Genomic DNA, 45,308 nt, shown 5'->3' on the forward strand with positions numbered 1-45,308 from the left:
CGGCATGGCCCGCTTCCGCCGCCCGATCCGTGAATATTTCGCCATCTGCGACAGCTATTACCAGGCGATCCGCAAGGCCACCCCGGCCGAGATCGAAACGATCGACATGGCCCGGCGCGGCATCCACAACAATGCCGCCGAACTGCTGCTCGAACGGCTCGAGGGCAAGGTCGAGACCGATTTTGCCACCGCGCGCCGGCTCTTCACGCTCATCTGCGTGCTGCACATCAAGGGTTGAGCGGCATGGCACGGCGGCGCCGATCGCAGGGGCGCAAGGCCCCCCGCCGCTGGCTGGTGCGGCTTATCGCGCTGATCGTGTTGGTGGGAATCGCCTTTGTCGCCTGGCTGTGGTGGGACATGCGCAGCTGGCGACCGGACGAGGCGCGCTATCCCGAACAGGGGGCGCTGATCGCAGCGGCAAGCGGGCCGGTGCGCTTCGAGACCCTGAAGGCGATCGGCGCGCGCTTTGTCTATCTGCCGGTGGCGCAGGCGGGCGGCGGCCCCGCTGCGCAAAGCTTTGCCCGGCGCGCCGCCGCGGCGCGGGCGGCAGGGCTCAAGGTCGGGGCGCTCATCGATTTTGATCCCTGCCTTGGCGCCGATGTGCAGAGCGCCGCCTTTGCCCGGATGGTGCCGCGCGATCCCGAATTGCTGCCCCCCGCGCTTGGCCTGGTGCGGCTGGCCGATGCCTGCGCCCCCAAGGTGAGCGATGCCGCGGTCGAGAGCGAAGTGATCACGCTCATCAACCAGATCGAGACCCATGCCGGAAAGCCGGTGATCCTCAGGCTCTCGCGCGGCTTTGCCGAGCGCCATGGCACCGCTGCGAGCGTGGCGCGCGATCTGTGGCTGATGCGCGATCGGGTGCGGCCCGATTACGCCGGGCGCCCGTGGCTGCTATGGAGCGCCAACAGCGCGCTGGTGAGCGAGGCGAGCGAGGAGCCGGTCGAATGGGTGGTGGTGCAGCAATGAGCCTGGCGCCGGCGCAGGAAGCCGATCTGCTGGCGGCGGCCGAGGCGGCGGCGCGGCGCGCCTATGCGCCCTATTCGGATTATCCGGTCGGCGCAGCCCTGCTGTTCGATGACGGCGCTGTGGTGACCGGCTGCAATGTCGAGAACGCCAGCTATGGCCTCGCGCTCTGCGCCGAGACCGTCGCCATCGCCAAGGCCTTCGAGGCCGGGCGGCGCGGCGGCCTTGTGGCGGTTGCGGTGGTGGGCCTCAAGGCCGACCGGGAACCGATCACCCCGTGCGGGCGCTGCCGCCAGGTGCTGAACGAGATCGCCGCGCTCGGATCAACCGATCCGCTGGTGCTGTGCGCGGGGAGCGAGGGGGTGCGGCGCGTGGCGCTCTCGGCCCTGCTCCCCCACGCCTTTGGCCCGGCGCATCTTGATAGGGCGTCCGAGCCCTAGCCTCTCTTATTCATGACGGCTTGGTTCTGGGGCGTTCGTCGTCCGTGGTGAGGCGGGCGGCTTGGCGCGGGCGCGCGGCATTGCTGGCGTCTGTTTCACCGCGACGGGATCGATAGGCTTTTCGGGTTGAAGGACTGGGCTCGGGGTTTCAGCGGCACTGCCGCGCTCGCTACGTCGGCGCAGGCTTGAGCGTTCGAACGATGGCGCGCAGCAGATCGGCGTCCGGGCAGGCCGAAGCGAAGGCGACGCGGATGCGGGTGGCGCTTTCCATGACGCGGGCTGCAACCTTGAGCAGCCGCAGACGCAGAGTGGTAAACTCAGCTTTTGCCAGAGCGGCGGTCCGGGGCATCGCCTGCTGGACGCGCCAGAGCAGCCAGTAGGCAGCCGTGTGGAGGATCAGGCGCATCTGATTGGCATTGGCCGAGCGGCACGAGGTGCGATCGCTGGCCAGCTGGGTCTTGTGCAGCTTGATCAGGTTCTCGGCCTGCCCGCGCGCGCCCTAGAGCGTGTCGTAGATGTGCTCGGCCGAGCCCTCGCTCAGCGAAGTGACGACATAGCGGATATTCATGCCCAGCGTGCTGGCCTCGATCCGCGCTGCGACACGGCGCTGGCAGTTCCAGCTTTTGGCGCCGTAGCGGGTCTCGGCATAGCTGCGCAGCACCGGGTGCTGGCCCTCTGCGCGGCGGACCGCACAGGCATCGGCGGCAGTGACGATGACAGGATCGGCGCGCAGCGCGGCATTGGTCGGCAGACCAAACACATAATCGATGCCGTGCGCCTCGCAGAACACCATGACCTCAGCCCGCCCATAATGCCCGTCGCCGCGGATCGTGATGTGGGTATCGGGCCAGTGGCGGCGAAGATGGCGCACCAGACGCCGGATGTGCCCTGCCGCCTCCTTGCCCGAAGGCGTCTTGCCCGTGCGCAGCAGCATCGCCACCGGACGGCCGGTCGCGGTGTCATAGACATGGATCGGCAGGAAGCAGCGCTCCCCGTGATGTCCGTTCCAGAACGAGAATTGCTGATAGCCGTGCACCACGTCGCAGGTATCGTCGATATCCCGCGTCACTGCCGCCGGCGGCGCGGGATAGCTCGCACAGTACATATCGATCATGGCCGCCAGCATCTTCGCCAGCTCGCGCGTGGTCGGCGCATTCTCCCAGCGGCTCATGGTCGGTTGGCTGGCAAGTCCCGCGCCCGCGCCTGGCAGCTTGCCCAGCGCCAGACGGAACCCCGGATCATCGCGCAAGCCATCGAGAACATCGGCATCCTCATGGCCGCACGCGATCGCCAGCACCCGGGCAAGGAAGATATCCTCAAGGCGGTGAACCACCCGCGAGGGATAGCGCGGATCGGCAATGCACTCCGCAAGACGCCGACAAATCCCCATTGTGCGCTCGGCCTGCGCCAACACCAGCACCCCGCCATCCGAGGTCAGGCGGCCACCATCAAACGCAGCTGTGACCTTCTTGCCGCCAAACGCTGCAAACGAAAATGCAGCCGCGCTACCACAGCGTCCGGCGGATGTGGTCTGTGGCATTTTTTGCCCCGTTGCAGGTCTGGCTCGAACAACCACATTCCTGCAACGATGCAAATGCTTACACCACTCCCGCCAACCCTTCAGGCCACCACCGGTGAATAAGACGGGTTAGGCGTCCCCGCCGTCCAGCCATTCGAGCAGGGCGGCAAGGCAATCGCGCGCGAGGAGCTTGCAGCGCTCGGGGCTCCAGCCCTGCACCGGCTCGGGCGCATCGGCGAGATCCTTGTAGGGCATCTCCAGCGTCATCGCCACGGCGCCAAAGCGCTCGGCGAGCTGGTTGGTGCTCATCGCCAGGTTGGCCTGGCCCGGCGCGGCCTTGGGATAGCCAAGCTTGGTCTGGAAATCGGGGGTGCGCCGCGCGAGAATGCGCTGATAGCGGTAGAAGTCCTCACCCTGCGCCTCGCGCCAGGAAGGGATGCCCTCGAACCCGGCGAGGAACACCGCCGGGATCGCCTCGTCGGCATGGACATCCATGGCAAAATCGACCCCGGTTTGATCCATGCGGCTGCGGATTGCCAGCACCTCGGGCGCGCGTTCGGGGGTGGGGTCGGCCCATTCGCGGTTGAGATTGGCGCCAACCGCATTGGTTCTCAAATGCCCACGGCGCGAACCATCGGGGTTGCAATTGGGCGCGATATGGAAGCGGCAGCGCGCGCGCAGCGCCCGCGCCACCGGATCGGCCGGATCGGTCAGGCAGGAAAGCGCGCCTTCCATCCACCATTCCGCCTGGGTCTCGCCGGGGTGCTGGCGGGCATAGAGCCATACCTGCACGCTCCCCTCGCCCATTTCGAGGCAATCGATCGGCTGGCCATCAAGGCTGGTGCCGAGTTTCAGATAATCCACCCCCTCGCTCGCCGCTGCGGCCGCGACGAGATCATGGTGGCGCTCCATCGAATAGGGGGCGAAATAGGCAACCCAGAACAGATCCGAGGTCGGGCGATAGCGGATCGTCAGCGTGCCGCCCTCTGCGTCCTTGTCGAAGCTGGTGGCCGCGCGCAGCCAATATTCGCGGTCTTCCGAAACACAGGCGCTGTAACCCGGCCAGCCGCCCGGATAGGCGCTGGCGTTAAGCCCGGTGAGCTTGAGTTCGACCTCCTCGCCCGAGCGCGCAGCGACGCGGAAATGGAACCACTGGAAGAACTCAGACATGTGGTCGCGGCGGATGGCAAGGCGCGCGCTGCGCCCTTCGATGCCGAGCACTTCGATATTGCCGCTGTCGAAGCCGGCATCGATGAAAAGTGAGGTCATTGGCGTCCTTGCAGCTTTTTCGGATCGATCGAAACGGTCTCGCCATTGCCACCGGGAAAATCGCGGAACAAGGCCGCTGCAAGTGTGCGGGCGCTCGCCTCGGGTGCGGAATAGGGGGATTTCACCCCGGTTGCCATCTGCGCCCGGCCCTCCCACAGGCTCTTGCCATCGGGGCGGTTGATGCGCACCGAAAGCTCGGTGATCACCGAGGGGCCCTCGCTGCCCCCGCCCAGGTCGATACCGACGCCAAGCCCAAGCCCGCTGCCATAGCTGCCGACATTTCCGCCCACGCCGACGCTCACCGGCCCGCGCCGCTCCTCGAGCGTGGCGGCAATCGGATTGCGGCTGGTGCGGATCACCGCGATCTGGGTGTCGGGGCCGGGAGCGGCGGCGATGGTATAGCCGAGCCGCGCCAGCTCGGCGCTGACGCTCGCAGCAAAGGCGCGCTCGGCAGCCTCGTTGCGCAGATCCTCGGGAAAGCTGATCGCGATGAGGCCGCGCCCCAGCCCGGCGCGCTCGGGCGCGGGCGCGACAAAGCGGGTCACTTCGACCGGGCCGACGTAGGGGGTGGTGGCGCAGGCCGAAAGCGCCAGTGCAGCGGCAAGCGGTGGCAGGAAGCGGAGCGGGGCCATGGCGGGTTCCTTTCTTGGGCAGGGGTCTTATAGGGGCACGGGGCTGCGGTGCACAGGCCTGCCGCAAGGGCATGGGCCGGTTGACGAATTCGCAGCGGGTTAAAGACGAGGGGCACCGGCATGACAAAGCACACCAAACCTTGCGTGCTGGTGACTGGCGGGGCGGGCTATATCGGCAGCCACGCGGTGCTGGCCCTGCGCGATGCGGGCTGGCCGGTGGCGGTGATTGACGATCTTTCCACCGGCTTTCGCTTTGCCGTGCCCGAAGGCGTGCCGCTCTATGAAGGCGACATCGCCGATGAGGCGCTGCTGGCGCGCATCTTTGCCGATGAGCGCCCGGCGGCAATCATGCATTTTGCCGGATCGGTGGTGGTGCCCGAAAGCGTTGCCGACCCGCTCAAATATTACCACAACAACACCGCCAAGAGCCGCACCCTGCTGGCCGCGGCGGTGCGCGCGGGCGTGCCCCATTTCCTCTTTTCCTCGACCGCGGCGACCTATGGCATTCCTGCGCTTGCGCCCGGTTCGCCGGGCGTGAGCGAGGATACGCCGCAGCGCCCGATCAACCCCTATGGCTGGTCGAAGCTGATGACCGAGCAGATGCTCGCCGATGTCGCTGCGGCCCACCCGCTCAATTACGGTGTGCTGCGCTATTTCAACGTGGCCGGGGCCGATCCCGAGGCGCGCAGCGGACAATCGACCGCAGGGGCGACGCATCTCATCAAGGTGGCGATCGAGGCGGCGCTGGGCCTGCGCGAAGCGGTGAGCGTGTTCGGCACAGATTATGCCACGCCCGACGGCACCGGGGTGCGCGACTACATCCATGTCAGCGATCTGGCCGATGCCCATGTGCTTGCACTCGAGGCGCTGATCGCCGCGCCCCGGCGCTCCTTCACGCTCAATTGCGGCTATGGGCGGGGCTTTTCGGTGAACGAGGTGCTCGATGCGGTCGATCGGGTGGCGAAGGTCAAGCTGGTGCGCCGGATCGAGGGACGCCGGGTGGGCGATCCCGATTCGCTAATCGCCGATTCCACCCGGCTGCGGCAGCAGCTGGGCTGGCAGCCGCGCCATGCCGATCTCGACACCATCATCGCCCATGCGCTCGCCTGGGAGCGCAAGCTTGCCGGGTTGCGGGCCAGCGGTTCGGCCTGAGCATTGACGCGCGAGCCGCTTGCCGCTATCGGCGCGGCCAAGATGAGGCGCGTCGGCCCGGCCCGGCGCGCTTGTCGTTTGGATTGCCGCTTTCAGGAACCCGCCATGAAGATCGTCAACAGCCTCAAGTCGCTGAAGGGCCGTCACCGCGACAACCGCGTGATCCGTCGGCGCGGGCGCACCTATGTGATCAACAAGACCGAGCGCCGCTTCAAGGCCCGCCAGGGCTGAAGCGTGCAGCTGCCCGCCATGGGCAGCATGATGAATCGTGCGGCCCGCCTCCTTGCCCGAGCGCGGGCCGCTGGCGTTTGAGGGCAGGATGAGCGTTCGGGCAGCCGGGCCGGCGGTGGTCTTCGATGTCGGGCGGGTGCTGTTCCAGTGGCAGCTGCGCGCGCTGTTCGAAAAGCTGATCGATGATCGCGCCGAGCTTGACTGGTTCCTTGCCCATGTCGTGACCGAGGAATGGCATTTCCAGCATGATCGTGGTCGCCCGCTGGCCGAAATGGTGCCCGAGCGGATCGCGCAGTTCCCCGAATATGCGCGCCACATCCATGCCTATGCCACGCGCTTCAACGAGACCGTGCCGGGGCCGGTTGCCGGCACCCACGCGCTGGTCGAGCGCCTCGCCGGGCGCGGCGTGCCGCTCTATTGCCTGACCAATTTCGGCGCCGAGCTGTGGCAGGCCTTCCGTCCGACCCAGCCGATCTTCGACCTGTTTGCGGATATCATCGTCTCGGGCGTCGAGAAGGTCGCCAAGCCTGATCCACAGATCTACGCGATCACCGAGGCGCGCAGCGGGCGCAAGGGGGCCGCGCTGTTCTTCACCGATGACAACCCGGCCAACATCGCCGCGGCCCGTGCGCGCGGTTGGCAGGCGCATCTGTTCACCGATGCGACCGGTCTCGAGGCGGCGCTCTGCGCGGCGGGGTTGCTCTGACCGCGCTGGGCCTTCGCCAAGCCAAACCCCCGGTCGCGCCCTGGGGGAGACGCGCCGGGGGCCGGGACATCCGCGCCGGCCGGAGAGGGGGCAGGGCGCGGGGGAGGGACCTCATGTCGCCTGAGCAATCAGGCGTTGCACTTGGCCAGTTCTTCGGCGGTCAGATCTTCGCCGTTGACCTTGAAGGCGGCGACCTGGCCGAACTTGCGGTTGAGACCACGACACACCCGCAGCGGACGGGCGCTGGTCTTGGCGGCGACGCAGGTGGCATCCTTGCAGGCCCAGGCAACCCCGTCGCTCACTGCGCGGCTGTCGTTCGCCGGAGCGGCGAGCGTGGCGGTGTAATAGGCCGGGGCGGCGGCGCTGAGGGGCGCGGCATCGGTGGCAACGGCAAAGGTCACGCTGGTGTAGAGCAGCGCGCTGGCGAGCACGGCCAGCTTGCCGGTGGTGGGGAGAGAGGGGGTCGAGATCATCGCACTTTCCTTTTTCTTGTCGGCCCTTGGGCCGATGTTCCTGTGGCCTCGTCCGGGTCGGTTTGCAACGCAGCATTTCGATTCGAAACCAGTTGCTATTCGCTACCTATACGATTAGGTTGCGAGTTGCAACTGAAAACGGAAAATTTTTGTGAGCCGCGCAAAATCGGCTAAACATGCACCCCAGTAGGGGAAGGGAAAAGGCGTTATGGGTGATCTGAGAGAACCGCTGCGCGAGTTGATCGAATGCGGCCTGCCGCAGGCGCTCGAGGTGATGGGCGAGCGCTGGTCCTTCATGATCCTGCGCGCGAGCTTCAACGGGCTCAAGCACTTCGAGGAATTCCTCTCCGAACTCGGCATCGCCCGCAACATCCTGTCCAACCGCCTCGCCAAGCTGGTCGAGCACGGCATTCTCAAGCGCGAGCCCTGCGCCGATGACCGTCGCAAGATCGAATATCGCCTCACCCCCAAGGGGCTTGATCTGCTCCCGGCGATGCTGGCGCTGCGCCAATGGGGCCAGAAGTACGGCAGCGAAACCGTGGTCGAGGATCCGGTGCTGGTCGATGAGCGCGACCGGCTGCCGATCGGGCCGGTCTCGATCCTCGCGCATGACGGGCGCATCCTTGGCCCGCAGGACCTGTGGCTGACGCGGCCCGAGAACCTCGGTCGCAGGGCCGATGGCAGCATCGCCCAGCCGGCACCCCCGCTCGGCCGCGGCGACGTGGTTGATATCGCCGCGGCCAAGGCTGCCGCAGCGCGCTGAACCGTCGATAGCCGCCCTGCGCGCGCTGGCGCCGCGCGCCCGAGCGGCTATGGCAGCCGGCGTGAACGCGCCGCCCGCCCCCGATCTTCTCGCGATCCTGCGCCGCACCTTTGGCCATCCCGGCTTTCGCGGGCAGCAGCAGGCGGTGATCGAAAGGGTCATGGCCGGCCTCCACACCCTGGCGCTGATGCCGACGGGGGCGGGCAAGAGCCTGTGTTACCAGCTTCCCGCGCTCGCCCGGCCCGGCACCGCCATCATCATCTCGCCGCTCATCGCCCTGATGCATGACCAGGTCCGCGCTGCCGAGGCGGTGGGGATCCGCGCTGCCTCGATGACCTCGGCCGATGCCGACAATGCCGCCACCGCAAGGGCGCTGCGTGCGGGCGCGCTCGATTGTGTCTATGTCGCGCCGGAACGCGCGGCGCACCCGGCCTTCCTGCGCCTGCTCGAAAGCGTAAGGATCGCGCTGTTTGCCATCGACGAGGCGCATTGTGTCTCCGAATGGGGGCACGATTTCCGCCCCGAATACCGGATGCTGCGCGCGCTCCTCGATCGCTTCCCTTCAGCGCCCCGCCTCGCGCTCACCGCAACCGCCGATCCCGCCACCCGTGCTGACATTCTCGCCCAGCTCGGCATTCCGGCAGAGGGGATGATCATTGCCGGCTTCGACCGGCCCAATATCCGCTATGCCATCACCCCGCGCGAGGCGGGTGGGCGCCAGCTTGCGGGCCTGCTCGACCGCCTGCCCGGGGCCGGGATCGTCTATGCCCCGAGCCGCCGCGCCGCCGAGGAGCTTGCGGCGCGCATCGCCAGCGCAGGCAGGCCTTCGGGCTTCTACCATGCCGGGATGGAGCCTGACGCCCGCGCCCATGCGCAGGCGCAGTTCGTCGCCTCGGAAAACATGGTGATCGCCGCCACCATTGCCTTCGGCATGGGGATCGACAAGCCCGACGTGCGCTTTGTCATCCATGCCGGCCTGCCCCGCTCGATCGAGGCCTATTACCAGGAAACCGGGCGCGCGGGGCGCGATGGCGATCCGGCCGAAGCCCACCTGCTGTGGGGGGCGAGCGATTTTGCCCGCGCCCGGCAGTTCCTCACCGCGCTCGAGCCTGCGCGCCAGGCAGGAGAGCGCGCCCGGCTCGCGGCGCTCGCCGGGCTGGTCGAGACCGCGCATTGCCGCCGCGCCATCCTGCTGCGCCATTTCGGCGAAAACCCGCCCGAGGCTTGCGGCAATTGCGACAATTGCCTCGCCCCGCCGCGGGTGTGCGATGCCAGCGAACTGGCGCGCAAGCTGCTCTCTGCGGTCTATCGCACCGGACAGAGCTTCGGCCTTGGCCACCTGGAAAGGGTGCTGACCGGGCGCGCCGACGCGCGCATCGCCGCGCGCGGGCACGATCGGCTTTCGGTGTTCGGGATCGTCGAAGCCGAGGAGGCGCGGCTCCTGCGGCCGCTGGCGCGCAGCCTGATCGCGCGCGGCGTGCTGGTGACGAGCGAACACGGCGCGCTGATGCTCGGCCCCGAGGCCCGCGCGGTGCTGCGGGGCGAGCAGGCTTGCGCGATCGTGCAGCCCCCGCCGCGCCCGTCCCGGGGAGTGGCGCGCCGCGGCGGCCTTGCCAGCGATGCCAACCCGGCGAGCGTTCCGCTGTTCGAGGCGCTGCGCGCCCGGCGCAAGGCGCGCGCGGTCGAGCACGGCATTCCGGCCTATCTGATCTTTCCCGATTCGGTGCTGCGCGCGATCGCGCAGAAGCGGCCGCAGAGCCTTGCCGATCTTGCCCGCATCCCGGGCATCGGGGCGAAGAAGCTCGAGACCTGGGGCGCGGATTTCCTCGACGTGGTGCGCCTGCACGCGGCTGGCTAGCGCTGCTGCTGGCGCAGACCATGGTCGATGCGGATGGGCACCCGCCTGCCGAACTGCCCGCGCCCGCCGATTCGCGCTGGAGGCACGCGGCATGTGTGGATGAGCTTGCCTGGGTTGGCGCTCACCCCGTGATCAGCCGATAGGACAATGCCTCGGCCAGATGCGCGCGGCCCACGGTCTCGGCTCCGGCAAGATCGGCGATGCTGCGGGCCACGCGCAGGATGCGGGTATAGCCGCGTGCCGAAAGACGCAGCTTGTCGGCGGCCTCGAGCAGCAGCCGGCGCCCGGCCTCGTCGGGCGCGGCGAAGCGCTCGAGCGCGGCGCCATCGAGCTCGGCATTGGCGCGCACCCCGCGGGCCTTGGCTCTGTCGCGTGCGGCGGCCACCCGTGCGGCGACCGCGGCGCTGCCTTCGGCCGGCGGGGGCAGGGCGAGATCGCGCGCGCTCACCGCGCCGACATGGACGTGCAGATCGATGCGATCGAGCAGAGGGCCGGACAGGCGCGCCTGATATTCGCCCACGCAGCGCGGATACTTGTGGCAGTTGCGCGCCGGATCGCCGGCATGGCCGCAGCGGCACGGGTTCATTGCCGCCACCAGCTGGAAGCGCGCCGGAAAGCTGACATGGGCATTGGCGCGGGCGACATCGACCGTGCCGGTCTCGAGCGGCTGGCGCAGCGAATCGAGCACCGCGCGCTGGAACTCGGGCAATTCATCGAGGAACAGTACACCCAGATGCGCCAGGCTCACCTCGCCCGGGCGCACCTTGAGCCCGCCGCCGGTGAGCGCGGCCATGCTCGCCGAATGGTGCGGCGCGCGGAAGGGGCGGGCGCGGCTGATCCGCCCGGCCTCGAGCGCGCCGGCCACCGATTGCACCATCGACACCTCGAGCGCCTCATCCGGGCTGAGCGGCGGGAGAATGCCCGGCAGGCACGAGGCAAGCAGGCTCTTGCCCGATCCTGGCGGGCCGACCATCAGGAGATTGTGCCCGCCCGCCGCGGCGATCTCGAGCGCGCGCTTGGCGTTTTCCTGACCCTTCACGTGCCTAAGGTCCGTACCGGCGGTGGCCTCGGCCACTCCCCCACGCGCAGGCTCGGGGAGCACCAGCGTGCCCTTGAGATGGGCGAGCAGGCTGACAAGATCGCCGGGGGCGAGCACCGGCAACCCGCCCGCCCAGCGCGCCTCGGGGCCTTGCGCTGCCGGGCAGATCAGCCCGGTGCCGAGCGCGCTGGCGTGGAGCGCGGCGAGCAGCACCCCGGGGCAGGCGACGATCCGCCCGTCGAGCGCCAATTCGCCTACGGCGACCCAGTCCATCAGCTGCTCGGCATCGGTCACCCCCATCGCCGCCAGCAGCGCCAGCGCGATCGGCAGATCGTAATGCGATCCATCCTTGGGCAGGTCGGCCGGGGAAAGGTTGATGGTGATGCGCTTGGGCGGCAGCGCCAGGCCCATCGAGGCAAGCGCCGCCTGCACCCGCTCGCGGCTTTCGCTCACCGCCTTGTCGGGCAGGCCGACAATCGCAAAGCGCGGCAGGCCGGGGCCAACCTGGCACTGCACCTCGACCGCGCGGGCCTCGAGCCCGAGATAGGCCACCGTTCGTGTCAGCGCCACCATGCGCCCGCCCCTCTGCCACCCAGAGGCCTGAATGTGCAGGCTTTTGCGCGTCCTGTCGAGCGCCTGTGACAAGGTCCGCAAGGCATCGGCTTAAGGTGATCCTGCCGCACCCCTGCGCAGCGACGCGAAGGGTTTGCGTAAGCATAAATCTTGGCAAATTGGCAGGCCCGGTCGGGCGAGAACCGGGGCCATGCCGCGCATGCTTGCCCTTGCTCTTGCCCTGCTTGCCCTGTGGCTTCCCGCTGCAGCGGCACAGGCGCAGGCCGATGCGTCCCCGCTGGCGCTGGTGCAGCCGGGGGCGCGAGTGCTGGCGAGCGCGCGCTGGGTCGAGGAATGGGACCCGGCGAGCCAGTCCTGGGTGCGCGTCGCCGAGAGCGCGAGCGATGGCCTGCCTTTCCGCGTTGGCACAGCCCCGGCAGCGCAGGATCAGGAGGTTGCCCGCAGCGTCCGGCGCGAAGGCGGCGTTGCCATCACCGAGACAGTGATAAGTGAGCTTGCCCCGGCGCGCTTCATCCCGCGTGCGCCTGCCGACCTTGCCTCGGGGCCGCAATTCGGCCCCTTCCGCGTGCTCGATGCGCGGCGCGCGGCGCTGGTGGGCAGCACCGATGGCGCCAGCCCGGCCGCCTTCCGCGCGATGCTGGCCGCCTATCCGGGGCTTCAAGTGCTCGAGTTCATCGATGCGCCCGGCACCACCAACGATCTTGCCAATCTCGCGCTGGGCCGGGCGATCCGCGCCGCGGGGCTGGCCACCCACGTGCCCGCCGGGGGATCGGCGCGCTCCGGCGCGGTCGAGCTGTTCCTCGCCGGCACCCGCCGCACGATCGCGCCCGGGGCGCTGTTTGCGGTGCATTCCTGGCGCGACGAGCGCGGGCGCGAGCCGGCGGACTTCGCCCCCGATGCTCCGGAGAACCGCCTCTATCTCGATTACTACACCGAGATGGGCATGAGCGAGGCCGAGGCCCGCGCCTTCTATGCCATGACCAATTCGGTGCCCCACGCCGCGGCGCGCTGGCTCGATGCGGCGGAAATGGCGCGCTGGATTGCGCCGCGCGCCCCGGCTCACTCCGCTCCGGCGGCGCGCGATCTCGCCCCGGTGCTCGCCGCGCCGCTGCGCACGGTGCTGGCCCGATCGGGCGCGGCTCTGACCGCGGGCCTGCAGCGCCCGTGGCAGGCGCTCGCCGCCGCCGCACCGGCGCCGCGGCTTGCCTATGCCTCGCGCGCCCTGCTTGACTCGGAGGCGGCTTTCCCATAAAGGCGCGCCTTCAGTTTCGGGTCGCCCCTGGCGGCTACAAAGGGTGTGCGGGATTTGCCCTGATCGCCCGGTGCCAGTTTCGAGGATCACATGAAGCGGACGTTCCAACCCAGCAATCTCGTGCGCGCCCGGCGCCACGGCTTCTTTGCGCGCAAGGCCACCCCGGGCGGTCGCAAGGTCCTGCGTGCCCGCCGCGCCCGCGGTCGCAAGCGCCTCTGCGCGTGAACCATCGCGCACCCGCCCCGGCGGGTGCGGTTCCTTCACGCGGGATCGCGCAGGCTGTCTTGCTGCGAATAGCTCCCGTGCCCCCGCTGCTCAAGCCGATCCGGTGATCGCGGTTCTCACCAAGCGTGCCGACTTCCTCAGCGCCAACAGCGGCGCGCGCCAGGCCAAGCCCGGTTTCGTGCTGCTCACCCGGCCCAATGGCGGCAAGGGCATCCGCTATGGCATCACTGTCACCCGCAAGATCGGCAAGGCCGTGGTGCGCAACCGGATGAAACGGCGCTTTCGCGAATTGCTGCGCGCCGCGCTGCCGAGCCTGGGTCTGCCCGATCACGATCACGTGCTGATCGGCCGCGCGGGCGGGATCGAGCGCGATTTCCACCTGATGGCGCGCGAACTGGCCGATGCGCTGACGCGCGCGCGCGCCGGAGGCAGCGATCGGCGTGGGCAGCGCCGCCACGAGCCGCGGCGATGAAGCAGCTCCTGATCCTTATTGCCCGGGCCTGGCAGCTTGGCCCCTCCCGGCTCCTGCCGCCCTCGTGCCGCTATACGCCCTCGTGCAGCCAATATGCGATCGAGGCGATCACCCGCCACGGCGCCTTGAGGGGTGGATGGATGGCGCTGAAGCGGCTAATGCGCTGCCACCCCTGGGGCGGGCACGGGCACGATCCGGTGCCCTAGGGCTGGAACACAAGCCGCCTTATCGCCATACAACACCGCCACCCATCCTGCCACGCATCTTCATCAGGGTCTTCGCTTGGACAACCGCAATCTCCTGCTCGCTGTCGTGCTCTCGGGCCTGCTCATCCTCGGCTGGGATGCGGCGATGCGCTATTTCTACCCCGAAGCGGCGGTGACCGCCCCGGCCGAGGCGCCCGCCAGCCCCGCCGCCAAGCCCGCAGGCGCGGCCGCAGCCACGGCACCAAGCGGCGATCTGGGCAACGAGGCACAGGGCCAGCGCAAGGTCGATCTCAAGGCGGCGCTCGCCAGCCCCAACCGCATTGCCATCGACACCCCGCGGATTGCCGGTTCGATCAACCTCGTCGGCGCGCGGATCGATGACATCGTGCTCAAGGACTATCGCGAGACGGTGAAGAAGGATTCGGGCCCGGTGCGCCTGCTCGCGCCCGAGGGCACGCCGGGGCAATATTTTGCCGAGTTCGGTTTCATCACCGGCGGGGTGCGGCAACCCGCCAACGCCTTGTGGCAGGCCGATGGCACGCGGCTTACGCCGGAAACCCCGGTGACGCTGACCCGCACCGATGCGGCCGGGATCACCTATCGGGTGCGCCTTGCGGTGGACAAGGATTACATGATCACCGCCACCCAGTCCGCCGGCAACGGCGGCGCGGCAGCGGCGATCATCCAGCCCTTTGCGCTCATCAAGCGCACCAGCGCCAATGCCTCGATCGACCAGTTCGTCACCCATTCCGGCCCCGTCGGGGTGTTCGGGGGCACGCTGTGGGATCCCCATTCCTATGCCGAACTTGCCGAGATCGGGGCCGAGCGGCCGGCGGGCGATCCGGCCTGGCTGGGCTTTGTCGATCAATATTGGCTAGTGGCCCTCGTGCCCGGCGGCGGGCGCACCGCACCCAAGGTGGCCGAGGCGGGCTTCCGCGCGCTTGGCGGCGATCTGTTCCGCGCCGATCTGCTCTATAATGCCGTCACCTTGCCCCCCGGGGGCACCAGCGAAACCCAGACCCGCCTCTATGCCGGGGCCAAGGAGAGCGCCACGCTCGACCGCTACGAGGATTCAGGCATCACCTATTTCGGCAAGGCGATCAGCTGGGGCTGGTTCGAGATCCTGGAAAAGCCGATCCTGTGGCTGCTGCTCTCGCTCAACAGCCTGGTTGGCAATTTCGGCGTGGCGATCATCCTGCTCACCGTGATTATCCGCGCGGCCGTGTTCCCGATCGCGCAGAAGGGCTTTGCCTCGATGGCGGCGATGAAGGCGATCCAGCCGCGGATGCAGGAGCTGCAGGAGCGCTTCAAGGATGACAAGCCGCGGCTCCAGCAGGAGATGATGAAGCTCTACAAGGACGAAGGGGTCAATCCGCTTTCGGGCTGCCTGCCGATGCTGATCCAGATCCCGGTGTTCTTCGCGCTCTACAAGGTGCTGGTGCTGGCGATCGAGATGCGCCACCAGCCCTTCTTCGGCTGGATTCGCGATCTTTCCGCCCCCGATCCGGCGCATATCCTCAACCTCTTTGGCCTCTTGCCCTATGATGTGCCGGGCTTCCTTGCCATCGGTCCGCTGGCACTGCTGTTGGGCATCACCATGTGGCTGACCTTCAAGCTCAATCCGGCGGCGGTCGATCCGGTGCAGCAGCAGATGTTCGCGATCATGCCCTGGGTGCTGATGTTCGTGATGGCGCCCTTTGCCGCGGGCCTGTTGCTTTACTGGGTGACTTCGAACATTCTCACCCTGGCGCAGCAGAGCTACCTCTATTCGCGCCACCCGCAGCTCAAGGCCGCCAATGCCGCAGCGGCGGCCAAGGGCGGGGGCAAGGCCGGACGCTGACGGTGACAGGGCAAGCCGAGGCGGACGAGGCCGCCCGCAAGGCCCGCGAGGAGGCGGCTTCCCGGCTGTTTTCCGGTCCGGTCGCCTTCCTGCGCTCGGCGCCGAAGCTGGCGTTCCTGCCCGATCCCAATGTCCCCGAGATCGCCTTTTGCGGGCGCTCGAACGTGGGCAAGTCCTCGCTGCTCAACGCGCTCACCGGGCGGAAGGCGATCGCGCGCGCCTCGGTCACACCGGGGCGCACGCAGGAACTCAACTTCTTCGATGTCGGCCGCGCCGAGGCCGAAGGCGCGCAGCCGCTGTTCCGGCTGGTGGACATGCCGGGCTATGGCTTTGCCAAGGCCCCGGTCAAGCTGGTCGAACAGTGGAAGACGCTGGTGCGCGACTACCTGCGCGGACGCCCGGTGCTGGCGCGCACGCTGCTTCTGGTCGACAGCCGCCATGGCCTCAAGGATTCCGACCGGGCGATGATGAAGATGCTCGACGAGGCGGCGGTCGGCTATCGCGTGGTGCTGACCAAGACCGACAAGATTTCTGCGAGCGCCCTTGCCGCTGTGGCCGAGCGCACCGCCGCCGAACTGCGCCGCCATGTCGCTGCCCATCCCGAGCTTCACCTGACCAGCAGCGAGAAGGGCATGGGCATTGCCCGCTTGCGCGCGGCAGTGGTGGCCGACGCGCTGGGCGAGGATTGGGCGCCTCAGGTCAAAGCGCCGTAGCCATGGCCGCTGCGTTCAAATGGAAAGCGCAGCTACAGACTTTCAGCTTTAACGGGAGCCTACCGTTAGACTGGCGCGCAAGAGGCCATCGCACGGCATCGCGCCGGGCGCCCTGCAATCAACGGGCAAAGAGCTGTGCTGGATCGGCAAAGGCCTTGAATTCCAGCGCATTGCCCGAAGGATCGCGCAGGAACATGGTGGCCTGTTCGCCCACCTCCCCCTTGAAGCGGATGGTCGGCTCGATCACGAAGGCCACCCCTGCCGCCTTGAGCCGCGCGGCCAGCGCTTCCCACGCCTCCATCGACAGCACCAGGCCGAAATGAGGCACCGGCACGCCGTGGCCATCGACATGGTTGCTCGCCCTGTCACCGGCCTTTCCCGGCGCGAGATGGGCCACGATCTGGTGGCCGTGGAAATCGAAATCGACCCACTCGGCCGACGAGCGCCCCTCGGCGCAGCCCATCACCCCGCCGTAAAAGGCGCGCGCAGCTTCGAGATCATCGACGGGAAAGGCGAGGTGAAAGGGCGGCAGCGACATGGCCGGCCCATAACCCGCGCGGCCCCGCGCGACAAAGCCCTTTTGCGCCCCTCCCCGCGGCTGGCTCGCCGCGTTTCCGGCCTGTGCGCCTCGGCAAGAGAGGGTCAGCGCGAACCGCCCGGCGCTGCCCTTGCCGTTCAGCATCGACACTGCCGGGATGAACAGCTAGGGGAGCGCAAAACCGGCCCGGCAAGGTGGAGCAGGCGGCCCCATGAAACTGATCATCGGCAACAAGAACTATTCGAGCTGGTCGCTGCGCGGCTGGCTTGCGGCCAAGCAATCGGGCCTCTCGTTCGAGGAACTCACCGTGCCGATCATGGGCGAGGAGTGGGACCGCATCAAGCAGGACATGGGCGAGGTCCAGCCGTCGAGCGGCAAGGTGCCGATCCTGTGGGATGGCGAGACCGTGGTGTGGGACAGCCTGGCGATCCTCGAATATCTTGCCGACAAGGTCGGGCGCGAACGCTTCTGGCCGCGCGCGGAGGCCGCCCGCGGCATGGCCCGCGCGATGGTGGCCGAGATGCATTCGGGCTATCAGGCGCTGCGCCGCGAATTGCCAATGAATATCCGTCGCCGCATCGCCCTGCCCGGCCTTTCCGATCAGACCCGGCAGGATATCGTGCGCATCCTCACGCTGTGGGCCGAGGCGCGCGCGCGCCATGGCAGCGGCGGGCCTTACCTGTTCGGAACCTTTGGGGCGGCGGATATCTTCTATGCCCCGGTGGTGACGCGGTTTGTCACCTATGGCATCGCCGTGCCCGGCTTTGCCCAGGCCTATATGGAGGCGATCTGGGAACACGAATGGATGCAGCACTGGAACCGCGCTGCCGAGGAAGAGGAATGGGTGATCGAACAATACGAACTGGCGGGCTGAGCAGGCCCATGCGCACGCTGCTTGGGGGCCTTGCCACGCTGCTGGCGCTGCTTCCTGCCCCGGCCAGCGCCTGGGGATTTTATGCCCATCGCCAGACGGCGGCGATCGCCGAGGCCAATGTCTCGCCCCGGGTGCGGGCCGAGGTGCGCGCGCTGCTGCGCCATGCCCGCAGCCTCGGCACGCCCGATTGCCCGCTCGCCACGCTCGCCGATGCGGCGGTGTGGCCCGATTGCGTGCGGGGCGAGGGCTGGCGCTGGGGCTTTACCGCGGCCTGGCACTATCGCACCGCGCCGATCTGTGCGGCCTTCGATCCGCGCGCCAATTGCGCCGGGGGCAATTGCGTCACCGCGCAGATCGCCCGCGCGCATCGCCTGCTGGCCGATGAGCGGCTTTCCCCGGTGATCCGGCTCGAGGCGCTCGCCTTCCTCGTGCACTTCATCGGCGATGTGCACATGCCGCTCCATTCGGGCGATCACGAGGACCGCGGCGGCAATGACCGCAAGGCCGATTACGGCATCCGCCCCGGATACAACCTTCATGCGATCTGGGACGGGCCGCTCGCCGAGCGGGCGATCAGCGATCCCACCGATCCGGTGGTGCGGCGCTACACCCCTGCCGAGCGCGCCGAGCTTGCCGGTGGCACCCCCGATGAGTGGGGGCGGGAAAGCTGGCAGATCGCCCGCAGCTTCGTCTATCCCACCGCCTTCGACAGCGAGGATGTTTGCGCCGCCCCGCTTCCGCTGGAGACCGCGCTCAGCCAGGAGGATATCGTGCGTGCGGTGCCGATTGCGCGGCGCCGGGTGGTGCAGGCGGGCCTCAGGATCGCCGAGATGCTCACCAGCGCCTTTGCCCCCGGCCCGCTGGTGCCCGATGCCCCGCGCCGCCCCGGAGGCTAGGGGGCGCGCTGCGCGTCGTAGCGGGTCCCGTCCTTCCTCGCATAGCCCTGGGCATCGAACACCAGGTCGATATCGGGATATTCCCCGCTGTCTGTGGCCTTGTCCCCGGCGCTGATGGCCACGAAGACGCAAGGAGCTTCGGAACGGTTGTGGAGATGGTGACCATTCGCCTCGCCCGCCGGGAAGGCCAGCACATCGCCCGCAGCCACCGGGGTTTCGCCGTGATCGTCGATCAGCACCGCCTCGCCGGCAAGCATCACCACCAGCTCGTCCTGCCCGCGATGCCAGTGGCGCTGGGAGGAATAGCCACCCGGCGCGAGGGTCACGTGGCTCGCCCCCATCAGCGTCAACCCCGCCACAGGGGCAAGGCGGCGATACCAGCGCCCTTCCACCAGCGCATCGAAGGGCTGCGGATAGCCCGTGGCGTTGGTCTGGGGGATGGCGGCAAGATCGAGCTTGGGCATTGTCGGCAACTCCTGCTAGGCGATCGCGCATGAGCGATGTTCTCGACCTTGCCAAGCGCCTGATCGCCGCGCCTTCGGTGACGCCGGCAAGCGGCATCGTCTTCGACGTGCTCGAGGCGATGCTCGCCCCGCTCGGCTTTGCCGTCCACCGCTTCACCCGCGGCGCGGGGCCGCAGGGCTCGGACGAGGCTCCGGTCGAGAACCTCTTTGCCATCCGCCCCGGCCCGCCGGGAAGCCGGCACTTTGCCTTTGCCGGCCACCTCGATGTGGTGCCCCCGGGCGAGGGCTGGGCGAGCGATCCCTTCGCGCCGCAAGTGCGCGGCGAGCTGCTCCACGGGCGCGGGGCGGTGGACATGAAGGGCGCGATCGCGGCGATGGTCGCCGCTGTGGCCGAGGTGCCGCAAGCGGCCGGCACCATCAGCTTTCTCATCACCGGCGATGAAGAAGGCCCGGCGCTCCACGGCACCCGCGCGCTGATCGATCACCTCGCGGCCCAAGGGATAAGGCCCGATCTGTGCCTGGTGGGCGAGCCAACCAGCGTCCACCGCCTCGGTGACATGGTCAAGATCGGGCGGCGCGGCTCGGTCAACATCTTCCTCACGGTCGAAGGCACGCAGGGCCACGTCGCCTATCCGCACCTTGCCGACAATCCGCTGCCCAGACTGGTGGCGATGCTGGCCGAGCTTGATGCGCTGGTGCTCGATAGCGGCACCGAATGGTTCCAGCCTTCCAATCTCGAGATTACCGACATCAATGTCGGCAACCGCGCGCACAACGTGATCCCGGCAAGGGGCGAGGCGCGCATCTCGATCCGCTTCAACGATCTGCACAGCGGCAAGAGCCTGTCCGAAAGGGTCGCCGCGATCGCCGCAAGGCACGGCGGCACGGCGCGGGCGGTGATCTCGGGCGAGCCCTTCCTCACCGCGCCCGGCGCCTTTTCGCGCCTCGTAAGCGAGGCGATCGAGGCCGAGACCGGGACCACGCCCGAACTTTCCACCAGCGGCGGCACTTCGGATGCGCGCTTCCTGCGCGCGCTGTGCCCGGTGATCGAATTCGGTCTCACCAATGCCACCATGCACAAGCGTGACGAGGCGGTGGCGATCCCCGATCTTGCCGTGCTCGCCCGCATCTATGCCCGCATCGCCCGCGATGCCCTGGCGCTTGAAGAAGGATAGGCCGTTGAAGACCTGGTTTGCCATCCCCCTGTGGCAGCGCGTGATCGGCGCGCTGGTGCTCGGCATTCTCACCGGCTGGCTGTGGGGGCCGGGGGCCGAGAGCATCAAGATCATCGGCGATGTCTTTGTCGCCTTCATCAAGATGCTGGTGGTGCCACTGATCTTCTTCAGCCTGGTGGCAGGCGTTGCCAGCATCGGCGATCTGCGCAAGCTCGGCTCGGTCGGCTGGCGGGCGATGCTGCTGTTCGTGGTGACCGGCCAGCTCGCGGTGTGGCTGGGGCTGGGCCTTGGCACCTGGCTGACTCCGGGCGAGGGCGTGGATACCGCAGCGATCACGCTCGGCACCCCGCCCGAGGCCAGCCCGCTGACCTGGCGCGAGATGGTGCTCGGCATGATCCCGCAAAGCCCGGTCAAGGTGATGGCCGATGTCAACGTGCTGCCGCTGATCGTCTTTTCGCTGCTGATCGGGGTGGGGATCCTGATGGCGCGCGAGGAAGGCGCGCCCGTGCTCGGCGTGTTCGAAAGCGGCAGCGTGGTGATGCAGAAGGTCACCGCGGTGGTGATGGAATTGACCCCCTTCGGCGTCTTTGCGCTGATGGCCTGGGTGGCGGGCACGCTCGGGCTCGATGCGCTCGCGGCGCTGGGCAAGCTGGTTTTCCTCAATTACCTTGGCTGCCTCATCATCATCGCCGCGATCTATGGCGGGATGCTGAAACTCATCGCCCGGGTGCCGGTGATCGGTTTCTTCCGCGGCATGGTGGATGCCATGGCGGTGAGCTATTCCACCGCCAGTTCCAACGCCACTCTGCCTGTCACCCTGCGCTGTGCCGAGCGCAATCTTGGCGTTTCCAATTCGGTCGCCAGCTTCATCATCAGCCTTGGCGCCACCATCAACATGAACGGCACGGCGATGTATCTGGGCCTTGCCACGCTGTTCGGCGCGCAGGTGTTCGGCGTCAGCCTATCCTGGGGCGATTATGGCATGATCGCGCTGCTCGGCACGCTAGGGGCGGTGGGGGCGGCTGGCATTCCCGGTGCAGGCCTCATCATGATGGCGCTGGTGTTCAGCGCGGTCAACGTGCCGCTGGAGACAATTGCCTTTGTTGCCGGGGTTGATCGCATCATGGACATGATGCGCACCACCACCAACATCACCGGCGATGCCGCAGTGGCGGTGACGGTGGCGAGCATGACGGGTGAGCTCGACAAGGCCGAGCTGGCGAGCGCCGACGACGTGTGATCGGGCCTGCTACTTCGCCTTAGCCTTCTTCACATATTCAACCGGCACGAAATCGCCGAGGCTGCAACCCGCGCCGCGTTGCAAGGTGTTGCCGATCCGCTGGAGCGAATAGATGATTTCCGGGCGGCACAGCTGATTGATCGAGGTTTCGTAGGTGATCGCCCGATCAAAGTTCAGCCCGGGGCAGGGGCTGGCAAGGGTGTTGCGGAACACCTTGCCGCTGTTCATTTCAAAATCGATCACCTGGGACGAGCGCACGATGGTCTGGCGCACCTGATCGCGAAAGATGCAGCTCTGCCCTGGCCCCAGCACCTTGACTGCGGGGACGACGGCGGTCGGATCGGTCGCACCCGGGCCTTCCGCGGGGGCGCAGGCGGCGACAAGAAGCGGCAGGGCGAGAACAGCAGGCGTGCGCAGGAGCATGATGCATCTCCGATTATGGCGGTCAAACTTAACGCCCTGATGGTTGAACCGCAGCTTAATCTGCGTTCGTTGCAGCACCTGCGCGGCGCCCGGCAGGCGGCTCGTTCACCTTGGCCTTGAAGCGGCACAGGTCAGCCACCTTGCAGCGCCAGCATTCGGGGCTGCGCGCCTTGCAGACATAGCGCCCGTGCAGGATCAGCCAGTGATGCGCGTGCAGGCGAAAGGGCTGGGGCACGCGCTTCTCGAGCTTCGCCTCGACCGCCTCGGGGGTCTTGCCCTTGGCAAGGCCGGTGCGGTTGCCGACCCTAAAGATGTGGGTGTCGACCGCGAAGGTCTCCTGCCCGAACCAGCAATTGAGCACCACGTTGGCGGTCTTGCGCCCCACGCCGGGGAGCCTGACCAGCGCCTCGCGATTGTCCGGCACCTTGCCGCCGTGTTCATCGACGAGGATCTGCGAAAGCGCGATCACGTTTTTGGCCTTGGAATTGAACAGGCCGATGGTCTTGATGTGCTCCTTGAGGCCTTCTTCGCCCAGATCGAGCATCTCCTGCGGCGTCTTGACCTTGGCAAACAGGGCGCGGGTGGCCTTGTTGACGCCCACATCGGTCGCCTGCGCGGAAAGCACCACAGCCACCAGCAACTGATAGGCATTGCCATATTCCAGCTCGGTTCGCGGCGCAGGATCGTCCTCGGCGAGGCGGCGGAAGAACTCGAAGATCTGGGCCTTGTTCATCGCCCCTGTCTTACGAGCAATCCCACCACAAAATCACGCGTGAAAAGTCACCGCGGGCAAGATCGGCGGAGCGGATCATGATGTTGACATCGCCCACATCGCTCCATTGCACGTGATCGTCCGAGGTGAGGTGGAGCAGACAGGTATCGAAATCGTCATGCTTGCCGGGCGCGCGGAAATCATATTGCGAGAAGACGGGATAGCCGCCCACGTGATGGGCGTGCCGATCCGGGGAGAAACCGGCCTCGAGCGCATCTTCCCACCTTTCTGCACCTTCACGGCGCAGATGGCCTTCGAGCCGCGCCTCGGCCTGCCACTGGTTGCTGTCGATCTGGGCGGTGAAGGGGGTGGGGGTGAGCACCACACCATCAAGGCGATCCGCGTCACGGCGGAAGGGCGAGGATTGCCTCGCCCAGTCGAAATCGGGGAGGTTCTCATGCCGCACCGCCCCTGCGCCGTTTGCGCGCGCCAGAACCGTGATCGCGCCCACGCCAAGCCCTGGATCATCGGGGTGCATCCCGAACAGGTCATCATCAGTCGGCAGAAACGACTGCACCACGCCCTCGCACTGAAAGCCGGGGAGCGGGGGCATTGTGGCAAAGTCGATCTGAGCGAGGAACAGCATCGGCTGGCCCCGCGGCGAGAGCGGCCATTCCTGCCCTTGGGCCAGCCATACCGGTCCGCCGAGGCGGCAGCCGTCCGGTTCGGCCGAGCCGGGCTGCGGCGTCAACCGCGCCGCCGCGCGCGCCTGATCCTTGAGCCAGGCACGAAAGGCGGCGTGTTCCTCGGGCGTGATCGGTGGGCCTTCAGGGTTGGCGGCAGCAAAGTCCTCGCGCCACTTCCGGACATGCGCTGCGCGCTGCGGGCGTGCTTTCCACCACCGGTAAGCATCGCGGATTTCGCGCCAGAAGAACGGCAGGATCACCGCCGCCATGAAGGCGGAGGCGAACAGCACCCCCACCCAGTCCGGGCCGTCGGTCACAGCCCCAGCACGTCGTGCATGGTATAGCGCCCCGCTGGCTTGCCGATGATCCAGGCCGCCGCCTTCACCGCGCCGCGGGCGAAGATCATCCGGTTTTCGGCCGAATGGGCAAGGGTAAGGCGTTCTTCCGGCCCGGCAAAGATCACCGCATGTTCGCCCGCCACCGTGCCGCCGCGCAGCGTGGCAAAGCCGATCGCGCCTTCGCGGCGCGCGCCAGTCAGGCCGTGGCGGCCGCTTTCCATGTTGTCGGCAAGCGCGATTCCGCGCCCCTTGGCGGCTGCCTCGCCGAGCAGCTTGGCCGTGCCCGATGGGGCATCAACCTTCATGCGGTGGTGCATTTCCAGCACCTCGATGTCCCACTCCGGCCCGAGCCGCGCGGCCGCCTCGTGCACCAGATGCGCGAGCAGCGTCACGCCCAGTGAAAAATTACCCGATTGCAGCACCGGCACCGCGCGCGCGGCCTCGGCCAGCATGACGAAATGCGGCTCCTCCAGCCCGGTGGTGCCGATCACGATCGGCTTGCCCGCCTGCCTTGCCGCTTCGAGGTTCGCGCCAAGCGCATCGGGCGCGGAGAAATCCACCAGCACATCACACTGCGCAGCAAAGGGCGCGATGCTGCCGCCGGCATCCACTCCGAAGCCAAGCTCGTGCCCTGCCTCGCTGATCGCCGCCTCGAGCGCGCGGCCCATCCGGCCCTTGTGCCCGATCACCCCGAACTTGAGCTGTGCCATTGCCTTGTTTTCCTGCCTCGTGCTTTGAGTGCCTCATGGCAGAGATTGCGCGCATCGTCATCCTCACCGGCGCCGGGATTTCCGCGGAAAGCGGGATCGACACCTTCCGCGCCGCCGGCGGGCTTTGGGAACAGCACCGGGTGGAAGATGTCGCCACTCCCGAAGGCTTTGCCCGCAACCCCGATTTGGTGCTCAATTTCTACGACATGCGCCGTGCCGCGCTCGCCCGTGTCGCGCCCAACGCGGCGCATCTGGCGCTCGCCCGGCTCGAGCGCGAATTTGCCGGCGATCTGCTGCTGGTGACGCAGAATGTCGATGACCTCCATGAACGCGGCGGGTCAGCCCGCGTGCTGCACATGCATGGCGAACTCAAGAGCGCGCTGTGCCAGGCCTGCGGGATGCGCAGCCGCTGGGAACAGGCGATGATCGACCGCCCTCCCTGCCCTGTATGCCAGGCCCGCGCCTTGAGGCCCGATGTGGTGTGGTTTGGCGAGATGCCCTATCAGATGGGGCGGATTTACCAGGCGCTCGCGGCGTGCGATCTGTTCGTCAGCATCGGCACATCGGGCGCGGTTTATCCGGCCGCGGGCTTCGTGGCCGAGGCGCGGGACGCAGGCGCGCGCTGCCTTGAACTCAATCTCGAGCCTTCGGAAGGCTCGCACCTGTTTCACGAAACCCGCCTCGGGGCCGCGAGCCGGCTGGTGCCGGAATGGGTGGAGGAGGTGCTAGGCGGCTGAGCTGCACGCCCGGCACGCCGGGTCCTTGGCGATGCGGATCGTGCGCATCGCCGGGCCAAGGCCATCGAGGATGTGGAGCTGGCCCCAGCCGGGCGCGCCCAAGGTGCTCACGCCCTCGAGCAGCACCTTGATCGCCTGCAGCGCCGCAAAGGTGCCGGTCCAACCAGCCATGGCGCCCAGCATCCCGTCATCGGCGCAGGTGTCGCAGTCCTCGGCATCGAAGGCATCGCCGACGAAGCAGCGATAGCAAGCCGCGCCCGGCAGGTGCCCGGCAAAGGCGCCAACCTGCCCCTGGAACCGGCCCACGGCAGCCGAGATCAGCGGAATGCCGGCCGCCACGCAGGCGTCCGAGACGGCAAGGCGCGTCGCAAAATTGTCGGTGCCGTCGAGCACCAGATCAGCACCAGCGATCATTGCGGGCGCATTGTCGGCGGTGATCCGCGCATCGGAGACATCCACGCTGAGTGCATCGTCGAAATTGGCAAGCCAGCGCCGCGCCGAGACCGCCTTGCCATGGCCCACATCACGGGTGGTGAAGATTGTCTGGCGTTGGAGGTTCGAGACATCGACCACATCATCATCGACCAGCGCCAGCCGCCCGATCCCGCTGGCGGCGAGATATTGCAGGGCCGGGCTGCCGATCCCGCCAAGGCCGATCACCGCCACCTTGCTCTGCGCCAGCCGCACCTGCCCGGCGCCGCCCACTTCGGGCAGCACGATGTGGCGGGCAAAGCGATCAAGCCTTGCCGGCGAAAGGGTCATCGCCGCTTCTCGCCGCCAGGGCGCTCTTGCCCGCGGAAGGCGCCAATCCCATGCCACCACAGGAACGCGATCACCGCGCCCTTCACGGGCTGGAGCATGGCAAGCAGCAGCACGACCGCTACCGGCAGGATGATTGCCAGCGTCAGCCATGGGGAAATCCCGCCCGAAATCATCGCAATCACCACCGGCGCGAGCAGGTGGCCGACCACGAAGATGCCGATATAGGCAGGGAAATCATCGGCCTGCTGCAACGACCAGTCCTGCTTGCAGTGGCCGCAGCGATCCACGGGTTTGAGCCATTGGCGGAACAACGGCGCTTCGCCGCAGCGCGGGCAGCGGCACTTTGCGCCTCTGACCACAGCAGCAAGCCATCCGCTGGGCAGGTTTATAAGTTCGGGTGAAAGGCGTTGAAGCGGCATGGACAGGCTGTTTACAGCCTGTGCGGGCGCTGTCGACAGGCTTGTGGAAAGCCCTGTCGAAAGCGCCGGGCAAAGGCTGGGGATGGCCGCGGGGCGATCAGCTTTCCAGCTGCCGCAGCAGGCTCCTCACATCGCCGTCCATGTCGGCATCGCGTTGGCGCAGATCCTCGATCAGCCGCACCGCGTGGATCACGGTCGAATGGTCACGCCCGCCGAACTTGCGCCCGATCTCGGGATAGGAGCGCGGGGTGAGCACCTTGGACAGATACATCGCCACCTGGCGCGGGCGCACCACCGCGCGGGCGCGGCGCTTGCTGCTCATTTCTGCCCGATCGATGCGGTAGAACTGGCACACGGTGCGCTGGATCTCGTCGATGGTGATGCGGCGGCGGTTGGCGCTCAAGATGTCGGTGAGCTGTTCCTCGGCAAGCTGGAGCGAGACCTCCTGCCCGGTGAGCTGGGCATAGGCGATCAGCTTGTTCAATCCGCCCACCAGCTCGCGCACGTTGCGGGTGATGGTGCGGGCGAGGAAATCGACCACATCCTCGGGCACCGCCATCGGCGCGAAGCGGGTGAGCTTGGAGAGCAGGATCTTCTTCCTGAGCTCGATATCGGCGGGCTGGATATCGGCGACCAGCCCCATCGACAACCGGCTGAGCAGGCGCGGCTCCACCCCGTCGAGCGCCTGGGGCGCGCGGTCGGCGGCAAACACCAGCCGCTTGCCCTCGGCCAGCAGCGCATCGATGGTGTAGAGCAGTTCCTCCTGCGCGCTCGCCTTGCCGATGATGAACTGGATGTCATCGACCAGCAGCAGGTCGAAGGAGCGCAGCCGCGCCTTGAACTCGAGCGTCTGGCTGGTCTTCAGCGCCTGGACGAACTCGACCATGAAGCGCTCGGCCGAACAATAGAAGATCCGCGCGCGCGGGTGCACCTGCAGATAGCCATGGCCGATGGCGTGGAGCAGGTGGGTCTTGCCCTGGCCGGTGGCAGCCTTGAGATAGAGCGGCGAGAACTGCGGTGCCTCGAGCGCGGCCATGCGCTGGGCGGCATTGCAGGCGAGGATATTGGCCTCGCCGGTGACGAAGGCGGCGAAGGTGAGCGAGGGATCGAGCCCGACCGAGGAGGTAAAGCCCGAATCGCTCAGCGTGCCGGCGGCAACGGCAAGCGTGCTTGCCCCGTCATTGGCGGGACGGCGCCCGTCATCGATGCGCAGGTCGGGCATCTGGCGGCGACCGGGGTGGACGAGGACATTGACCTGGCGCACCTCGCTGCGGGCGATCTTCCAGGCCAGCTGCAGCCGGTCGAGGAAGCGGTCGCGCACCCAATTGGCCGAAAACTCGGTCGGCAGGTAGAGATCGAGCGTACCGGTTTCGCGGTTCAGTGTGCCGAGCTGGATCGGCTTGATCCACTGGCTGTGGAGCTGATGCCCCAGATCCTTGCGCAGCCCCTGGCTGATATCGGCCCAGTCGGCGGCGAGGTTAACGGCTTCGGCATCTTCCATCAGGTGTTCATCGGCTTGGCGGCCGCTCGTCCTTGCCTTTTCGATCCTGTGCACAAGCTCTTCCCCAATTCACTCGGTGGCCGTGAGCCGTGACCGCTCAACACGCCGTTGTTCTCTCTCGTTGCGACAGGCAAAGCCTTTCCCACCCCCGGAAAACAAGTTTCCGGGGACCCCCCCTGTCAGCTCGTTTGTTAAAGCGCCCGGACTGTCCGGCGCCGGGCAGACCCCATGTAAAGAACGCAAAGGGCCGAAGCGCAAGCGCGGACTTTTAAAAAAAGTGAAATATTCCTGTTGACTCGGCTCTATCCCGCAGACTTTCGTTCAATCGACTGAAAAAGCTGGATAAACACCGTTAAGATCGCGCGAATCGCGGGGAATCCTGACATTTGCGGGGATTGTGCCGGTCGCATTTGTCGCAAACGACAAAAGCCGCGCGGGTTGCGCGCGGCTCTGTTCTCCTTGCCGGTCTGGCCGTGCCGACCTGCCCGCGCGCTGACCCCTGGAACCGGGGCAGGCAGACAGGGGCGAATCGGATCAGAGCGTGGCGACTCGACGGGTGAGGCGCGAGAGCTTGCGCGCCACGGTGTTCTTGTGCAGCACCCCGCGCGCCACGCCGCGCGCCATCTCGGGCTGGGCGGCCTTGAGCGCGGCGGCGGCCGCTTCCTTGTCACCCGCTTCGCAGGCCGCCTCGACCTTCTTGATGAAGGTGCGGATGCGGCTGAGGCGCGAATGGTTGATCGCGGCGCGGCGCGCGTTGCGGCGGATGCGCTTCTTGGCTTGCGGCGTATTGGCCATGTCTCGTGTCTGTCTCGCGTCTGCTTCGGGCGGCCGGGCACGGCCGATGAAATGCTTGATCGTTCAGTGAAAGGCAGCGGGTTGCCACGCGGCCTCCCGCCGGAAAGCGGCGCACATAGTCGCAGGCGCGCGCAACGTCAATGATTCCCTCATTTCTGGCACACCGGGCAGTGCCAGGTGCTGCGCCCGCCCTGCACGATCCGGCGGATGGTGCCCCCGTCATCGCGGCGGCAGGGCGCGCCCTCGCGGCCATAGGCATCAAAGCTGCTGGCAAAATAGCCAAGCTCGCCATCGGGTCGGACATAATCGCGCAAGGTAGAGCCGCCATCGCGGATCGCCGCTTCAAGCACCGCCTGAATGGCCGGTACCAGGCGCGCGATCTGTGCGCCCGTGACCTTTCCGGCCGGCTTGGTCGGGCGGATGCCCGCGCGCCACAGCGCTTCGCACACATAGATATTGCCGAGCCCGGCAACGATCCGCTGGTCGAGCAGGGCGAGCTTGATCGCCTGGCTCTTGCCTTTGAAGGCCGCCTTGAGGTGCGCTGGCGTAAGACCCGGCCCCAGAGGTTCCGGCCCCAGCGCGACGAACTGCGGCCATTGCGCGAGCGCGCCCGTCTCCACCAGATCGACCGAGCCGAATCGGCGCGGATCGCACAGGGCAAAGCGATGGCTGGCGGTCTCGAGGATCAGGTGATCGTGGGGATGGGGGGCCTCAGGATCGATCCGCCAGCGCCCGCTCATGCCGAGGTGGAAGATCATGGTGGCGGCGCGATCGAGATGGACGAGGCCATATTTGGCGCGGCGCGCGAGGCCCATCACCCGCGCGCCGGTGAGCACCTGCACCAGATCGGCAGGGAAGGGACGGCGCAGATCGTGCCGGTTGATGGTAACCCGCGCGATCCGCTCGCCCTCGAGGAAGCGGGCAAGGCCGCGCACGGTGGTTTCGACCTCGGGCAGTTCAGGCATTGCACACTTCGCACATGGCCCGCCCTCTATCACCCTTTGCCAAAGGGGCAATTGTCTCTAGGGAACGCCGCATGAGCGACACCACCCCAGAAACCGTCTCCTTCGGCTACAGCGAGGTCACCCCTGAGGAAAAGACCCGCAAGGTGGGCGAGGTGTTTTCCAGCGTGGCGCGCAAGTATGACATCATGAACGATGCCATGTCGGGCGGGCTGCACCGGCTGTGGAAGGACAAGTTCGTGCGCCGGGTCAAGCCTCAGCCGGGCGAGCAGATCCTCGACATGGCCGGCGGCACCGGCGACATCGCCTTTCGCCTTGCCGCGCGCGGCGCGCATGTGACGGTGGCCGACATCAATCAGGACATGCTCGATGTCGGGGCCGAGCGCGCGCTCGCGCGTGGCATGGGGCCGGAGGAAGGCACGCTGGTCTTCACCCGGCAGAATGCCGAGGAAACGAGCTTTGCCTCGGGCAGTTTCGATGCCTACACCATCGCCTTCGGGATCAGGAATGTCACCCATATCGACCGCGCGCTTGCCGAGGCGCACCGGGTGCTCAAGCCCGGCGGGCGGTTCTTCTGCCTCGAGTTCTCGACCGTCGAATGGGCCGGGCTGAGGCAAGCCTATGATCTTTATTCCGAGCACGTGCTGCCGCGCATGGGCCAGGTGATCGCCGGCGATGCGGCATCCTATCGCTACCTTGCCGAATCGATCCGCCGCTTCCCGCCCATGCCTGCCTTTGCCGCGATGATCGCGCAGGCGGGCTTTGCGAGCGTCAGGATCGAGCCGATCCTCGGCGGGCTGGTGGCGATCCATTCGGGGTGGAAGATCTGATCTGGTGACGAGCGCTGCGGTTCATCTTGCCCGCCTCGCGCGCTGGGGCGTGACGCTGGCGCGCCGCCGCGCGCTGGTGGGGATCGAGAATGATCCCAACGCCCCGCTCGCGCTGCGCCAGCTGGTGCGCCTCGCGCGGCTGGCAACGCTCACCGGCAAGCGCGGCAAGCCCGATTACGCCGGGGCCTTCCGCGCCATCGGCCCGGCGGCGATCAAGCTGGGGCAGAGCCTTGCCACCCGCCCCGACCTTGTGGGCGAGGAAGCGGCGAGCAATCTCCTCTCGCTCCAGGATTCGCTTCCCCCCGTGCCCTTTGCCGAAATCCGCAAGGTGATCGAGCAGAGCTTCGGCCAGCCGCTCGAGGCCCTGTTTGCCGAGATCGAGCCCGAGCCGGTCGGCGCGGCCTCGATCGCGCAGGTGCACAAGGGGATCACCAGCGATGGGCGCAAGGTCGCGGTCAAGGTGCTGCGCCCCGGCATCCGCGAGAAGTTTGCGCGCGACATCGCCACCTATGAATGGGCTGCCGCGCAGCTCGAGGCGATGGGAGGGGAGGCAGCGCGGCTGCGCCCGCGGCTGACCATCGCCAACTTCAAGCGCTGGACCAATTCGGAGCTCGACCTCAGGCGCGAGGCGGCCTCGGCCAGCGAGCTTGCCGAACAGATGGCGGGCGTGCCCGGCTATCGCATCCCCGCGGTCGATTGGGATCGCACCAATGGCCGGGTGATGACGATCGAATGGATCGACGGGATCAAGATCAGCCGCATCGATGAATTGCGCGCGCGCGGGCATGATCTTCCCGCAATCGCCGAGCGGCTGGTGATCAGCTTCCTCACCCAGGCGATCAGCGCCGGGTTCTTCCATGCCGACATGCACCAGGGCAACCTGTTCGTCGAGGACGACGGCACCATCGTGGCGATCGACTTTGGCATCATGGGCCGGATCGATCGGCGCGCGCGCCAGTGGCTGGCCGAAATCCTTTATGGCCTGACCACCGGGGATTACCAGCGCGTCGCCGAGATCCATTTCGAGGCGCAATATGTGCCGAGCTATCATTCGGTCGGTGAATTCGCCACCGCACTGCGCGCCGTGGGCGAGCCGATGCGCGGCAAGCCGGTCAAGGAGCTTTCGGTCGGGCAGATGCTCGACGGGCTGTTTGCCATCACCCGCGATTTCGACATGCAGACCCAGCCGCATCTGCTGCTGCTGCAAAAGACCATGGTGATGGTCGAAGGCATCGCCACCCAGCTCAATCCCGATATCAACATGTGGGACACCGCCGCGCCCTATGTGCGCAGCTGGCTGCGCGACGAGCTGGGGCCGGAAGCCGCGCTGGCCGATCGGCTGAAGCAGGATGCCGAAACCCTGCTGCGCCTGCCCGGGCTCATTCGCCGCATCGAGGAGATGTTCCCGCCCAAGGGCGGCGCGCCCGAGCCGCCGCCGCTGCCCGAGATCCCGCTGCTGGGCGCGCAGGGCACGGGAAGCGGCTGGCTGGGCTATCTGCTCGCCGCGGGTCTGGGCGCAGGCGCGGCATGGGCGGCGCTGGCGCTTGGCTGAATCGGATGAGGGCCGCCAGCCTTCCTGTATTGTTCGGGCGGTGGGAGGCGACGGAGCGGCCGCTTGCGCGCATGCCGCGCGGGCTTGCGCGCCTGGCGCTGGCCTTGCTGCTGGCGGGACTGCTGTGGCGCAGCCTTGCTGCCAGCGCTGCGCGCAGCATCGGTTCTGGCGCACCTGGCGAGGCGAGTCCCCTTATCAATGCGCCCGCGGCGCCTGCGCCTGAGCAAGCGCTCGGCAGCGGAGACCTGGCGCTCTACGAGCGTATCCGCGCGCGGGTGGCAGCGGGAGAACCCTATTATGCCGCTGCCATGGATGAGCAGCGCGCCCGTGACTATCCCACCCGCCCCTTTGTCGCCGTGCGGCTACCCACTCTCGCCGTGGCCGGAGCAACGCTCGGCCTGCCGGCGATGCGGGTGCTCGCAGGGGGGCTGCTGGCGGCTGCGATGGCGGCGCTGCAGCGACGGCTGGCCGAGCGCACAACGCGTGCCGAGCGGATCGCGGCGCAAGGAATGCTGGTATTCGGCGGGGCAGCGGCTTTCGTGCTGCCGCAGGTGGGCTGGGCCGGGCTTGGAGGGCGGCTCGGGCTGCTTGCCAGCCTGTGGTTTGCCGGGTTCCTTATTGCGGTGGCGCTGCTGGCGCGGCCCGACACCTTCTATTGGACGCAGCTGGTCTTGCCTGCCTATGCTGTTGGCCTTGCCCTTGCCCCTCGGGCGATTGCCGATCTCGGCAAGGCCGCGCTTGCACCGGCGGCAAGCGAGGCTTAACCAAAATGTGCGATCATCGCGGCTTGATCGACCAGCAAGACCGGCAAACTGGCAAGGAGTGCCCGCGCGGCGCAAGCGGATGAGTAAGGCAGAGGCAATGGCAGGCAGGCCGCGCATCCTCCTGGTGGTGGGCGGCGGCATCGCGGCCTACAAGGCCTGCGAGCTGGTGCGGCTGATCCGCAAGGGCGGGGCCGAGGTGACCTGTGTGCTCACCCGCGGCGGGCAGCAATTCGTAACCCCGCTGGCGCTCGCCGCACTCAGCGAAAACCCGGTCTATACCAACCTGTTCGACCTCAAGAACGAGGCCGAGATGGGGCATATCCAGCTCTCGCGCGAGGCCGATCTGGTGGTCGTGTGCCCGGCCACCGCCGATCTTCTCGCCAAGATGGCCGCGGGGATCGCCGATGATCTTGCCACCACGCTCATCCTTGCCACCGACAAGCCGGTGCTGGCGGTGCCGGCGATGAATGTGCGCATGTGGGAACACGCCGCCACGCAGCGCAACGTGGCGCTGCTCCAGGCGGCGGGCGTCACCGTGCTCCACCCCGATCAGGGGCCGATGGCCTGCGGCGAGTTCGGCTATGGCCGCCTGCCCGAGCCCGAGGCGATCTGGCGGGCGATTGCCGATCAGCTCGGCCTTGCCGTGCCCGTGCCGCTCGCCAGTGAGGCGCTCGAACCCGAGGAGGAGGAGGACAGCGCTGCCGAGCTTCCCGCCGGGGGGCTGGGCGGGCTGCTCTCCCGGCTCATCCCGCGCTCGACCCCGAAGCGCAGCCATGCCGAGATCGAGGCGGAATACGAGGCCTTGCCCGCGCCCGAGCCTGAGGCAGAAACCGCGCCACCGCCTGAGGAATCGCCGCCCTTCGCCCCGGATTTCAGCGGGCCGCTGCTCGCCAAGAAGGGCAAGGCCAGCGCCGCCCCGCCGATCGACCGTGAGGCGATCAACCATGTCGTCGATCCGCGCAAGGCAGCGCCCGAAACCTTCATCCCGGCCGTGCCCGAGCAAATCGAGGAGGTGCTGGGCGACGTCACCGCCGGGGCCGATTTCACTCGGTCGGGCGCGCCGCTCTCGCTCACCGGGCGGCACGTGCTGGTGACCGCCGGGCCGACTTGGGAAGCGATCGATCCGGTGCGCTACATCGCCAACCGCTCGAGCGGCAAGCAGGGCTTCGCAATTGCGGCGGCGGCAGCAGCGCTCGGCGCGCGGGTGACGCTGGTGGCAGGGCCGGTGGCGCTCAAGACCCCCGCCGGGGTGGAGCGCATCGATGTCGAAAGCGCGCGCGACATGGCCGAGGCAGTGCGGCGCGCGCTGCCTGCCGATGTCGCGGTGATGGTGGCCGCGGTCGCCGACTGGCGGCCCAAGGAATACCGCGCCGAGAAGATCAAGAAGCGCGGCGATGCCCCGCCGGCGCTGATGCTCGCCGAGAACCCTGACATTCTCACCAATGTCGCTTCTGCACCCAACCGCCCGGCGCTGGTGATCGGCTTTGCCGCCGAGACCGAGGACGTGATCGAGAACGCCAAGGCCAAGCGCAAGCGCAAGGTGGCCGACTGGATCGTCGCCAATGATGTTTCGGGAGATGTCATGGGCGGGGATCGCAACCGCGTCCACATCATCAGCGCCGAAGGGGTCGAGACGCTTGACGACATGCCCAAGAGCGCGGTCGCCATGGCGCTGGTTGAACGGATCGCCGCGGCCTTCCGCGCCGAGGCGGCCGAGTGACGATCCCGGTCAAGGTCAAGCGCCTGCCGCATGGGGAGGGCCTGCCCCTGCCGGCCTATGCCACGCCGGGTGCGGCCGGGATGGATGTGGTGAGCGCCGAGGATGTGACGCTTGCCCCGGGTGCGCGCCACGCGGTGGCAACGGGCCTCGCGCTGGCGATCCCGCAAGGTTACGAAATCCAGGTGCGCCCGCGATCGGGCCTTGCGCTCAAGCACGGCATCACCGTGCCCAACACCCCCGGCACGATCGATTCGGACTATCGCGGCGAATTGAAGGTGATTCTCATCAACCACGGGCCCGATCCCTTCGTGATCGCGCGGGGCGATCGCATCGCCCAGCTGGTGCTGGCCCCGGTGGTGCAGGCGGTGTGGGACGAGGTCGAAGAACTCGACGCGACCGCGCGCGGCGCGGGCGGCTTCGGCTCGACCGGGGGGCACGCACGCCTCTGAGCTTGCCTCGGGCCGGGCCATCGCCTACACCGCTGGCGCAACCTGTGGGAATTGATGTCCGAGAATGTCGCCTGCTGACTCGCCGGCGCGCGCCTTGAGCGTGTGACCGGCAGAGCACCCCGCCGCCCCGCTTGCCGCGCGGGCGAGCGCTCTGGCACCTTCCTCAAGGACCATTCCCGTGAACATCTCAATGCACGAGCAGCGCGTGCTGCACGTCCTCGCGCAGGGCGGATTGATCCGTTATCGCCGCGATGCCCATGGCAAGATCGTGGAGGTCGATTGCTTCAACCGCGATGGTCTGCGCCTCGTTGATTGCAGCCTTCCGGTTTTCGAGCGGTTGCGGCGACGACGGTTGATCCGCAGCCATGACGGGCAGCCCTATCGCATCAGCCGCGAGGGGCTGGCAGCGGTGCGTTCGCAGCACGACAATCGCTGAAGGCCACACGAAAAAGGCGGCGCCGATCCCCTGGCGTCGCCTTCTCGTTCCCGTCCAAGGGTTGCTTTGGCCTGAAGCCTTACACCATCAATCGACGCGGCGCACGGCTTTTTCACCGTCGTCGCGGATGGTGATGCGCACGGTCTCGCCCGAATTGCCGGGAAAGCCGGTGAACAGCGCATCGACAAGATTGGGCACCAGCCGCGGCAGGCGGTTCGAGCGCGAGACTGCTTCGGCCTTGCCTTCGAACAGGCGCTGGCCATCCGCCCGCCGGTCGATCTTCAGATCAATGCCGCTGGTATAGATGGTGTAGCTGCGCACATTGGGGCCGCCGAAATAGGGATCATAAAAGCCGTAACCCCAATAGCCCCTGCCATACCAGCCGCCCCACGGCCCCCAGGCCGGGCCAAAGGCGCCCACACCGGCAAAATCGGTGCGCACCCGCTCACGCCCGCCATCGACATGGTAATCGAAACGCACCAGCAGATCGGCGCTCTCGGGCGAGGCCGCCTCGGTATAGCCGATCTCGCGCAGTTCGGCCGCGACACTGCGCGCGTAGGTGGCAAACTCAAGGCTGCCGGCGAGCTTGGGGTCTTCGGGCACCACCGCAAAGCTCTGCCCCTGCGGTGCGGGCAGCGGCGCGGTGAAGCGGGAAACGTCCGCCTTGAACGGAGTGGCGCAGCCCGCAGCGCCAAGCGCCAGCACCAGCGGCAGGGCCAGGCGGGCAAGGGACTTGTTCGACTTCATGCCAGGGATCATGACACATCCTTCGACTGATCTCTATTGCCACAAGAGCAAGGGTGCGTGCGCGCGCGATGATATTCGGCAGGTCTGAATGGCGATTGAATGGCAAGGATGAAGGGCAAGGCCCAAGCGCCTTGCGCCCGGGCTCAGTGCCGCACCAGCCCAAGCGCGCGGTAGGCCGCGGCGAGCGTAGGGGCACCGCGCTCGCGCGCCTTGGCCGCGCCGCGGGCAAGGATCGCATCCAGGGTTTCGCGATCCTCTTTGAGCTCGACAAAACGTGCCCGGATCGGCCCCAGGGTTTCAACCAGCAGTTCGGCCAGCGCCGGCTTGAAGCTGCCGAAGCCCTGCCCGCCGAACTGGCGCAGCACTCCGGCCACGCTTTCACCCGATAGCGCGGCATAGATGCCGACAAGGTTGCGCGCCTCGGGCCGTTCGGCAAGGCCGGCTTCCTCCGATGGCAGCGGCTCGGGATCGGTGCGCGCCTTCCTGATCTTCTGCGCCATCGTGTCGGCATCATCGGCAAGATTGATGCGGCTCATGTCGGAAGGATCGGACTTGCTCATCTTGGCGCTGCCGTCGCGCAGGCTCATGATCCGCGCCGCCTCGGCCGGGATGATCGGCTCGGGCAGGGTGAAGACGGGGGCATCCTCGGTGCAGAAATCATTGTTGAACTTCTGCGCAATGTCGCGCGCCAGCTCGAGATGCTGCTTCTGGTCCTCGCCCACGGGCACGTGGGTCGCCTGATAGAGCAGCACGTCGGCAGCCTGGAGCACCGGATAGGTGAACAGCGCCACCGATTGGCCCTCGCGGTTCTTGCCGGCCTTGTCCTTCCATTGGGTCATGCGCCCCAGCCAGCCCATGCGCGCCGTGCCGTTCAAGAGCCATTGCAGCTCGGCATGGAGCGGCACCTGCGCCTGATTGAACAGCACCGAGCGATCCGGATCGATGCCGCAGGCCACCAGCGCCGCTGTCATCTCCAGCGTGGCGGCGGTGAGCACGGCCGGGTCGTGCGGCTGGGAGAGCGCGTGCAGATCGGCAAGGAAGAACAGCGCCTCGGCTCCATCCTCGAGCGCATCCTGCATCGCCACCCAGTTGCGGATGGCGCCGAGATAGTTGCCGAGGTGGAGATTGCCGGTGGGCTGGATGCCGGAGACGACGCGCATGGGGTTTCCTGAGGTTCAGCTTTGCCGGCGCATTAGGCGTTCAACCGTCGCCTTGTCGAGCACGCCGAACAGCACGCAGGCGCCGCCATAGCTGACAAGGCTCACACCGAGGATCGCGCCGATCGCGGCAAGACGCATCACCAAGGCGCCATCGAGCCAGGGGGTGACAAGCGGCATCAGCACCATGAGCGCCGCGCCCATCACCCCGGTTGCCAGCGCGATCCGCCCGATCCGCCAGAGCACCCGCGCCGGCAGGCGGAAATGGCCGCGGCGGGCAAGGATCGCGCCAAGCAGCGCGATATTGACCCAGGCCCCGATCGCTCCGCCCAGGGCGAGGCCGACGACGCCGATCAGCGGCACCAGCACCAGGTTGGCCGCCACCGTCACCACCAGCGAGGCCGCCGCGGTATAGACCGGGGTGCGGGTGTCGGCGCGGGCGAAGAAATTGGGGGTGAGCACCTTGACCAGCACATAGGCAGGCAGGCCCACCACCAGCGCCGAGGTGACCATGCCGGTGGTGCGCGCATCCTCGGGGGTGAAGGCCTGCCCCTCCATGAAGGCCTTGACGAAGGCAAAGCCGGTGATGAACAGCGCCGCCGCGCAGGGCAGCGTGAGCAGCATGGCGAGTTCGATCGCGTTGGCCTGCAGGCGCACCGCCTCGTCATCCTCTTTGCGGCTGATGTAGCGCGAGAGCGCGGGCAGGATCGCGGTGCCCAGTGCAATCCCGATGATGCCGAGCGGCAGCTGGTTCCAGCGGTCGGCCATGGCCATATAGGTAAGGCTCCCGTCGGGCAGACCGCGGATGAAGGCAAGGTCGATGAAGCGGCTGATCTGATAGACCCCGGCGCCGAACACCGCGGGCACGATCAGCACCCCCATTTCCTTGACGCGGACAGTGATCTTGGGAGCAAGGCGCGGGATGCGAAAGCCCGCCCGGCGCATGAACCAATAGAGCCACAGCAATTGCAACAGTCCGCTGACCGAGACGGCGATGGCAAGATAGGTGCCCGTGGCCGCGCGAGTCGCCTCGCTCGCAGGCTGGAGCGCGCCCCAGCCGAGCGCGGCGAGCAGGCAGATGTTGAGCAGAATCGGTGCCGCCGCCGCCGCGGCAAAGCGCGAGAGCGAATTGAGAATCGCCGCCATCAGCGTCGCAAGGCTCATGAACATGAGGTAGGGAAAGGCGATCCGCCCCATCGTCACCGCGAGCGCATAGGTGCGCGCATCGCCGCGCAGCTCCTCATTGGCAAAGGCCCACAAGACCCACGGCATGGCCAGCATCATCACTGCGCCAAACACCACGAGGATCGGCAGCAGCACCGCCAGCACCTCGCCGGCAAAGCGCCGCGCAGCGCTTTCGTCCTCGCCCATGTGGCGGTTGAACAGCGGCACAAAGGCGCTGGCAAAGGCGCCTTCGGCAAACAGGCGGCGGAACAGGTTGGGCAGCTGGAAGGCAAGCTGCCAGGCATCGGCCACCCCCCCGGCGCCGAGCACGCGGGCGAGCATGATGTCGCGGGCAAAGCCGAACAGGCGGCTGACCAGCGTCAGCCCGCCGATGGTGCCGACGTTCTTGAGCAGGCTCATTGGCGCGGCATCTTGGCGCGGGGGATCAGGCCTGGCCCGTCACCGGTTCGATCGGCGGGCCGCCGGCGGCCTCCTCGGCCCGGCGTGCGGCCAGTTGCTGGGCGTAAAGGCCATTGAAATCAACCGGATCGACCATCAGGGGCGGGAAGCCAGCATCGCGCACGGCATCGGCGACCACGCGCCGGGCGAAGGGGAAGATCAGCCGCGGGCCCTCGGCAAAGAGGAAGGCATGGGCCTGTTCCTCGGGCACGTTGCGCATCCCCACGAGGCCGCAATAGGCAAGGTCAACGATGTAGATCGTGCCGCGCTGCGAGGTGGCGGTGAGGGTGAGCTTGAGCGTCACCTCGTGCACCTCGGCGCTTACTCTTTCGGCGCTGATATTGAACTGCACGTCGATCTGCGGCGGTTCGGCCCACTGGAACACCTCGGGCGCGTTGGGGTTCTCGACCGAGAGGTCCTTCACATATTGGGTGATGATCCCGATTGCGGGCTGGGTGTCGTGGCCATTGGCCTCGCCGCCGCCGCTGCCGGGATTGTCGAGATCGGTAAGGACGCCTTCAGGTTCGGCCATGGGTGCGGTTCTTTCAAAGTCGGTAACACGGGTTGCGCGCGGCGCATCATCCTTCAGCACTGCGCGCGGCTGGGCCGGCGCCTAGCAGGGGCGCGGCCCGGCGGCAATGGTCCGCCCTCGCCTGCAGGGCACGGCGTGCCGGGCGCACAAGGCGCTGTTGCCGGCCCGTGCAGCAACCTATCGGGCGTTGGCGAATTGTAATTGCACCCCATATAGGGCAGGGTGAGCTTGAAAGGGGCCCAGGTGCGCGGCAAGCGGGCGCAGGCCCCGATGGAAGATCGGATCGAGACTGTGCTGGAAATCGTTCTCCTTGCCATGGTGGCCGCGTTCCTCGGCCTGCGGCTCTATTCGGTGCTGGGACGCCGCGCCGAACAGGAGGAGGAGGCCGTGCCGCAGCGCTTCGATGCCGAGGACAAGCCGGCCATGGCCCGCCCGGCGGCGCCCGCCGCGCTCACTCCTTCCCGCCCGGTCGAGCTTGACGGGGTGATGCCCGCCGTCGAGCGCGGCCTGCGCGAGATCGCCGCGGCCGATCCGCGCTTCAACCTCGGCCAGTTCCTCGAAGGCGCGCGCGGCGCCTATCGCCTGATTCTCGAGGCCTTCTGGAAGGGTGATCGCGAGACCCTGCGTGAGCTGTGCGACGAGGATGTCTATACCAGCTTCATCGCCGCGATCGACGCGCGCGAGGCGGCCGGTCATCGGCTCGACAACAAGCTGATCCGGATCGAGGAGGTGCGCATCCAGTCGGCCACGCTCGATGGCAAGACCGCGCGCATCGCGCTGCTGTTCGTGGCCGATATCGCCGCGGTGACCCGCGATGCCGACGGCAATGTGATTGCCGGCTCGCTCGATGATGCGATCGAGAGCCGCGATGTGTGGACCTTCTCGCGCAACACCCTTGCGCGCGATCCCAACTGGCTGCTCGACGAGACCGACGAGGGCTAAAGGCGCTCGCCGGGCGGGCCGCGGCTAGAAGGGGAAAAGGGCGATGCGCAAGGTGCTGGCTCTGGCGGCGGCGCTGGTGCTGGCAGGGTGCGGCCGGGCGATCCCGGCCCCTGCGGTGAGCGCGCCGGCCGGCCCGGTGGCGGCCAATGCCGTGCTTGCCGGGGTTACGCTCGGCCCGGCGATGGCCGCGCTTGGCCTTGATGACAGCGATGCGCGCGGCGCGCTGGCCAGCTTCGTCGAATCCTGCCCGCGCCTTGTTGCCCGTGAGGACGCGAGCGGCCTTACCCGGCCAGAGGATTGGCGGCCGGTGTGCGCGGCGGCGCGCGATTGGCCGCAGGGGCGCGTGCGCGCATTCTTTGCCGAGCAATTCGCGCCGGTGCAGGTGGGCGATGGCAAGGCCTTTGCCACCGGCTATTTCGAGCCCGAGATCGCCGGCAGCCGCACCCGGCGCCCGGGCTTTGCGGTGCCGGTCTATGCCATGCCGAGCGATCTGGTGCGCGGCTGGCCCGATGATGTGTCCCCTGCCGAGCGCAGCGGACGCCCACCGCTCGGCCGCTATGATGCGCGCGGGCGCTTTGTCCCCTATTACGAGCGCGCCGAGATCGAGGAGGGCGCGCTCGAAGGCAAGGCACCGGTGATCGCCTGGGCCGCCGATCCGGTGGAGTTCTTCTTTCTCCAGATCCAGGGCTCGGGCCGCCTCATCACCCCCGAAGGCGAGGTGATACGCATCGGCTATGCCGGGCAGAACGGGCGTGAATATGTCGGCATCGGCGCGGTAATGCGCGAGCGCGGGCTGCTGGGCAGCGGCCCGGGGCAATATCCCGGCTCGATGCAGGGGATCATGGCTTATATCCGCGATCATCCCGAGGAGGGGCGCGCGCTGATGCGGCTCAACAAGAGCTGGGTGTTCTTCCGCGAGCTGACCGGCGATGGCCCGATCGGCGCCCTGGGCGTGCCAGTGCGGCGCCAAAGCTCGGTCGCGGTCGATCCGGCCTTCGTGCCGCTGGGCGCGCCGGTGTGGCTCGAACTCGATCGGGGCGAGGCCAACGGCCTGTGGATCGCGCAGGACACCGGCGGAGCGATCAAGGGGCCCAACCGCTTCGACACCTTCTGGGGCGCGGGCGCCGAGGCGCGGCGGATCGCCGGCGGGATGAGCGGGCGCGGGCGGGCGCTGGTGCTGCTGCCCAAGGCCGCTGCCGCGCGCCTTGCCCGGCGATGAGGCCGCCGCGCGGCCTTTCCCCGGCCGAACAGGCGGCCTGGGCACGCCTGGCGCAAAGCGTCACCCCGCTGCCCGGCAAGCGCCGCCCGGCACCGCCCCCCCCGCCGTCCGCGCCAGCCCCGCCCGCGGCCCTACCAGAGGCAAACGAGGCTGTGGGAGTGCCCGCACCCAAGCGGCGTTCCCCGGCCTCGCCGCGCGCTCCGGCGGCAGAGCTCGCCGCAACGGGCCTCGATTCGCACTGGGAGCGGCGGCTGCGCGATGGCCGGATCGTACCCGATCTCACACTCGATCTGCATGGCTACGGCCTCGATGCCGCCCATGCGCGGGTGATGGATGCGCTTGATCAGGCGCGCAGCATGGGCGCGCGGGTGGTGCTGGTGGTGGCCGGGCGCGCGCGCCCGGTCGATCCGGCTGACCGCCTGTCTGCGCGCGGGGCAATCCGCGCCGTCCTGCTCGACTGGCTTGCGGCCAGCCGCCATGCCGCGGCGATCGCCGCGGTGCGCCGCGCCCACCTGCGCCACGGCGGCGAGGGCGCGCTTTACCTCATCCTCAAGCGCCAGTGAGGCCGAATGCCGCCCGGCATTTCCTTTCTCCCATTCGGGCGGACATAGCTGTCTGGGATCTGTGCCTCCTGAGGCTTCTCAACCGTGGCGAGAGCGAGGCTCAAGGTGATGCAGCTGCCCTGGGGGCCATGCTTTTCTTCTGAAATCTTGCGGGATATGCAGAGGGCGGGGGTCGGCGGTGCGAGGGGGCAATACCCCGGCGCTGCCGGCCCCATGGGATCGACAACAGCCTTGGGATGACCTGAAATGAGCTTCGTCAACGATGCGCTCGCCCTCTCGGGCGGGCGAGCCAGCGCGCCTCCCGCCTTCGAGCGGTACAACCAGGTGGCCCGCGCCCTGCACTGGATCATGGCCGTGCTGGTGATCGGCAATCTGGCCGGCGGCCTGCTCCACGATGCGCTCGAGGACGTGGTCAACCTCATGCCGGTGCACAAGGCGGTGGGCATGAGCGTGCTGGCGCTCACCGTGGTGCGGATCGCCTGGCGCTTCACCTACCGCGCGCCGGCCTATCCCGAGGAGATGGGCGCGCTTGCGCGTCTTGCCGCGCGGGGGGTGCATGTGCTGCTCTATGGCCTGATGCTGGCCATGCCGCTGTCGGGCTGGATCATGGCTTCGGCGGGCAAGTATCCGCTGACCTGGTTTGGCCTTTTCGACCTGCCCAAGCTTCCCGTCACCCGCGCCGATCCGCTCTACGAGCTCGGCCACGAGGGCCACGAGATCCTCGGCTGGGTGATGCTGGCGCTCGTTATTTTTCACGTCGGCGCCGCGCTGCGCCACCATTTCGTGCTCCGCGACAACGTTCTGCAACGGATGCTGTGACCTGTCCGGAACACCCGGCCCTGATGGAACCACGCTGATGACCAACGCCTTGCGCCTTTGTGTTTCGGCCCTCGCGCTTGGGCTTGGCCTGCCGCTTGCCGCGCAGGAACGCGCCGCCGAGCCAGCAACGAGCGATGCCGAGGCCGAGGCGCGGCGCGACATCATTGTCACCGGGCGCGGGCTTGATCCGGCGCTCTCGCGCGGGGTCTATGCCACCACCACGCTCGAACGCGAGGCGATCGCCTCCAGTGCCTCGGGCCGGATCGAGGATGTGCTGCGCAATGTCGCCGGCTTCCAGCAATTCCGCCGCTCCGACAGCCGCTCGGCCAATCCCAGCGCCCAGGGGGTGACGCTGCGCGCGCTCGGCGGCAATGCCACCAGCCGCGCGCTGGTGCTGCGCGACGGGGTGCCGCTCGCCGATCCCTTCTTCGGCTATATCCCGCTCACCGCGATCGCGCCCGAGACCTTGGGCGAGATCACGGTGACGCGCGGCGGCGGCTCGGGGCCGTTCGGGGCCGGGGCGCTGGCCGGCACGATCGAGCTGGAAAGCAGCGCTCCGGGCGCCGCTGCGCCCCTGCTCGCCAGCCTTTTCGCCAATCACCGCGGCGAAACCGAGGCGAGCGCCATGCTCACCCAATCCCTCGGGCGCGGCTTTGCCGTGGCCAGCGGGCGCTGGGACCGCGGGCAGGGCTTCTTCACCACCCCCACCGCGCAGCGCGTTCCGGCGAGCGTGCGGGCCGAATTCGAGAACTGGAATGTCGCCGTGCGCGCGGTGGCGCCGCTGGCCGAGACGCTCGAGCTGCAGGCACGGGTGGGGCTGTTCCGCGATGACCGCACCTTGCGCTTTCGCGGCGCGGATTCCTTCAGCCGCGGGGAGGATGCCTCGCTGCGCCTCGTCGGGCGGGGCGAATGGCAGTTCGATCTTCTCGCCTACGTCCAGGCGCGCGATTTCGGCAATGTGGTGATCTCGGCGACGCGCTTCACCCCCACGCTCAATCAGCGCGCCACGCCTTCGACCGGGGTGGGGGGCAAGTTCGAGCTGCGCCCACCGCTGCTTGAGGGCCACGATATCCGCATCGGCATTGATTACCGCCGCGCCGAGGGCGAGACGCAGGAGGAAGCCCTCAACGCCGTAACCGGCGCGATCACCGAGCGCCGCCGGGCGGGCGGTGAGACCAGCAATCTCGGCCTCTTCCTCGAGGATGACTGGCAGATCGGCCCGCTGCTGGTGACCGGCGGTCTGCGTGCCGACCGCACCAGCATCACCGATGGTTTCTTCCGCGCGGTCAATGCCGCGGGGGTCGCGGTCAACACCATCAATGCCCCCGATCGCAGCGATTGGGCGGTCAATTGGCGCGCCGGGGCCAAGCTCAACCTTTCGCGCCGCTTCGATCTGCGCGGCGCGGCCTACACCGGATTGCGCCTGCCGACATTGAACGAGCTTTACCGCCCCTTCGTGGTCTTTCCGGTGACCACCGAGGCCAACCCCGCGCTCGAGAACGAGCGGCTCGAGGGCTTCGAGCTGGGGTTCGATTGGCAGCCGGTCAATGCCCTGGTGCTGTCGGTGACGGCCTTCGACAACGAGGTCGAAAACGCCATTGCCAATGTCACCATCGGCCCCAACCGCCGCCGGCGCCAGAATCTGCCGGCGATCAGCGCGCGCGGGATCGAGGCGAGCCTTGCCGCGCGTCTTGGTGAGGTGAGCATCGATGGATCGCTCGCCTGGACTGATGCCGAAGTGCGCGCTCCCGGTACCGCGCTTGATGGCAAGCGCCCGGCGCAGACCCCGGAGTTCTCCGCCAGCCTTACGCTCGCCTGGCAGCCCGCCTCGGGCTGGCGCGTGGCGGGAACATTACGCCACGTCTCGGCCCAGTTCGAGGACGACCTGCAAAGCGATTCGCTGACGCCGGCAACCACCATCGATGCCTTTGTCACCGTGCCGCTGTGGCAGCGCCTCAGTTTGATGCTGCGCGGTGAAAATCTTTTCGATGAGACAATCATCACCCGCAACCAGGGCGGCTCGATCGATCTCGGGGTGCCGCGCACCATGTGGCTCGGTTTACGCTACGGCTTCTAGCACTACTTTGGCAGAAGTGCATTTTCTGGATTCCCAAGAGTCGCTTATGGTGATTCATATGGTGCCAGCTTTTGGAGGCTGGCGATGGCGGATGGTTGGCGGGATGAGCTGACGGAGTGGCTTGCGCCCTTTGTGAGGATGTTGGGCGATCGGCGCAGGGCGCGGATGTGCCCGGCCTATGTTGAGGGGTTGATCGGCCCTGGTGACCGCAAGAGTGTGCAGCCGATGGCGATGCGTGCGCCGGGGATCGGCTATGATCAGCTGCACCATTTTATCGGTGGTGCCCTGTGGGACAGCGCGCCACTGGAGGAGGAACTCTG

Annotated in this window: 49 protein-coding genes and 2 pseudogenes (1 of these 51 only partly in view); 31 read left to right on the plus strand and 20 right to left on the minus strand. The window is 67.8% G+C overall.

Translation table 11 applies throughout. From position 1 onward, the window contains the following. The 3 genes in view from G524_RS0109720 to G524_RS0109730 are tightly spaced (at most 5 nt apart) and all read left to right on the plus strand, a layout consistent with a single transcriptional unit that may run on beyond the window. Window positions 1–238, plus strand: partial view of a UPF0262 family protein gene (locus G524_RS0109720; protein ID WP_245561344.1) — the final stretch only. Its footprint begins 296 nt before the window's first position; 238 of the gene's 534 nt are visible here — the last part of the coding sequence; its start codon lies beyond the left edge, outside the window; the stop codon is at window positions 236–238. Between the two features lie 5 nt (window positions 239–243). Then, entirely contained in the window at window positions 244–966 is a 723-nt protein-coding gene (locus G524_RS0109725; protein ID WP_027443544.1) for a glycoside hydrolase family 25 protein, read from the plus strand. Then, complete coding sequence (locus G524_RS0109730) at window positions 963–1,403, plus strand: cytidine deaminase (protein ID WP_027443545.1); 441 nt, start codon at window positions 963–965, stop codon at window positions 1,401–1,403. The genes G524_RS0109725 and G524_RS0109730 overlap by 4 nt, the downstream gene beginning before the upstream one ends. Window positions 1,404–1,572: 169 nt before the next feature. On the opposite strand, the pseudogene G524_RS15560 reads toward G524_RS0109730, so the two are convergent. The 3 genes and pseudogenes from G524_RS15560 to G524_RS0109745 form a co-directional block, all read right to left on the minus strand. Beyond that, window positions 1,573–2,943: pseudogene (locus G524_RS15560) on the minus strand (IS1380 family transposase). Between the two features lie 108 nt (window positions 2,944–3,051). Continuing rightward, window positions 3,052–4,191 (minus strand): M14 family metallopeptidase, encoded by a 1,140-nt coding sequence (locus G524_RS0109740; RefSeq protein ID WP_027443546.1) that lies wholly within the window; start codon window positions 4,189–4,191, stop codon window positions 3,052–3,054. After that, a complete protein-coding gene (locus tag G524_RS0109745; RefSeq protein WP_027443547.1) occupies window positions 4,188–4,823 on the minus strand; it encodes a DUF4136 domain-containing protein in 636 nt (211 codons plus the stop codon). Before G524_RS0109745 ends, G524_RS0109740 begins: the two co-directional genes overlap by 4 nt. A 120-nt stretch (window positions 4,824–4,943) precedes the next feature. On the opposite strand from G524_RS0109745, the gene galE reads away from it, so the two are divergent. From galE to G524_RS0109760, 3 genes are all read left to right on the plus strand, one after another. Then, window positions 4,944–5,975, plus strand: a complete 1,032-nt coding sequence (gene galE / locus G524_RS0109750) for a UDP-glucose 4-epimerase GalE (protein WP_027443548.1) — start codon at window positions 4,944–4,946, stop codon at window positions 5,973–5,975. A gap of 105 nt (window positions 5,976–6,080) precedes the next feature. Further along, the gene (gene ykgO, locus G524_RS0109755; protein WP_027443549.1) at window positions 6,081–6,206 is read left to right on the plus strand and encodes a type B 50S ribosomal protein L36; all 126 of its coding nucleotides are present in this window, start codon (window positions 6,081–6,083) and stop codon (window positions 6,204–6,206) included. Between the two features lie 88 nt (window positions 6,207–6,294). Then, window positions 6,295–6,912, plus strand: a complete 618-nt coding sequence (locus G524_RS0109760) for an HAD-IA family hydrolase (protein WP_027443550.1) — start codon at window positions 6,295–6,297, stop codon at window positions 6,910–6,912. Window positions 6,913–7,040: 128 nt separating this feature from the next. Here G524_RS0109760 and G524_RS0109765 read toward each other — a convergent pair whose 3' ends face one another. Beyond that, a complete protein-coding gene (locus tag G524_RS0109765; RefSeq protein ID WP_036857727.1) occupies window positions 7,041–7,385 on the minus strand; it encodes a CC_3452 family protein in 345 nt (114 codons plus the stop codon). Window positions 7,386–7,593: 208 nt separating this feature from the next. On the opposite strand from G524_RS0109765, the gene G524_RS15565 reads away from it, so the two are divergent. Continuing rightward, entirely contained in the window at window positions 7,594–8,148 is a 555-nt protein-coding gene (locus tag G524_RS15565) for a winged helix-turn-helix transcriptional regulator (RefSeq protein WP_036857730.1), read from the plus strand. Window positions 8,149–8,209: 61 nt separating this feature from the next. Then, the gene (gene recQ / locus G524_RS0109775; protein ID WP_245561345.1) at window positions 8,210–10,006 is read left to right on the plus strand and encodes a DNA helicase RecQ; all 1,797 of its coding nucleotides are present in this window, start codon (window positions 8,210–8,212) and stop codon (window positions 10,004–10,006) included. A gap of 121 nt (window positions 10,007–10,127) precedes the next feature. Here the strand turns inward: recQ and G524_RS0109780 are convergent, their stop codons facing one another. Then, window positions 10,128–11,618, minus strand: a complete 1,491-nt coding sequence (locus G524_RS0109780) for a YifB family Mg chelatase-like AAA ATPase (protein ID WP_027443553.1) — start codon at window positions 11,616–11,618, stop codon at window positions 10,128–10,130. Between the two features lie 190 nt (window positions 11,619–11,808). Here G524_RS0109780 and G524_RS17345 point away from each other — a divergent pair, with 190 nt between their 5' ends. From G524_RS17345 to yihA, 6 genes are all read left to right on the plus strand, one after another. Beyond that, window positions 11,809–12,870 (plus strand): hypothetical protein, encoded by a 1,062-nt coding sequence (locus G524_RS17345; RefSeq protein ID WP_156894061.1) that lies wholly within the window; start codon window positions 11,809–11,811, stop codon window positions 12,868–12,870. Between the two features lie 90 nt (window positions 12,871–12,960). Next, window positions 12,961–13,095 carry a 50S ribosomal protein L34 gene (gene rpmH / locus G524_RS15575; protein WP_036857731.1) on the plus strand — a complete coding sequence of 45 codons (135 nt, stop codon included), beginning with the start codon at window positions 12,961–12,963 and terminating at the stop codon, window positions 13,093–13,095. Between the two features lie 103 nt (window positions 13,096–13,198). Continuing rightward, entirely contained in the window at window positions 13,199–13,567 is a 369-nt protein-coding gene (gene rnpA, locus G524_RS0109795; protein WP_027443554.1) for a ribonuclease P protein component, read from the plus strand. Then, complete coding sequence (gene yidD, locus G524_RS16610; RefSeq protein WP_084625133.1) at window positions 13,564–13,773, plus strand: membrane protein insertion efficiency factor YidD; 210 nt, start codon at window positions 13,564–13,566, stop codon at window positions 13,771–13,773. Before rnpA ends, yidD begins: the two co-directional genes overlap by 4 nt. Window positions 13,774–13,849: 76 nt before the next feature. After that, window positions 13,850–15,613 (plus strand): membrane protein insertase YidC, encoded by a 1,764-nt coding sequence (gene yidC / locus G524_RS0109800; protein ID WP_027443555.1) that lies wholly within the window; start codon window positions 13,850–13,852, stop codon window positions 15,611–15,613. Between the two features lie 2 nt (window positions 15,614–15,615). Further along, entirely contained in the window at window positions 15,616–16,326 is a 711-nt protein-coding gene (gene yihA, locus G524_RS15580) for a ribosome biogenesis GTP-binding protein YihA/YsxC (protein WP_036857733.1), read from the plus strand. 118 nt (window positions 16,327–16,444) lie between these two features. Here the strand turns inward: yihA and G524_RS0109810 are convergent, their stop codons facing one another. After that, complete coding sequence (locus G524_RS0109810; RefSeq protein ID WP_027443556.1) at window positions 16,445–16,864, minus strand: VOC family protein; 420 nt, start codon at window positions 16,862–16,864, stop codon at window positions 16,445–16,447. Window positions 16,865–17,075: 211 nt separating this feature from the next. Between G524_RS0109810 and G524_RS0109815 the strand changes: the two genes are divergently transcribed. Continuing rightward, on the plus strand, window positions 17,076–17,738 hold the full coding sequence (locus G524_RS0109815; RefSeq protein WP_027443557.1) for a glutathione S-transferase family protein: 663 nt from the start codon (window positions 17,076–17,078) through the stop codon (window positions 17,736–17,738). A gap of 8 nt (window positions 17,739–17,746) precedes the next feature. Beyond that, window positions 17,747–18,634: a S1/P1 nuclease gene (locus G524_RS0109820; protein ID WP_036857735.1), complete on the plus strand. Its 888-nt coding sequence runs from the start codon at window positions 17,747–17,749 to the stop codon at window positions 18,632–18,634. On the opposite strand, the gene G524_RS0109825 is transcribed toward G524_RS0109820, so the two are convergent. Then, window positions 18,631–19,098 carry a cupin domain-containing protein gene (locus tag G524_RS0109825; protein WP_027443559.1) on the minus strand — a complete coding sequence of 156 codons (468 nt, stop codon included), beginning with the start codon at window positions 19,096–19,098 and terminating at the stop codon, window positions 18,631–18,633. The two genes, G524_RS0109820 and G524_RS0109825, sit on opposite strands and share 4 nt — an antisense overlap. A 29-nt stretch (window positions 19,099–19,127) precedes the next feature. Here G524_RS0109825 and dapE point away from each other — a divergent pair, with 29 nt between their 5' ends. After that, window positions 19,128–20,273: a succinyl-diaminopimelate desuccinylase gene (gene dapE, locus G524_RS0109830; RefSeq protein WP_027443560.1), complete on the plus strand. Its 1,146-nt coding sequence runs from the start codon at window positions 19,128–19,130 to the stop codon at window positions 20,271–20,273. Then, window positions 20,248–21,513 carry a dicarboxylate/amino acid:cation symporter gene (locus G524_RS0109835; protein WP_036857760.1) on the plus strand — a complete coding sequence of 422 codons (1,266 nt, stop codon included), beginning with the start codon at window positions 20,248–20,250 and terminating at the stop codon, window positions 21,511–21,513. The genes dapE and G524_RS0109835 overlap by 26 nt, the downstream gene beginning before the upstream one ends. Window positions 21,514–21,522: 9 nt before the next feature. On the opposite strand, the gene G524_RS15585 is transcribed toward G524_RS0109835, so the two are convergent. Genes G524_RS15585 through dapB form a run of 4 tightly spaced genes read right to left on the minus strand, consistent with a single transcriptional unit; the run spans window position 21,523 to window position 24,382 of the window. Continuing rightward, a complete protein-coding gene (locus G524_RS15585; protein WP_036857738.1) occupies window positions 21,523–21,936 on the minus strand; it encodes a hypothetical protein in 414 nt (137 codons plus the stop codon). Window positions 21,937–21,991: 55 nt separating this feature from the next. After that, on the minus strand, window positions 21,992–22,669 hold the full coding sequence (gene nth, locus G524_RS0109845) for an endonuclease III (protein WP_027443562.1): 678 nt from the start codon (window positions 22,667–22,669) through the stop codon (window positions 21,992–21,994). Window positions 22,670–22,679: 10 nt separating this feature from the next. Further along, window positions 22,680–23,651, minus strand: coding sequence for a DUF1963 domain-containing protein (locus G524_RS0109850; protein ID WP_027443563.1), 972 nt, complete (start codon window positions 23,649–23,651; stop codon window positions 22,680–22,682). Next, a complete protein-coding gene (dapB, locus tag G524_RS0109855; RefSeq protein WP_027443564.1) occupies window positions 23,648–24,382 on the minus strand; it encodes a 4-hydroxy-tetrahydrodipicolinate reductase in 735 nt (244 codons plus the stop codon). The genes G524_RS0109850 and dapB overlap by 4 nt, the downstream gene beginning before the upstream one ends. Window positions 24,383–24,417: 35 nt before the next feature. On the opposite strand from dapB, the gene G524_RS0109860 reads away from it, so the two are divergent. Further along, entirely contained in the window at window positions 24,418–25,119 is a 702-nt protein-coding gene (locus tag G524_RS0109860) for an NAD-dependent deacylase (protein ID WP_027443565.1), read from the plus strand. Here G524_RS0109860 and G524_RS0109865 read toward each other — a convergent pair. The 5 genes from G524_RS0109865 to mutM all read right to left on the minus strand — a co-directional run bounded on the left by G524_RS0109865 (window position 25,108) and on the right by mutM (window position 29,561). Next, a complete protein-coding gene (locus G524_RS0109865) occupies window positions 25,108–25,881 on the minus strand; it encodes a HesA/MoeB/ThiF family protein (protein WP_027443566.1) in 774 nt (257 codons plus the stop codon). The two genes, G524_RS0109860 and G524_RS0109865, sit on opposite strands and share 12 nt — an antisense overlap. Beyond that, window positions 25,878–26,300 carry a DUF983 domain-containing protein gene (locus G524_RS0109870; protein WP_036857739.1) on the minus strand — a complete coding sequence of 141 codons (423 nt, stop codon included), beginning with the start codon at window positions 26,298–26,300 and terminating at the stop codon, window positions 25,878–25,880. Before G524_RS0109870 ends, G524_RS0109865 begins: the two co-directional genes overlap by 4 nt. A 97-nt stretch (window positions 26,301–26,397) precedes the next feature. Next, a complete protein-coding gene (gene dnaA / locus G524_RS0109875) occupies window positions 26,398–27,801 on the minus strand; it encodes a chromosomal replication initiator protein DnaA (RefSeq protein ID WP_051221101.1) in 1,404 nt (467 codons plus the stop codon). A 534-nt stretch (window positions 27,802–28,335) separates the two neighbouring features. Continuing rightward, window positions 28,336–28,596, minus strand: a complete 261-nt coding sequence (gene rpsT, locus G524_RS0109880) for a 30S ribosomal protein S20 (protein WP_027443569.1) — start codon at window positions 28,594–28,596, stop codon at window positions 28,336–28,338. A gap of 149 nt (window positions 28,597–28,745) precedes the next feature. Then, complete coding sequence (mutM, locus tag G524_RS0109885) at window positions 28,746–29,561, minus strand: bifunctional DNA-formamidopyrimidine glycosylase/DNA-(apurinic or apyrimidinic site) lyase (protein WP_027443570.1); 816 nt, start codon at window positions 29,559–29,561, stop codon at window positions 28,746–28,748. A gap of 71 nt (window positions 29,562–29,632) precedes the next feature. On the opposite strand from mutM, the gene G524_RS0109890 reads away from it, so the two are divergent. The 6 genes from G524_RS0109890 to G524_RS0109915 all read left to right on the plus strand — a co-directional run bounded on the left by G524_RS0109890 (window position 29,633) and on the right by G524_RS0109915 (window position 35,309). After that, window positions 29,633–30,388: a class I SAM-dependent methyltransferase gene (locus G524_RS0109890; protein ID WP_027443571.1), complete on the plus strand. Its 756-nt coding sequence runs from the start codon at window positions 29,633–29,635 to the stop codon at window positions 30,386–30,388. A 4-nt stretch (window positions 30,389–30,392) separates the two neighbouring features. Continuing rightward, window positions 30,393–31,940 carry a 2-polyprenylphenol 6-hydroxylase gene (gene ubiB, locus G524_RS0109895; protein WP_027443572.1) on the plus strand — a complete coding sequence of 516 codons (1,548 nt, stop codon included), beginning with the start codon at window positions 30,393–30,395 and terminating at the stop codon, window positions 31,938–31,940. A 71-nt stretch (window positions 31,941–32,011) separates the two neighbouring features. Next, window positions 32,012–32,704: a hypothetical protein gene (locus tag G524_RS0109900; protein ID WP_156894062.1), complete on the plus strand. Its 693-nt coding sequence runs from the start codon at window positions 32,012–32,014 to the stop codon at window positions 32,702–32,704. 97 nt (window positions 32,705–32,801) lie between these two features. Then, complete coding sequence (locus G524_RS0109905; RefSeq protein WP_036857740.1) at window positions 32,802–34,424, plus strand: bifunctional phosphopantothenoylcysteine decarboxylase/phosphopantothenate synthase; 1,623 nt, start codon at window positions 32,802–32,804, stop codon at window positions 34,422–34,424. Next, on the plus strand, window positions 34,421–34,873 hold the full coding sequence (gene dut / locus G524_RS0109910; RefSeq protein ID WP_027443575.1) for a dUTP diphosphatase: 453 nt from the start codon (window positions 34,421–34,423) through the stop codon (window positions 34,871–34,873). The genes G524_RS0109905 and dut overlap by 4 nt, the downstream gene beginning before the upstream one ends. Before the next feature lie 178 nt (window positions 34,874–35,051). Then, window positions 35,052–35,309: a YjhX family toxin gene (locus G524_RS0109915; protein WP_027443576.1), complete on the plus strand. Its 258-nt coding sequence runs from the start codon at window positions 35,052–35,054 to the stop codon at window positions 35,307–35,309. An 87-nt stretch (window positions 35,310–35,396) separates the two neighbouring features. Here G524_RS0109915 and G524_RS0109920 read toward each other — a convergent pair whose 3' ends face one another. The 4 genes from G524_RS0109920 to secB all read right to left on the minus strand — a co-directional run bounded on the left by G524_RS0109920 (window position 35,397) and on the right by secB (window position 39,368). Continuing rightward, entirely contained in the window at window positions 35,397–36,068 is a 672-nt protein-coding gene (locus G524_RS0109920) for a DUF4136 domain-containing protein (RefSeq protein WP_156894063.1), read from the minus strand. A 131-nt stretch (window positions 36,069–36,199) separates the two neighbouring features. Next, window positions 36,200–37,216 (minus strand): tryptophan--tRNA ligase, encoded by a 1,017-nt coding sequence (trpS, locus tag G524_RS0109925; RefSeq protein ID WP_027443578.1) that lies wholly within the window; start codon window positions 37,214–37,216, stop codon window positions 36,200–36,202. Window positions 37,217–37,231: 15 nt separating this feature from the next. Further along, a complete protein-coding gene (murJ, locus tag G524_RS0109930; RefSeq protein WP_027443579.1) occupies window positions 37,232–38,797 on the minus strand; it encodes a murein biosynthesis integral membrane protein MurJ in 1,566 nt (521 codons plus the stop codon). Window positions 38,798–38,822: 25 nt separating this feature from the next. Next, window positions 38,823–39,368, minus strand: coding sequence for a protein-export chaperone SecB (secB, locus tag G524_RS0109935; protein WP_027443580.1), 546 nt, complete (start codon window positions 39,366–39,368; stop codon window positions 38,823–38,825). 270 nt (window positions 39,369–39,638) lie between these two features. Here secB and G524_RS0109940 point away from each other — a divergent pair, with 270 nt between their 5' ends. The 6 genes and pseudogenes from G524_RS0109940 to G524_RS0109965 all read left to right on the plus strand — a co-directional run. Next, window positions 39,639–40,310, plus strand: a complete 672-nt coding sequence (locus tag G524_RS0109940) for a Tim44/TimA family putative adaptor protein (protein ID WP_051221110.1) — start codon at window positions 39,639–39,641, stop codon at window positions 40,308–40,310. A gap of 43 nt (window positions 40,311–40,353) precedes the next feature. Continuing rightward, entirely contained in the window at window positions 40,354–41,529 is a 1,176-nt protein-coding gene (gene mltA, locus G524_RS15590; protein ID WP_036857742.1) for a murein transglycosylase A, read from the plus strand. 158 nt (window positions 41,530–41,687) lie between these two features. After that, complete coding sequence (locus tag G524_RS0109950; protein ID WP_342662454.1) at window positions 41,688–42,092, plus strand: Smr/MutS family protein; 405 nt, start codon at window positions 41,688–41,690, stop codon at window positions 42,090–42,092. 246 nt (window positions 42,093–42,338) lie between these two features. Next, window positions 42,339–42,911: a cytochrome b gene (locus tag G524_RS0109955; RefSeq protein WP_084625134.1), complete on the plus strand. Its 573-nt coding sequence runs from the start codon at window positions 42,339–42,341 to the stop codon at window positions 42,909–42,911. 37 nt (window positions 42,912–42,948) lie between these two features. Continuing rightward, complete coding sequence (locus G524_RS0109960; protein ID WP_027443584.1) at window positions 42,949–44,988, plus strand: TonB-dependent receptor plug domain-containing protein; 2,040 nt, start codon at window positions 42,949–42,951, stop codon at window positions 44,986–44,988. Window positions 44,989–45,046: 58 nt separating this feature from the next. Beyond that, a pseudogene (locus G524_RS0109965) lies at window positions 45,047–45,308 on the plus strand (transposase); the annotation flags it as partial.

This window comes from Erythrobacter cryptus DSM 12079, from assembly GCF_000422985.1.
GTDB classification, from domain to species: domain Bacteria; phylum Pseudomonadota; class Alphaproteobacteria; order Sphingomonadales; family Sphingomonadaceae; genus Erythrobacter; species Erythrobacter cryptus.

What these genes read in the sequence shown, in the direction of transcription:
- galE (WP_027443548.1), top strand. Translation starts at nt 4,944, where the DNA reads ATGACAAAGCACACCAAACCTTGCGTGCTGGTGACTGGCGGGGCGGGC.
- G524_RS0109765 (WP_036857727.1), bottom strand. Translation starts at nt 7,385, where the DNA reads ATGATCTCGACCCCCTCTCTCCCCACCACCGGCAAGCTGGCCGTGCTC.
- G524_RS0109960 (WP_027443584.1), top strand. Translation starts at nt 42,949, where the DNA reads ATGACCAACGCCTTGCGCCTTTGTGTTTCGGCCCTCGCGCTTGGGCTT.
- G524_RS0109745 (WP_027443547.1), bottom strand. Translation starts at nt 4,823, where the DNA reads ATGGCCCCGCTCCGCTTCCTGCCACCGCTTGCCGCTGCACTGGCGCTT.
- dnaA (WP_051221101.1), bottom strand. Translation starts at nt 27,801, where the DNA reads ATGGAAGATGCCGAAGCCGTTAACCTCGCCGCCGACTGGGCCGATATC.
- G524_RS0109825 (WP_027443559.1), bottom strand. Translation starts at nt 19,098, where the DNA reads ATGCCCAAGCTCGATCTTGCCGCCATCCCCCAGACCAACGCCACGGGC.
- G524_RS0109780 (WP_027443553.1), bottom strand. Translation starts at nt 11,618, where the DNA reads ATGGTGGCGCTGACACGAACGGTGGCCTATCTCGGGCTCGAGGCCCGC.
- yidD (WP_084625133.1), top strand. Translation starts at nt 13,564, where the DNA reads ATGAAGCAGCTCCTGATCCTTATTGCCCGGGCCTGGCAGCTTGGCCCC.
- G524_RS15565 (WP_036857730.1), top strand. Translation starts at nt 7,594, where the DNA reads ATGGGTGATCTGAGAGAACCGCTGCGCGAGTTGATCGAATGCGGCCTG.
- G524_RS0109920 (WP_156894063.1), bottom strand. Translation starts at nt 36,068, where the DNA reads ATGATCCCTGGCATGAAGTCGAACAAGTCCCTTGCCCGCCTGGCCCTG.
- rpmH (WP_036857731.1), top strand. Translation starts at nt 12,961, where the DNA reads ATGAAGCGGACGTTCCAACCCAGCAATCTCGTGCGCGCCCGGCGCCAC.
- G524_RS0109940 (WP_051221110.1), top strand. Translation starts at nt 39,639, where the DNA reads ATGGAAGATCGGATCGAGACTGTGCTGGAAATCGTTCTCCTTGCCATG.
- secB (WP_027443580.1), bottom strand. Translation starts at nt 39,368, where the DNA reads ATGGCCGAACCTGAAGGCGTCCTTACCGATCTCGACAATCCCGGCAGC.
- G524_RS0109900 (WP_156894062.1), top strand. Translation starts at nt 32,012, where the DNA reads ATGCCGCGCGGGCTTGCGCGCCTGGCGCTGGCCTTGCTGCTGGCGGGA.
- G524_RS0109810 (WP_027443556.1), bottom strand. Translation starts at nt 16,864, where the DNA reads ATGTCGCTGCCGCCCTTTCACCTCGCCTTTCCCGTCGATGATCTCGAA.
- G524_RS0109905 (WP_036857740.1), top strand. Translation starts at nt 32,802, where the DNA reads ATGGCAGGCAGGCCGCGCATCCTCCTGGTGGTGGGCGGCGGCATCGCG.
- ykgO (WP_027443549.1), top strand. Translation starts at nt 6,081, where the DNA reads ATGAAGATCGTCAACAGCCTCAAGTCGCTGAAGGGCCGTCACCGCGAC.
- G524_RS0109835 (WP_036857760.1), top strand. Translation starts at nt 20,248, where the DNA reads ATGCCCTGGCGCTTGAAGAAGGATAGGCCGTTGAAGACCTGGTTTGCC.
- G524_RS0109730 (WP_027443545.1), top strand. Translation starts at nt 963, where the DNA reads ATGAGCCTGGCGCCGGCGCAGGAAGCCGATCTGCTGGCGGCGGCCGAG.
- G524_RS0109820 (WP_036857735.1), top strand. Translation starts at nt 17,747, where the DNA reads ATGCGCACGCTGCTTGGGGGCCTTGCCACGCTGCTGGCGCTGCTTCCT.
- G524_RS0109725 (WP_027443544.1), top strand. Translation starts at nt 244, where the DNA reads ATGGCACGGCGGCGCCGATCGCAGGGGCGCAAGGCCCCCCGCCGCTGG.
- G524_RS0109815 (WP_027443557.1), top strand. Translation starts at nt 17,076, where the DNA reads ATGAAACTGATCATCGGCAACAAGAACTATTCGAGCTGGTCGCTGCGC.
- dapB (WP_027443564.1), bottom strand. Translation starts at nt 24,382, where the DNA reads ATGGCACAGCTCAAGTTCGGGGTGATCGGGCACAAGGGCCGGATGGGC.
- G524_RS0109870 (WP_036857739.1), bottom strand. Translation starts at nt 26,300, where the DNA reads ATGCCGCTTCAACGCCTTTCACCCGAACTTATAAACCTGCCCAGCGGA.
- mutM (WP_027443570.1), bottom strand. Translation starts at nt 29,561, where the DNA reads ATGCCTGAACTGCCCGAGGTCGAAACCACCGTGCGCGGCCTTGCCCGC.
- rpsT (WP_027443569.1), bottom strand. Translation starts at nt 28,596, where the DNA reads ATGGCCAATACGCCGCAAGCCAAGAAGCGCATCCGCCGCAACGCGCGC.
- G524_RS15585 (WP_036857738.1), bottom strand. Translation starts at nt 21,936, where the DNA reads ATGCTCCTGCGCACGCCTGCTGTTCTCGCCCTGCCGCTTCTTGTCGCC.
- trpS (WP_027443578.1), bottom strand. Translation starts at nt 37,216, where the DNA reads ATGCGCGTCGTCTCCGGCATCCAGCCCACCGGCAATCTCCACCTCGGC.
- murJ (WP_027443579.1), bottom strand. Translation starts at nt 38,797, where the DNA reads ATGAGCCTGCTCAAGAACGTCGGCACCATCGGCGGGCTGACGCTGGTC.
- G524_RS0109860 (WP_027443565.1), top strand. Translation starts at nt 24,418, where the DNA reads ATGGCAGAGATTGCGCGCATCGTCATCCTCACCGGCGCCGGGATTTCC.
- G524_RS0109740 (WP_027443546.1), bottom strand. Translation starts at nt 4,191, where the DNA reads ATGACCTCACTTTTCATCGATGCCGGCTTCGACAGCGGCAATATCGAA.
- dapE (WP_027443560.1), top strand. Translation starts at nt 19,128, where the DNA reads ATGAGCGATGTTCTCGACCTTGCCAAGCGCCTGATCGCCGCGCCTTCG.
- G524_RS17345 (WP_156894061.1), top strand. Translation starts at nt 11,809, where the DNA reads ATGCCGCGCATGCTTGCCCTTGCTCTTGCCCTGCTTGCCCTGTGGCTT.
- G524_RS0109955 (WP_084625134.1), top strand. Translation starts at nt 42,339, where the DNA reads ATGAGCTTCGTCAACGATGCGCTCGCCCTCTCGGGCGGGCGAGCCAGC.
- nth (WP_027443562.1), bottom strand. Translation starts at nt 22,669, where the DNA reads ATGAACAAGGCCCAGATCTTCGAGTTCTTCCGCCGCCTCGCCGAGGAC.
- G524_RS0109865 (WP_027443566.1), bottom strand. Translation starts at nt 25,881, where the DNA reads ATGACCCTTTCGCCGGCAAGGCTTGATCGCTTTGCCCGCCACATCGTG.
- mltA (WP_036857742.1), top strand. Translation starts at nt 40,354, where the DNA reads ATGCGCAAGGTGCTGGCTCTGGCGGCGGCGCTGGTGCTGGCAGGGTGC.
- G524_RS0109890 (WP_027443571.1), top strand. Translation starts at nt 29,633, where the DNA reads ATGAGCGACACCACCCCAGAAACCGTCTCCTTCGGCTACAGCGAGGTC.
- G524_RS0109760 (WP_027443550.1), top strand. Translation starts at nt 6,295, where the DNA reads ATGAGCGTTCGGGCAGCCGGGCCGGCGGTGGTCTTCGATGTCGGGCGG.